A 56,147-nucleotide genomic window follows, 5' to 3' on the forward strand; every position below is an offset into this window, starting at 1 on the left:
TCGACGCCCTGTGGCAGGCCATTGGCGATATCTGCAATCTCTTCTCTCCAACAGAATGCAGAAATTACTTCGCAGCCGCAGGGTACGGACTCACATGAAAGTCCGCCGCTCTAGGTGGTGGCTGCGCCATCGGTGCGAAAACGCACGCCCTCGGCGCGGCCATGCACGCTGCCCCAGTCATAGAGTGCCTGGAGCGCAGCGGCGAGATCACCGCCGCGACCGGTCAAGGCGTAGCGCCCCTTGCCGTCGGGCGACGTCTCGAGCGTGACGAAGCCGATCTCGACAAGCTCGGCCAGGCGCTGCGTCAGCATCTTGTCCGAGAGCGAGGGGATCAGCCGGCGCAGGTCGGAATAGCGCATCGGCTGTTCCTTGATGCGCGCCAGGATCACCGTCTTCCATTTGCCGCCGAGCGCGTCGAGCGCGAACTCGACCGGACAGCCGTAGAGTCTTCCGCGTTGGGTCATGCGCCATGGTAGGCAAGGCACGGTGACGACGGAAGCAGAATTTGCCCGGTCATCTGGCCAGGGTCGCGGCTCACGGCCTGGCCGTCTACAAAATCCATGGAGGAGAACGAAGATGAGCGTCCGCGACACCGATCCGGTCAATGCGAGACAGCCGAAACGTGTGGCGTCATCGCCAACCCGGCTGTCTCGACCACCACGGGCTGGACGGTCGGCTTCTGGTGGAGCGAGCTCCCGCACCCTTGGTTCGCCTTCACCGAACGAGGCTATGTGGTCGAGATCTTTTCACCCGGCGGCAGGTGTCCTGCGTCCGGAACTGCGTCAAGACAGAGGCGGCCTCGTCCGAGTAAGCGCTTGCTTAGCCGCGCACACTGCAGGCGAATATCGGGAATGGCGTCGATTTCGAAGAAGGTGCCGCGCGTCAGTGGCCCGACGGCGAGGATCTTGGCCGACACCGTGCCGTCGCCGGCGATGACCTCGCAGTTCGCGGTCACGTCGAGGCCGAGGCGCAGCGGATCCGGCCGTGCCAGCCCACGCTCGACCAGCGACCGCACCACGCTGTTCGAGGTGGTCGAGATGTCCCTGGCGATGCCTGTGCAATCATAGATGCGAGCAAAGTCGAACCTTTCGAGGTGCTGCGTGTGGCGCGACTGGACCTGTACGCTGAAGCCGTCGCCGGCTGCGATCTCGACGACGCGCCCGGCGACAAGGCGGATGCGGTCCGCTTGCACCGCCTCGGCAACGCGGGCGTAGACTTCAGGCGCCATGCGGTGGCGGTGGATGTCCCACCAGGCCTTGGTGTGCTCGACGAAGCGGCGCTTGGCCGAGGACGGCCAGTTCTGCCAGATCTTCTGGTTGAAGGGTCTCAGACCGTCGACGACGTCGCGCCAGTCGATGCCGGCCTTCTGGTTTTCCCGGATCAGGTCGCGGAACCAGCCGACGAAATAGGAAAGCTGGGTGCCGAGCGGAATGTCGGCAACGTCGAGCTTGATCGGATTGCCCTTGCGATGCGGCGAAGGCAGCAGGCCGCGCCGCGACACCGCGACGATCGCGCCGCGGTGGCCGCGCTGCTCGAGCGACAGGAAGGCATCGACCATGCTCAAGCCGGTGCCCAGCACCAGGACTCGGGCTTCGGGGTCGAGCGCAGTGTCCGCCTCGGATCCCATCCTGATCGCATGCCCCTGCCCCGCCCCCGGCTCTTCGTCGTGGCCGGTGGCGAGCACGGCAAGATGCGCAACCACGCTGGTGCCGTTGGCCAGCGCCACTTCGACGCCTGACGCGGTCGGCGAGATCGACAGGCTCTCTTCGCGGATCAAGCGCAGCCGGCCCGTCTGCTGCTCACGCGCCTCGAGCTCGTCGAGCAACTCCTTGAGATAGCGGGCGTAGACGCTGCGCGGCGCATAGACCGGCGCCTGTTCCGGCGTTGCCAGGCCGCGTTCAAGCAGCCAGCGCGAGAAATTGCCGGGATCGTCGGCATAGGCGCTCATGCCCGACGCGCTGACATTCAGCACATGCGCCGACAGCAGCGTTGAATAGGCCATGCCTTGCCCAAAATGCGGGCGTTTTTCGATCAGGCTGACACGTAGATCGGGATTGGGCGACTTCAGCAGATGCGCGGCAAGCACGACGCCGCTGGCGCCGCCGCCGACAATGATGATCGAACTTGGCGTAGCGCGCCCGGTCATGCGCACACCAGCTGTCCTGGCGATCGTCGCCGGCTCAGGAGAGATTGGTTCAGGCCTGGATTTTCAACGCCGCCGAAAAATCCTCGTCGCCGGCGATGTCGCGCATTTCCGCGAGGCTGCGCTGATCCAGCACCTCGGCGATGGCCTGCCGGACCTCCAGCATCAGGTGTCGGACTTGGCATGTCGCCTCGTTGCAGTCTTCGCAGCGCTGATACTGGGTGCGGCTGGCGCAAGGAATGGGGGCAAGCGGCCCGTCGAGTACGCGCACGACGTGGCCGACCTTGATCTCGTCCGCTGGGCGTGCCAGCCGGTAGCCGCCTTCCTTGCCCTTGCGGCTCTGAACGAAACCGGCATTGCGCAATTCGCCAAGGATGGCATCGAGGAACTTCTTCGGAATATTGTTTCCTGTGGCGATGTCGTTGACGAAGGCGAGCTGTCCAACCGGCAGGCGCGCCAGATGGACGAGCGCCTTGAGGCCGTATTTACCTTTTTTCGTGAGCATAACCCGCACGTTTCTCTGTCATGCGATGGCGCAAGGCCACCGGTTGCGAAACGCCTGGCGTGCCTCCCCGCCGCGTCCAAGCTGTCACTACAGATAAATTCTAGTGACATGATATACAAGCCGAGAAACGTTGATTTTGCTTCGTTTTCACGCCGCAATGGCCATTTTGGCCGGGGCTTGTGCTCTTGCGAGCACAGGAGCCACCGCGAATGACACACCGGCAAACTGGCCGGCGGCAGGAATGTCCCGATCGGCGAGAATACCGACAGCAGCTTCTGCCCCTGAATTTGAAGGCCAAAGCATGCCGCGCGCGGCAACAAGGAGGGTGGCGTCGCTCATCGTCCTCTCCAATCCTTCAATGTCGATAAGGATACTAGACTTAACCGCGAACACAGGGAACTTGATTCCAATTTCTTGCCTATCCACAGTATGGATTTGCCGATGCAGGGGCGAAAACGGGAAAATCCTTGTTGCGCGCAAGGACGACGTGGAAGAGGTTCCCGGGGCAAGGACGATGGTTCTCACCCAAGCCGTCACCCAGAAGCGCGCGAACTGCAATAGCCAGATGACTTTTTCTAACAAGACCGCACCGATTGGAAGGATTTAACTCTACAAGAACGATAGAGTTAGATGACTATGAAACGCAATCCGGGTTTTTCTCGTTTCCAGGAGCCTTTCATGTCCACCATTTCGCGACGTATCGTTCTCTTGTCCTCGGCGGCTCTGGCGGGCGCCGCCTTCCTCGGCCCGGCCGATGCGCGGGACCTCAAGATCACTATCGGCTACCAGACGGTGGTCGAACCCTCGAAGGTGCCGCAGGCCGACGGCGCCTATGAGAGCGCGACCAAGGCGACAATCGACTGGCGGAAATTCGATTCCGGCGCCGACGTGATCGCGGCGATCGCTTCCGGTTCGGTCGACATCGGTTATGTCGGCTCGAGCCCGCTGGCGGCGGCGGCGAGCCGCGAGCTTCCAATCCAGACAATCTTCGTTGTCGGGCTGATCGGCGAATCCGAGGCCCTTGTCGCCCGCAACGGCGCCGGCATCGAGAAGGCCGCCGACCTTGCCGGCAAGAAGGTGGCGGTGCCCTTCGTTTCGACGACGCATTACAGCCTGCTTGCCGCGCTGAAGCATGAGGGTGTCGACCCGAAGTCGGTCGATATTCTCAATCTGCGGCCACCGGAGATCGCGGCGGCATGGGCGCGCGGCGACATCGACGCCGCCTATGTATGGGATCCGGCACTCGGCCAGATCAAGACGACGGGCAAGGTCGTGCTGGATTCCTCCCAGGTCGCCGCCTGGGGCGCGCCGACCTTCGACGCCTGGATCGTGCGCACCGACTTCGCCGAAAGGAACCCGGAAGCGGTGCGCGACTTCGTCAAAGTAACGGGCGCAGCCTATGCCGAGTTCCTGGCCAAGCCGGACGCCTGGTCGGTGACGTCGCCGCAAGCGGCGAAGATCGCCACGATCACCGGCGCCAAGCTGGAGGACGTGCCGCAACTATTGAGGGGCTATGTCTTCCCGACGCTCGAGGAGCAAGCCTCGGACAAGTTCCTCGGTGGCGGCACGGTCAAGGCGGTCGAGGCGACATCGGCCTTCCTCAAGGAGCAGGGCAAGATCGACGCCGTGCTGCCGGATTATTCGGAATACGTGTCGTCGAAATATGTCAGCGAAGCGCTTGCCTCGAACTGACGCCAACGCGCGCGGTTCTCCTTCCCTGACGCCGCGTGCTCCCTGCCCCGAACCGCTTGCGAGGAGCGGCTTCGGGGCAGACAGATTCGGAATATCGGCGAGGTTCCCATGACGCATCTCGTGCTCGACAAGGTCTCGGTCCACTATGACGGTCAGCCGGCGCCGGCGGTCGAAAATGTGTCGATTGAGATCGCCAAGGATGACTTCGTCGTCCTGGTCGGCCGCTCCGGCTGCGGCAAGACGTCGTTGCTCAATGTCGCTGCGGGCCTGGTCCAGCCTGTGCGCGGACGCGCCACGATTGGCGGCAGGCCGATCACGGCGCCAAGCTCTGAGCGCGCCGTCGTGTTCCAGAACGACGCGCTGTTTCCGTGGCTGACCGCGCGGGAAAATGTCGCCTTTGCGCTCAGGCTGCGCGGTGTCAGGGCGGCTGAACGGGCGCGGCGCGCCGACAAGCTTCTGGCGCTGGTGAAGCTCGACGGCGCCGGCGACAAGCGCATCTGGGAGCTTTCCGGCGGCATGCGCCAGCGGGTCGGCCTGGCCCGGGCGCTGGCGGCCGAGCCGCAATTCCTGCTGCTCGACGAGCCGCTGGGCGCGCTCGATGCGCTGACACGCGAACGCATGCAGACAACGCTGCTCGATCTGTGGACGGCAAGCCAGGTCGGCGTGCTGATGGTCACGCACGGCATCGAGGAAGCGCTGGTTCTCGCCACCCGTATCATTGTGCTCGCTCCCGGCCCTGGCCGGGTGGTGCAGAGCTTCGAGACCGGCTTCAGCCGGCGCTATGCAGCCGGCGAGGCCATTCGCAGCATCAAGGCCGATCCCGCCTTCGCCGCGGCGCGCGGCGAGCTGACCGACGCGATCTTCGAAGGGGAGGCAGCATGACCGTTACCTCCTATACCGAGCGGCCGCAGCGCTCCAAGGTCGACGACGGAGCCGACGGGTTGTCGGTGCCATGGTCGCGGCCGCGGCCGAGACGCAGCCGCGTTTCGGCCCGCGTGGTTAGCGCGATCACCATTCTGATGATGCTGGCGGCGTGGACGGCATCGGCCCGCCTGCAATTGGTGTCGCCGGTTTTCCTGCCGTCGCCTGTCGCAGTCTGGAACAAATTTGTCGTCGTCGCCCGTGACGGCTTTGTCGACGCGACGCTGCTCCAGCATATCGCCGCCAGCCTGTGGCGGGTGTTTGCAGCGCTGATCGCGGCCGTTTTCGTCGGCGTTCCCATCGGGCTGGCTATCGGCATCAGCACGATCGGGCGCGGCATCTTCGATCCGCTGCTCGAATTCCTGCGGCCGATCCCGCCGCTCGCCTATCTGCCGCTGATCATTATCTGGTTCGGCATTGGCGAGCCGTCCAAGATCCTGGTGATTGCCATTGCCATGCTGGCGCCAGTTGCGCTGTCGACGGCATCGGGTGTTCGCGGCGTATCGAAGGACCGCATCAATGCAGCGCGCTCACTTGGCGCCACGCGGCGCCAAGTGATCAGGCACGTCATCCTGCCCAGCGCGCTGCCCTCGATCCTGACCGGCCTGCGCATCGCGCTTGGCGCCGGCTGGTCGACGCTGGTTGCCGCCGAGCTGGTGGCCGCGACGCGCGGGCTCGGATTCATGATCCAGTCCGCTGCCCAGTTCCTCGTCACCGACGTGGTGGTGATGGGCATACTGGTGATCGCGGCCATTGCCTTCGTGCTCGAATTCATCATCCGCAGGATCGAGCGGGTGCTGGTCCCGTGGGCGGGGCGGGAGTAACCGGACCGGAGACGTGACGATGCCCCATTCCACCGCTGTATTGTTTGCGCATTTCGGCCATTGGCTCCGCCTGATCAAGGCCGGAGACAAACAGCCGCCTGACGACGAACGCAAAACGCCGACGCCGGTGCATCTGGACGCGGAGCGCAACCGCTTACCGCCGCGCGACGAAAGTTTCTACTGGGGCTGGCAGTACTGGTCGCGGTGACCGGGCTGCCACGGTCCGCTGTGTGCTGCTCCGGCCAATGCCTGAGGATCGACGCCTGCTCAACCACGCGAGCGGTTCGCCCAGGCCAGCCCGGCCAACCAGCGCGGTGACGATGCCGACATAGAGCCATTGCGACTGGCCGGTCATGAAGCTGCCACCGATAAGGCCGATGCCTTGCAATGACCACAGCACGCCGGTGGCGAGCACAATCAAGGCCAGCAGATTTTTGATCAATCTCATTGCTGAAACTCCTTTCCAAGTCGATCGTCAGCCGCGTTCCGGCCGGAATGGAACAGCTAAAAGAAGCGGTTCGGTCACGCCAACTTCTACTTGGATGCTAACCTCTGATCCTGCGCAAGACATGCGGAGATCGGTGCAACGATCATCAAAGAAGCTGTGTCGTGCTGCGGAAACTCTCTGACAAATTGTTTCGCACCGACTCCAAACGTGTAACATTGTCATGGAACCGACAGATCATTGCCGCATTTGCTGCCTCATTCGCCCCTAACCGCTGCGGGTCTGTCAACGGAGCCAGTCCCCAACACATGAACAAAAGCAACCGGACCGCGCTTGTCGCGGCCATGACCGCGGCTGGCCTGATGGTCGGCGCATCCAGTGCCAGCGCCGCCGCGCAGTGCGGCCGTGCCTCCTGGTACTCACTGCATTCCAGAACCGCTTCCGGCGAACGCATGAACCCGTCGGCGCTGACCGCAGCGCATCGCAGCCTGCCGTTCGGCACCAAGCTGAAGGTGACCAACCGCAACAATGGCCGCAGCGTCGTCGTGCGTATCAACGACCGCGGCCCGTTTATCAGGGGCCGGATGCTCGATCTGTCGAAGGGCGCCGCCAGCCAGCTTGGCTTCATCAGCTCGGGTCACACCGCTGTCTGCATGGCACGGGTCTAACGGCCGCCACGGCCGGACACCGCCTCCGACGCTCATCCCCAATAGCCGTGCTGCTTGCCAGGCCTTCGCAGGTGCACATTGAGCCGGCTGTTGCCGTTCCAGGCGGATTCTCAACGCCTTGGACGAAAGAACGAGCATAAATCACGCAAGTTGACGTATTGCATCGCAGCAGATTGTTGCTAACTTCCCCGCAAGGCATTCAAGGCTCGGCGCTGCTCGTCGGCCCTTCGATCGCAGTCGGCAGCGGGGTTCTCGATGTTCTACCAGCTCTACGAACTGAACCACGCCGCCTTGCAGCCGGCCCGCCTCTATGCCGATGCGATGCGCCTGTTCTACTCCAATCCGCTCAATCCGGTTTCACACACGTCCTGGGGCCGCTCGGTTGCGGCAACGGCCGAACTGTTCGAGCGCACGACGCGCCGCTACGGCAAGCCGCAATTCGGCCTGACCAAGACCGTGGTCGACTGGAAAAACGTCGAGGTCAGCGAACGCACCGTCTGGTCGCGGCCGTTCTGCAACCTGGTTCGTTTCGAGCGCGCGGTTCCGGCCGGGCGCCGGCCGGATCCGAAGCTGTTGATCGTCGCGCCGATGTCGGGCCACTACGCGACGCTGCTGCGCGGCACGGTGGAGGCGATGCTGCCCTATGCCGACGTGCATATCACCGACTGGGTCGACGCCCGCATGGTGCCGCTGGCCGACGGCAGCTTCGATCTTGACGACTATATCGACTACATCGTCGACATGCTGCATGCGCTGGGCCCCGACACCCATGTGATGGCGGTGTGCCAGCCTTCAGTGCCGGTGCTGGCGGCGGCGGCACTGATGGAAGCCAAGGGTGATCCGTTCGTGCCCTCGACGATGACGCTGATGGGCGGGCCGATCGACACGCGCCGCAATCCGACGGCGGTCAATCTGCTGGCGCAGGAAAAGGGCATCGACTGGTTCCGCGACAACGTCATCATGCGCGCGCCCTGGCCGGTGCCGGGCTTCGGCCGCGAGGTCTATCCTGGCTTCCTGCAGCTTTCGGGGTTCATGAGCATGAACCTCGACCGCCACATCATCGCCCACAAGGACTTCTTCATGCATCTGGTGAAGCATGACGGCGACAATGCCGAGAAGCACCGCGAGTTCTACGACGAATATCTGGCGGTGATGGATCTGACGGCGGAATTCTACCTGCAGACCGTCGACACCGTGTTTGTCCGCCAGGCCTTGCCCAAGGGCAAAATGACGCATCGCGGCGTGGCGGTCGACCCTTCGGCGATCCGCAATGTCGCCCTGTTCACGGTCGAGGGCGAGAACGACGACATCTCCGGCCTTGGCCAGACCAAGGCTGCGCACGACCTGTGCATCAACATCCCGGCTGACAGGCACGCCCATTACATGCAGCCGGCGGTCGGCCATTATGGTGTGTTCAACGGCTCGCGCTTCCGCTCCGAAATCGTGCCGCGCATCGTTGATTTCATTACCAGCTATGGCCGTCAGAACCGCGTTGCGGTGAAGCCGAAACTGGTCCGGACCGGCAAGAAATAGGCGACCAGCGATGATGCCGCGCCCGCGACCTCGCGTCAGGTCGGCCAACGCTAAAATTACCGGTTGGAATCGGTGTAGTCCATCCGAGCTGTTGCACAATAGTCGCGTTGGCGCCACGCGGGTAACCATGCCGCAAAATCAATCCATCCTCATAATTGACACGGACTGTAAATACCCCTTAACGTTTCGTTAACAACAAGGGACAAGCGGGGACAATGATTTCCTCACCAATGGCGAGAACGCTGCGCCTGTGCGCGCTGGCCGGACTTACTGTGGCGGCAGGTTGGGCCGGTTCGGCCTCGGCAGCCAGCCCGATGATAACAGGTGGCCCGACCTCGCAGCCGATCGGCCATTATGATTTCTGCAAGAGCTACGCGTCCGAATGCTCGATCCGCCCGAAGGATCTGTCGCCCGCCAGCCTGACAGGCTCGCTGTGGCGCAAGCTGCTCAGCGTCACGGCAAGGGTTAACGCCGCCGTCAAGCCGGAGAGCGACTTCGACATCTACGGCAAGGACGAGGTCTGGGCCTATCCCGACAAGGGCGTCGGCGATTGCGAGGACTATGTCCTGGAAAAGCGCCGTGAGCTGAACCGGCTGGGCGTCTCGTTTTCCGATCTGCTTATGACCGTCGTGCGCAAGCCGGATGGCGAAGGCCACGCCGTGCTGACGGTGCGCACCGACAAGGGCGACTACATCCTCGACAATCTGACCGACCAGGTCCGCTCCTGGGACCAGACCGGCTATCGTTTCCTCAAGCGGCAGGCGATTGACAATACCGGCCGCTGGGTCTCGATCCGCGGCGGCCAGCAGGTGCTGGTCGGCTCGGTCCAGTAACAAGGCAACTCATTTCGGCTGTGCCAGCGCGGCGCGGATCGACGCAATGATGCGGCGAAGCTCGGCTTCGTCGAGCTTTTCGATGTTGTCGGCCAGGAGATTGGCAAGCTCGGTCGCCGCCGGGCTAAGACCCGACGTGTCGAGCTTGACGCGCGGATGCGAGGTTTCGGCCAACCGCGCCAGTTCCTCGGCCTCGTCCCAGATGATGTTGAAATAGCCGATGATCTTCTGGATCAGCGTCCAGCTCGGCGCACCGCGGCGGCCGTGTTCGAGCGCCGAGAGATAGGCCGCGCTGACGCCGATCGCCTTGGCCATGTCCTTCTGGCTGACGCCGCGCTCGTTTCTCAGCACGCGAAGCTTTTCGCCGAATGGGGTCACAAGCGCACCTTCATGGGTGCATCCTCATAGATGCGTCCCTCATGGGCGTGTCCTCATGAGCGCGCCCGCCGCAAGCGGATATAGAGCGCACCCGAGCCGCCATGTTTGCGGGCGGCATGGTCGTGGCTGGAGACGAGGGGCCGGAAGGCGGGTGTCGACAGCCATGACGGCACGGCGCGCCGCAAGACGCCATCGCCGCCCGACGAGGAACCCTTGCCGGTGATCACAAGGACGTAGCGGATGCCGCCGGCATGCGCCCGGCACAGGAAGGAAAACAGCAGGGAATAGGCTTCAGCCTGGGTCAGGCCATGCAGGTCGACGCGGCCCTCGATCGGCAGCCGGCCCTTCGACAGCTTGTCCAGCGTCGGTTCGTCGAGTGCGTGGGAGACATGCTGCGCCTTCGGCTTTGCGGCCGTGGCAGCATTGCCCGCGACCTGTGCCGGCGGCGGCGCCTGCCTGGTCTCGTCGATCTCCGGCCCGACGTCTGGAATTTCGACGGCGGTTTTGCCCTTCAGCGGCTTTGCCGTGCGCGCCACCAGGTTCCACAGCACCCGGTCGTCCTCGCTCAGCCTGTCGATGCGCCGGGTCATCGGCCTGCTCCTGAAACAAGCGACCGGGGGATCAGCGCATAAAAATCGGCGGCGTTGCGGATAACGCCGGCGATCTCGCCGGCCGCATCGCCCGACCCGGCAAACAGATCGCCGCGGGCCGGCCCGGTGATCGCCGAGCCGGTGTCCTGCGCGATCATCAGCCGCCGGAACGGTTTTCCGTCGAAAGCGGTCAGCGACGGCGCATCGATATGGAAGGGCGTGCCGAACGTGTGCAGCAGCCGGTCGACGGCGATCGAGCGGCCGGGTGTCAGCGCCACCTTGGCGGCAGCGATCGGGCCGAGCTCTGGGTCGTCGACGCCCATCTCGCGGAAGAAGATGTAGGAGCGGTTGCGCCAAAGGATCTCGTCGACGCGTTCCGGATGCGCCTTGAACCAGGCACGGATCGACTGCATCGTCACTTTCTCCAGCGGGATCTCGCCTTCCTCGCTCAGGATCTGGCCCGGTCCGGTAAAGCGCTGGCCGGATTTGGCGGCATAGGTGATGCGGCGAAGCCTGCCGTCGGTCATCTTGAGCCGCGCCGCGCCCTGCACGTGAATGAAGAAGGCGTCGACCTTGTCGGCGAGCCAGGCAATTTCCAGCCTTTTTCCGGCAAGCACGCCGCACTCGATCTCGCCGCGGTCGAAATATTCGACCGGGCCGTTCGGCGCCGCACGTGCGAAGGCGAGATAAGGATCCATGCCGGAAGGACGATTGCCGTCGTCGACGTCGACAAGATCGGCCGGGCGCGACAGCAACGGCACCGAAAACCGTTGCGTGCGTACCGGCGAGGCTTCGACCTCCGGCTCGTAAAAGCCGGTGACCAGGCCGGGACCACCACCTTCGGCATCGATACGGGCCGGCACGAAGTGGCGCTCGAAAAAGCTTCGGGCCTGCAACCGATTCGCCGGCGAAACGGTGCGCGCTTCGGCATAGGCGTCGGCAAAGCCATTGTAATCGACGCCGAGCGCGCCGGAGCGGTAGGGTTTCGTCAGGATATGAAAGGCCGAGCGGCGAAAGGCGTCAAAGGCAGGGAGATGGTCGTCCTCGCCCCAGCCCGGCAATTCGCCAAAGGATTTTTCGCTGAAGGCTCGAGAAAGCGACACGACAGCCTCCGCCGCCGTCCAGTTCAGTCTTCTTCTTCGGTGGCGACGAGCTTCCAGTTCGGATCGCGCGAGCGCGCGTCACGAGCGAAGGTCCAGACATCCTTGACCTCGGCGACGGTTTCGGGATCGCCGTCGATGACGGCGCCGGCCTTGTCGCGGGTCGCCGAAATCAGCTCGCTGACAATGCGCAGCGTGATGTGCGCCTCGCTGCCCTTCATCTCGGCCGAAACGATGTCGGCCTTGTCGATGCCGACGAAGGAGGACTGGATCTTTTCGGCTTTCGCCTCACGGTCGCCGATGGCCGCGACGAAGCCGTCATAGACCTCGCGCGACAAAAGGTTCTTCAGCGTTTTGCGGTCGCCATCGGCGTAGGCCATGACGATCATCTCGTAGGCCATCTTGGCGCCGTCGACGAAGGTCTTCGGATCGAAGGTCGGATCATTGTCCTTGATCGCCCGCAGGCCCCGGTTGAGATCGGTGTCCGGCTTGGCAAAGGCATCGATCGCCACATAGGCATCGGCCGCCGGCTCTCCCGCCAGCCGCTTGCGCGGCAGCGAAACCACGTTCTCGGGTTTCTGGGCGGCATCCTTGTCGTTTTTGCGCGCTGCCGTATATGGATCGAAGGGTGGGCGCTCGTTGCCCGTGCGTCGGCCAAGCACGTTGCGCAGCTGGAAGAAGATCACCACCGCCGCAATCAGAAAGAAAATCGTGCCGAAGTCGAAGAAGCCCATATCTTGCGCCAATCAATCCCTGCTTTGGCCGGACCAGCGGCCAAGCAAGGGCCGCGATCACATAGCGTTCAGTATCCAAAGCATATAGAACGCATGGCGCAATCATTCAAATCAAAGGCAGCCATACCTATCTAACAGCTCTGGTGCCAGCGGCGATTGCTCGCCGGCCGGCAAAACATCGAAAACGATCGGTCAAGATTTGCGTATCTCGCTGCTTCCCCTGTTCATTCTCGCGCTTCCGCTGCTGGAGATAGCCGGTTTCGTTATTGTCGGCCGCCAGGTCGGCGCGCTGGCGACAGTCGGCTTGGTGCTGGCCTCGAGTGTCGCCGGCGCCCTGCTGCTGCGGCACCAGGGTTTTGGCGTGATGGCCAGGGTCCGTGCCGAAATGGATGCCGGGCGTGATCCGAGCGGCCAGCTTGCGCATGGCGCCATGATCGTGCTGGCAGCGATCCTTTTGATCATCCCCGGCTTCATCTCGGATATTTTCGGCCTTCTGCTGTTCCTGCCGCCGGTGCGCGATCTTGCCTGGCGGATGCTGAAAGGCCGCATCGTGCTGGCAACCGATTTCAGCAGTGGTTTGCGGGCAAGGCAACGCGGCAAGACCATCGATCTCGACGACGGCGACTATTCGCGGGCCGACGACCATACGCGCGGACCGGGTTCTCCCTGGCGCCGCCTCAAGGACGAGTAGCTGCAAGGCAACCGGCGTCTTTTGCAAACTTGTCTTGTCGGGCCGGCCATGATAGCGAACGCCCGAATTTCAATCCGGTCAGCAACGCTGCCCAGGCAAAAGGACCACAGCTTATGGCCAGCAACGACGACGCGCCGACCGGCGCAGCCAACGGTAATGGAAATGCGGCGCAGCCTTCGCTCAACGTGCTTGCACAATATGTGAAGGACCTGTCCTTCGAAAGCCCCGGCGCACCGAACTCGTTGCGCGGCCGCGACAAGGCTCCCGGCATCGCCATCAATGTCAACGTCAACGCCAATCCGCTTTCCGACAAGCAGTTCGACGTCAATTTGACGCTGAACGCCAAAGCGTCGTTCGACCAGGAAGTGCTGTTCAATGTCGAACTGGTCTATGGCGGCGTCTTCTCCATCAGCGGCTTCCCGCAGGAGCACATGCTGCCGATCCTGTTCATCGAATGCCCGCGGCTGCTGTTCCCGTTCGCCCGGCAGATCATCGCCGAGGCAACACGCAATGGCGGCTTCCCGCCGCTGATGCTAGACCCGATCGATTTCGCGCAGATGTTCCAGCAGAAGTTGGCCGAGGACCAGGCTGCCGCCAAGGTCAAGGTGAGCTAAAGGGGTTGTCTCGCTTGAGTGTGGAAAACCCGGCCTTGCGCCGGGTTTTTTGTTTGAGACGCCGGCGGGACAAGTACCCCCCTCTGGCCTGCCGGCCATCTCCCCCTCAAGTGGGGAGATCGGACTTCACGTCAGCCTTCGCCAATCCTTCATCGCCGCAGGAATGAGCGAGGCGCTGGGTCTGCCAATCTCCCCCCCTTGAGGGGGAGATGTCCGGCAGGACAGAGGGGGGCGCGAAGGATCACTCCGGTCAAAATCACTATGCCGCGGAACTCGCTTCCGGGACGACCCGCAGCCACAGCGCCTTTTCGCCCAATGTGCCAACCATGCCTGCGTGTGCTGTGCGCTCGGCGTCGGTCAGGCGCGCGGGCAAGGCGATCGGCCGCACGCCGATCGAAATATCGATGTCGTCGACATTCTGCCTGCCGCCCGCCGGAGTCAGGATGCTGTCGAGGATGAGGCTTGCCTGCTTGCCGCCGATGAGCTCGATATAGACCTCGGCCAGCAATTCCGAATCGAGCAGCGCGCCGTGCTTGGTGCGGCGGCCGTTGTCGATGCCGTAGCGGCGGCAGAGCGCGTCGAGCGAATTGGGGCCCATCGGATGCTTGCGGCGCGCCAGCGCCAGCGTGTCGACGATCCGTCCCGGATCGATGGCCGGATGACCAAGCCGGCCGAATTCGAGATTGAGGAAGCCGATGTCGAAGCCGGCATTGTGCGCGACCAGCTTGGCGCCGTCGATGAAGGCCAGAAACTCCTCGGCGATCTCCATGAAAGTCGGCTTGCCCTGAAGATCGGCGGCGCTGATGCCGTGCACGGCCTGCGCCTCGTGATGGATCTGGCGGCCTTGCGGGTTGATATATTTGTGGAAGGTTCGGCCGGTCGGGAAGCGGTTGACCAACTCGACGCCGCCAAGCTCGATGACGCGGTCCTCGCGCGCGTCGAGGCCGGTGGTTTCCGTATCGAAGATGATCTCACGCATCGAATCAGTCCACTGGTTCCGGCATCATTCTAGCCGAATCACACCAGGAACAAAATGGCAACAAGTAATGTGAGTCTGCAAGCCTCTTAACCAGGCCTGGCTGCCTTATCCACGACTAGTTCGGCGATGATGGCCTTGACGGCCGCGCGAGCGGCGTCAAAACCCTGACCGGTGTCGATGACGAAGTCGGCGCGCCGGCGCTTTTCGGCGTCGGGAACCTGCCTGGCCAGGATCGACGCCAGTTTCTCCTCATTCATGCCCGGCCGCGCCAGCACGCGGGCGCGCTGGACTTCAGGCGGCGCGGTGACGACCACGACCTTGTCGACGCGATCGCGGCCGCCGGTCTCGAACAGCAGCGGTATATCGAGCACGGCAAGCGGCGCGCCGGCGGCACGATGTTCAGCCAGGAACGCATCGGCATCGGCACGGACCAGCGGGTGGATGATCGCTTCCAGCCGTTTCAGCGCGGGGGCGTCGCCGAGCACCCGCTCCGCCAGTGCCGCGCGGTCGACCGCACCGGATCTGGTGGTGCCGGGAAAGGCCGCCTCGACCAAGGGCGCGGCCTTGCCGGCATAAAGGCGATGCACAGCCTCGTCGGAATCATGGACCGGCACGCCGGCTTCGGCAAACATCTTGGCCGTGGTCGATTTGCCCATGCCGATCGATCCGGTGAGGCCGAGCACGATCATTTTATCGCGCCGATATCGGCGATGATCATTTGCCGCAGTTCGGCGGTGACTTCTGGCCTGATGCCGAACCAGCGCTCGAAGCCGGGCACCGCCTGGTGCAGCAGCATGCCGAGCCCATCGACGGTTCTCAGGCCGCGCGCTTTGGCCGCGGCAAGCAGCGGCGTCTCCAGCGGCACGTAGACGATGTCGGTGACGATGGCGCCGTCCGGCAGTCTGCGGGGATCGGCGGACAGGCCTTCATTGCCATGCATGCCGAGCGCTGACGTGTTGACCAGCAGGCCGGCATCTTCGAGCAATTCGCCGGTCGCCGCCATGCCATGGGCGGAGACGCCGGCACCGAAGCGGTCGCGCAGCTCCTGCGCCCTCGCAAGCGTCCGATTGACGATGCGGATGTCGCTGATGCCGCGCTGCTTCAGCGCATGAATAACCGCGCGAGCGGCGCCACCGGCGCCGAGCACCACGGCGCGGCCGTTGGCCGCCCAGCCCGGTGCATATTCGTCCAGATTGGCGGCAAAGCCATGGGCGTCGGTGTTGCCGCCGCACAATTCGCCATCCTCGAACCACAGCGTGTTGACCGCACCGATCTGTTCGGCGTCGGCGTCACGCCGCTTGGCCAAAGCGAAGGCGGCTTCCTTGTGCGGGATGGTGACGTTGCCGCCGCGATAGCCTTGTGCCTGCAGCGTCTGCAGGAATTCGGCAAAAGCCTCTGGTGCAACGTCGATGGCCTCGTAGACGCCGCCGATGCCGTATTTCGCCAGCCAGTAGCCGTGGATCTTCGGAGACCTGGAATGCGCGATCGGGTGGCCCGTGACAAACGCCTTTTTCGTGGCCTCAGCCATCGATCGCCCCGAACTCACGCAGCTTGGCCAGCACCGGCAAAAGTGGCAGGCCGACAATAGTAAAATAGTCGCCTTCGATTTTTTCGAACAGCTGGATGCCTTCGCCTTCGATCTGGTAAGCGCCGACGCTGGACAACGCCTTGGCGCCGACGCGCGCAAGATGGCGGCCGATGAAGGCCGGATCGAGCTTGCGCATGGTCAGGCTGGCGATGCCGACATGCCGCCACAGAACCTGGCCGTCACGGCCGAGCACGACGGCGCTGTTGAGATGATGCGTCTTGCCCGACAGCGCCAGCAGATGACGGCGCGCTCCTTCCATGTCGGCCGGCTTATGGAACAGCTCGTCGCCGAGCGACAGCGTTTGGTCGCAGCCGAGCACTAGGGCGCCGGGCTTGCGCTCGCTGACGTCGGTGGCCTTGGCTTCGGCGAGCACCAGGGCGACGTCCTCCGGCGACACGCCACTATTCTGCAGCGGCGCCTCGAGCGCGCGCTCATCGACAGAAGCCGGAACCGCTTCGACAGTGACGCCGGCATTGACGAGCAGCGCCTTGCGGAACGGGCTGCCCGAGGCAAGGATGATTTTTTCAGCCATTTTTTTCGCCTGATCTTTCCTTCTCCCCTTGTGGGAGAAGGTGGATCGGCGCGCAGCGCCGAGCCGGATGAGGGGTGTTGGACGGAGTGCCGTCATAGCCAAGCTGGAACACCCCTCATCCGACCGAGCTTCGCTCGGCCACCTTCTCCCACAAGGGGAGAAGGTAAGGACCACCCACAGCACAAGCGCCCAAACCCTAGCGCGTCTTGCCGCGCAGGGCAACGATGGCCGCCGCCGTCTCCTCGATCGAACGGCGGCTGACGTCGATCATCGGCCAGCCATGCCGCGTGCATATCTGGCGGGCATAGGTGAGTTCTTCCGCGATCGCGGCACGGTCGACATAGTCGGTCGGCTCATAGGCGCTGGTGCCGAGAATGCGGTTCTGCCGGACTTGCGATATGCGTTCGGCGGTGGCGATCAGGCCGACGATCAGCGGCCTCCTGGCATTGACCAGGGTTTCGGGCACCGGCACGCCGAGCACAATCGGAATGTTGGCGGTCTTGATGCCGCGATTGGCGAGATAGATGCTGGTCGGCGTCTTCGAGGTGCGGGAAATGCCGACAAGCACGATGTCGGCATCGTCCATATTGGCTGGCAGCTGGCCGTCATCATGTTCCATGGTGAAATTGAGCGCGTCGATGCGGCGAAAATATTCAGCGTCCAGCACATGCTGGGCGCCGACGCGGCGGCCGGCCGGCGTGCCGAGATAGGACTGGAACACCGTCAGCACCGGCTCCAGCACCGAGACGCAAGGCAGGCCCATGGCCGCGCAGCGTTCGTCGATACCGCGGGCAAGCTTCTGGTCGACCACCGTGTAGAGGATGATGCCCGGCTCCTCCTCGATGTCCTCGAACACCTTCGTCACCTGCTTTTCGGTGCGGATGAGCGGGTAGATATGTTCGATGGCGCGCGCGTCCTTGTATTGCGCGGAAGCCGCGCGGCCGGCGGCCAGCAGCGTTTCGCCGGTGGCGTCGGAAATCAGATGAAGGTGAAAGAAGCTCTGCGGTTTGTTCACAGGATACATTCCAGGCTGTGGGCCGATGTGGATAAGCCGGGCGGAAAACTCGGCCACCGCAAAGCGACTGTATCAGATGCCGGTTTGTCCACAATTCGATGTGCTGTCGGCTTCTCCGGGCGGTTGGGGACAAGTCCGGGGACGGAGCTTTTTGCCTTCGCTTCATCCACAGGGGCAATTTCCCTGGCGTGGCGGCAACGCATTGACTCCAGTCGTAAATTCGCGGTTTTCCACAAAGTCCTGCAATCCCGCTGGAGAAGCGCGCGACAATATGCTGGCTGGTCTTTTCGAGGGCAAAGCGGGACAGGAGACAACCACCACAACCAACAGACTCTTAGAATCATAAGATTCCTAAAAATAGAATATTTAATTATAGGGAAGCCTGGAAAGGCGAGCGCTCAATGCCTCAAGACCGGATCGTGCTGGACGTGTTGAGAGGCAAAGCGGCGTTTCCGCCGCCGCTCTGGATGATGCGCCAGGCCGGCCGCTATCTGCCGGAATACCGGGAGACGAGGAGACGGGCCGGATCCTTCCTCGATCTTTGCTACGACCCGGATCTCGCCGTCGAAGTGACGCTGCAGCCGATCGAACGCTTCGGCTTCGATGCATCGATCCTGTTTTCCGATATTCTTGTCGTGCCGCATGCGCTCGGCCGCGACGTGCGCTTCGAGGAAGGACGCGGCCCGCTGCTGACGCCGATCACGGCTGCGGAAATTGCGGCTCTCGACGGCGAAACGTTTCACGTGAATCTCGAGCCGGTCTACGAGACGGTGCGGCGGTTGCGCGCCAGACTGCCTGATGAAACGACGCTGATCGGCTTCTGCGGTGCGCCCTGGACGGTGGCGACCTACATGATTGCCGGCTACGGTACGCCCGACCAGGCGCCGGCCAGGCTGTTCGCCTATCGCGAGCCGGCGGCCTTTCTTAGGCTGCTGAAGGTGCTGGCCGATCATTCGGGTGCTTATCTGATCCGCCAGATCGAGGCCGGCGCCGACGTGGTGCAGATCTTCGATTCGTGGTCAGGCGTACTCGACGAAGCGTCTTTCGAGTTGTTCTGCGTCGAGCCGGTGGCCTCGATCGTCCGGCAAGTGAAGGCTGCCCATCCCAATGTTCCGATCATCGGCTTTCCCAAGGGCGCGGGAGATCACTATCGAAGCTATCGCCAGAAGACCGGCGTGACCGGGCTGGGCCTCGACTGGACCGTGCCATTGTCGACGGCGAAGGAATTGCAGCGTGACGGCGCCGTGCAGGGCAATCTCGATCCGCTGCGGCTTGTAGCCGGCGGCAAGGCGCTTGACGACGGCGTGGGGGCGATCTTGAAGGCGCTGGGCGACGGGCCGCTGATCTTCAATCTCGGCCACGGCATCACGCCGGAGACGCCGCTCGCTCATGTCGAGCGGATGGTCAAGCTGGTGCGGAGCGCATCGTGACGATGATGGGCGCGGACAATGCGAACGGCACCAACACCGGTAAGGGCGCGATGCGCCGCGCGGCAATCGCGATCGCCATTTTCCTGGTGCTGGCCGGCCTGCTGTTGCTGTTCGGGCCCGATGATTTCTATCCCTGGGCGAAGGCGATCCATGTGATTGCCGTCATCTCCTGGATGGCTGGCATGCTCTATTTGCCGCGCTTGCTGGTCTATCATGCCGATGCCGAAAAAGGCTCCGTCCAGTCGGAGACTTTCAAGGTGATGGAGCGCCGCCTGCTGCGCGGCATCATCAATCCGGCAATGGTGATCACCTGGGCATTCGGCCTGTGGCTTGCCTGGAAAGGCTTTGGTTTTCAAGGCGGCTGGCTGCATGCCAAGATCGCCGCGGTGGTTGGCCTGTCGGCCGTGCATGGCTATCTCGCCGGCGCCGTCCGGAAATTTGCCGAAGACCGCAATGAAAAATCGGCAAGGCACTGGCGGATCGTCAATGAGATCCCTACATTGCTGATGATCGTCATCGTCGTCCTGGTTATCGTGAAACCGTTCTGACGTCTTCGGTTGCCCGCAAAAGGCGGCTTGCTCTTTCAACCGACCGACGATAAAAGACGGGTCTTCCTTCCCGTCATGCGCCGCCCATTTATCGCTTCGGCCGCGCCCGGCATTTGTCGCATCCCGCCGATATTTTTCCCAAAGCTTACTCAGAGTCCGTCTAATGATGCAAGAAATGAAACTCACAGAGTTCAAGAACAAGAAGCCGCCAGAGCTGATCGCTTATGCGGAATCGCTCGAAGTCGAGAATGCCAGCGTCATGCGCAAGCAGGAGCTGATGTTCGCGATCCTGAAGAGGCTGGCGACCCAGGATATCGAGATCATCGGCGACGGCGTCGTCGAAGTGCTGCAGGACGGCTTTGGCTTCCTGCGCTCCGCCAATGCCAACTATTTGCCAGGTCCCGACGACATCTATATTTCACCGTCGCAGATCCGGCGGTTCTCGCTGAAGACCGGCGATACGGTCGAAGGGCCGATCCGCAGCCCGAAAGAGGGCGAGCGCTATTTCGCGCTGCTCAAGGTCAACACGATCAATTTCGACGACCCGGAAAAAATCCGCCACAAGATCCATTTCGACAATCTGACGCCGCTTTATCCGACCTCGCGGCTGAAGATGGAGATGGAGGTTCCGACCTCCAAGGATATTTCGGCGCGCGTCATCGACCTGGTGGCGCCGCTCGGCAAGGGCCAGCGCGCGTTGATCGTGGCGCAGCCGCGCACCGGCAAGACGGTGCTGCTGCAGAACATCGCCCATTCGATCACCACCAACCATCCGGAATGCTATTTGATCGTGCTTCTGATCGACGAGCGGCCGGAGGAAGTCACCGACATGCAGCGCTCGGTGAAGGGCGAGGTGGTGTCCTCGACCTTCGACGAGCCGGCGGTGCGCCACGTCCAGGTCGCCGAAATGGTCATCGAAAAGGCCAAGCGCCTGGTCGAGCACGGCCGTGACGTGGTCATCCTGCTGGACTCGATCACCCGCCTCGGCCGCGCCTACAACACCGTCGTGCCGTCGTCCGGCAAGGTGCTGACCGGCGGTGTCGACGCCAATGCGCTGCAACGGCCGAAGCGCTTCTTCGGTGCTGCCCGCAATATCGAGGAAGGCGGCTCGCTGACCATCATCGCCACGGCGCTGATCGATACCGGCAGCCGCATGGACGAGGTCATCTTCGAAGAGTTCAAGGGCACCGGCAATTCGGAAATCGTGCTCGACCGCAAGGTGGCGGACAAGCGCATCTACCCGGCCATGGACATCCTCAAATCCGGCACCCGCAAGGAGGACCTGCTGGTCCCACGCCAGGACCTGCAGAAGATCTTCGTGCTGCGCCGCATCCTGGCGCCGATGGGAACGACCGACGCCATCGAGTTCCTTATCGACAAGCTCAAGCAGACCAAGACCAACGCGGATTTCTTCGATTCGATGAATACGTAAGGGGTTGGCCGGCGCCGTCCTTCCCTTCTCCCCTTGTGGGAGAAGGTGGATTGGCGCGCAGCGCCAAGCCGGTTGAGGGGTGCCGGACGGAACTCCGTCGGCGCCAAGCTGGAACACCCCTCATCCGACCGAGCTTCGCTCGGCCACCTTCTCCCACAAGGGGAGAAGGGGGAGCCGCGTTGGACTCATTGCCGGTGCAACAGCCGCTCAAGCTCCTCGGCACTAGTCACCACCGGCAGGCAGACCTGCCCCGTGCAGAGCCAGGCGCCGGGCTCGGCCGTTGGCGGCAGGACGCCGCCTGGCAAGGCCGGCAGATTTGTCGCCGAGCCAACAGGCACGACGATGTCCACCCGGCGCGGGTCTGGATTTCGATTCGCAACCGGAACAAGCCTTGGATTCTCCGGTCTATCCACGATCACCAGCTTCAGCGGTTCAAGCGCCAAGGCACAGGCATTGACTATACCCGCCTGGCCATAGCCCTGGTGCTCCGCCCGCCCGCCCGCGTGCTCTGCGACTGTCCAGGCTGTTTCCCAGAGATCGAGATCGCCCGAAAGCGACGACAATCGGACCAGGGCTTCGATGATCTGGCCGGTAGCGGAAGGATTGGCTTCGTCGACATCGCCGCGGATGCGGATCGGCACATCCGCGCTGTCGGACGCGGTCAGATAATAGCCGGTCTTGTCGCTGTCCCGGTGCCAAAGATCGAGTTGCTCAATGAAGTTCTCGGCGCGATCGATATAGTCGGGATTGCCGGTCGCCTCGAACAGTGAGATGGCGGCGTTGGCCATGGCGGCATAGTCGCTCGACAGAGCCGGAAACAGCTTCTTTGCGCCGAGCATCGAATGCGGCAGGCGGCCGTCACGTCCGGCAGCCGCAATTGCGGCAAAGGCCGCTGCCGGCGCTTCGATCCAGTCGGATCGGCCAAGCGACCGTCCGGCCTCGGCAAGGGCTGCGATCATGAAGCCGTTCCAGTCGGTCAGCGCCTTGCCGTCACGCCCGGGCCGCACGCGCTGTTCCCTCGCTGCCAGCAGCCTTTGCTTGAGCGGAACCAGAAGGTCACGATCGACGACGCTCTGCGCCAGTTGAGCATCAGTCTGGCAAATGATCGGCTTGCCTTCCCAACCATGCGGACCGGCAAGCGTGAAGTATTTGAAAAACAATGCTGAATCGTCGCCAAGGGCTGCTTCGAGCTCATCCCTGCTCCAGGTGTAGAACAACCCCTCCTCGCCCTCGCTATCGGCATCAAGGCTGGCGGCAAAGGCATCGCCCTCGACTCGCATTTCGCGCAACAGCCAGGCAATCGTCTCTTCGATTCGCAGCCGGAACAATTCCTTGCCGGTTGACGCATAGGCCCAATTGCACAAGCGGATGAGCTGGGCATTGTCGTAGAGCATTTTTTCGAAATGCGGGACCAGCCATTCGGCGTCGGTCGAGTAGCGGCTGAGTCCGCCGCCAATATGGTCATAGATGCCGCCGGCCAGCATCTTTTCGAGGCTGAGGAGAACAGCGTCGCGGTGGGATGCGGTGCCGTCGCGCAGCCAGGACAGCCAGAGGCTCTGCATGAACGGCGCGTTGGGGAATTTCGGCGCGCCGCGCAGGCCGCCCAAATCGCGGTCGATCATGCCGTCAATGCCATTGGCGAGGTTCGCCAGCATGCCGCGGTCGAGCACGGCCTTGCCATGGCTGCCCGCCAGCCGCGTCTCGACATGCGTGGTCAGGCCGTCGGCACTCTGGTTAACGCTTTCTTTCTTCTCCCGCCAAGCCTTGTCAACCGCCTCCAGCACCTGGACGAAACCCGGCCGGCCGTAGCGGGCTTCGCGCGGAAAGTAAGTGCCGCCCCAGAACGGCTTGCCCTCCGGCGTCAGGAACATGGTCAGCGGCCAGCCGCCCTGCTCGCCCATCGAGGACAGCGCCGCCATGTAGATCTGGTCGATGTCGGGGCGCTCCTCGCGGTCGACCTTGATATTGACGAAGAGACGGTTCATGACGGCGGCGACGTCGTCGTTCTCGAAGCTCTCATGCGCCATGACATGGCACCAATGGCATGCGGCGTAGCCGACAGAGAGCAGGATCGGACGCTGCAGCACCTTTGCTTCGGCCAGAGCGGCGGGCGACCATGGCCGCCAGTGCACGGGATTGCCGCTGTGCTGCTGCAGATAGGGGCTGGCCTCTTCGGCAAGCAGGTTTTGTGCAGGCAATGTCACGGCACTACTCGATGCGGATTGAACAGGCATAGCTAGGGCGCTTCGGCAGAGCGGGCAAATGATTTCAAAAGACTCCATCGTGGCGCTGTCGAGCGGGCGCCTGCCGGCCGGCATTGCGGTGATCCGGATTTCCGGGCCGCATAGTCGATTCGCTGTCGAAACGATTGCGGGATCGAAGGTGCCAAACCGCGTTGCCACCTATCGCAAGTTCCGGGCGCCCGACGGATCGGTGCTGGACAGCGGCCTTGCCGTCTTCTTTGCCGGTCCCGACAGTTTTACCGGCGAGGACGTTGCAGAGTTCCATGTGCATGGCGGGCGCGCCGTTGTGGCGAGGATGCTGGAAACGATCGCCTCCTTCGACGGTGTCAGGCATGCCGAGCCTGGCGAATTCACCCGCCGCGCCTTTCTCAACGGCAAGCTCGATCTGGTCGAAACCGAGGCGCTGGCCGATCTCATCAACGCCGAAACCGAGGCGCAGCGGCGCTTTGCCGTTCACAACGCCCAAGGTGTGCAGAGCGAGCTCTATCTAGACTGGCGCCGACGGCTGATCCACGCCCGCGCGATGATCGAGGCCGAGATCGACTTTGCCGACGAGGATGACGTGCCGGGCTCGGTCGCCGATACGGTCTGGTCCGATGTCCGGGCCATGATCGACGAAATCGAGCGCCATGTCGCCGGCTTTCGTGCCGCCGAAATCATCCGCGACGGGTTCGAAGTCGTCATCCTTGGCGCGCCGAATGCCGGCAAGTCCAGCCTGTTCAACGCGCTGACGCGGCGCGAAGCGGCCATCGTCACCGACGAGCCGGGCACGACCCGCGACCTGCTCGAGGTGGTACTGGACCTGCAAGGGGTGCGGGTCAGGGTAACCGACACCGCCGGTCTGCGCGAGGCGCCCGGCAAGATAGAGGCGATCGGCATCGAGAAGGCCAGGAGCAAGGCGCACAGTGCCGATCTGCTGTTGCTGCTGGAGGATCTGGCGGAGCCAATCGCGATCGGTGTGCCGGCGGGCGACATTCAGGCGCTGAGGGTTGGAACAAAAATTGACCTGCTGGGGGGCAAATCGCCCTCGCCTGCGGTGCACTATGATTTCGCTATCTCGACGCGGGACGGCACGGGTCTGGCCGAACTGCTGGACGAGATCGGGCGTCGTGCCGCAGTCCAGATCGGCAAGGCCGGCGATATCCTGCCGTCGCGGCTGCGGCACGTCGAGCTGCTCAACGAGACGAAACGCTTCCTGCTCGCAGCAGTGGCCAGTGGTGATCGCGGACAGGAGCTGCGGGCCGAGGAGCTGCGCCTGGCGGCGGACCGGCTCGGACGAATTGTCGGGTCGGTCGATGTAGAGGATATGCTCGACGTTATCTTTTCGCAGTTCTGTATCGGCAAATGACTCACGTGAAACATTGCCAAGTGCCGAGATGCGGGCGTGTCGCTAGCGTGCTCGCATAGTGGCGGGAAGCCGGTGATGATTCACGTGAAACACGTAGCGATGAACGCAGACGGAATTGTTTCACGTGAAACGACTAGTTGGTGTCCTTGACAGTGCAGGCTCACGGGCACATGTGTCGGCAGATTTGAATCGGAATATACAAATGACCAATCACTATGATGTGGTTGTGGTGGGTGGCGGTCATGCTGGTTGCGAGGCAGCCAGTGCCGCTGCGCGGGCTGGCGCCAGGACGGCGCTGGTGACGCTGCGCTTCGACACGATCGGCGTGATGTCCTGCAATCCGGCGATCGGCGGCCTCGGCAAGGGCCATCTGGTTCGCGAGATCGACGCCATGGACGGGCTGATGGGGCGCGTCGCCGATGATGCCGGCATCCAGTTCCGCCTGCTCAACCGCCGCAAGGGGCCAGCGGTGCGTGGTCCGCGAACGCAGGCCGACCGAAAACTCTATCGCCTCGCCATGCAGGCGGCAATCCGCCAGCAGGCTGGCCTCGATGTCATCGAAGGCGAGGTGCTGGATTTCGAAATCAACAACGGGGAAATCGACGACGGACGCATCGCGGCGGTGCTATTGGCGGATGGAAGCCGGCTCGCCTGCGGCGCCGTGGTGCTGACGACCGGCACTTTTCTGCGCGGGCTGATCCATATCGGCGAGAAGAAGATCGTCGCCGGCCGCATGAACGAGCAGGCGAGCGTCGGCCTGTCGGCGACGATGAGCCGCGCCGGCTTCAGGCTCGGGCGGCTGAAGACCGGCACGCCGCCGCGGCTGGACGGCAGGACGATCGATTGGGCGTCACTGGAGAGCCAGGCGGCGGACGAGGACCCCGTGCCGTTCTCGCTGCTGACCGATCGCATCGAAAATCCGCAGATCCATTGCGGCATCACCCGAACGACCAATGCGACGCACGAGCTGATTCGCACCAATCTCGGCCGCTCGGCCATGTATTCGGGGTCGATCGAAGGCGTCGGGCCGCGTTATTGCCCGTCGATCGAAGACAAGATCGTCAAGTTCGGTGACCGCGAAGGCCACCAGATCTTTCTGGAGCCGGAAGGGCTGGACGACGACACGGTGTACCCGAACGGCATTTCGACCTCGCTGCCCGAGGACGTGCAACTCGACATCCTGAAGACCATTCCGGGGCTGGAGCGGGCAACCATGCTGCAGCCGGGCTATGCCATCGAGTATGACCATGTCGATCCACGCGAGCTCAAGCCGACGCTGGAAACCAGGCGGATCGCCGGCCTTTTCCTCGCCGGCCAGATCAACGGTACCACCGGCTACGAGGAGGCCGGCGCGCAAGGGCTGCTTGCCGGCTTGAATGCAGCGCGCAAGGCGTCGGCGAGCGAGGAAATCGTGCTGAGCCGCACCGAAGCCTATATCGGCGTGATGGTCGACGATTTGACCAGCCGCGGCATCGCCGAGCCGTACCGCATGTTCACCTCAAGGGCCGAGTTCCGGCTATCGCTGCGAGCCGACAACGCCGATGAGCGGCTGACGCCACTGGCGATAAGGCTGGGGATTGCCTCGCCGGAGCGGATGCAGCGGTTCAACAATGGTATGCAAGACCTTGAGACGGCGCGACAGCTCGCCCTCGGCACCACCATGACCCCCAATGAGGCAGCGCGCCATGGGCTCGAAGTCAACCGGGACGGCGTCCGTCGCTCGGCCTATGAGTTGCTGGCCTATCCCGGCGTCGACATCGCCTGGTTGGTGCGCATCGAGCCGGCTTTCGCGGCGATCGACAGCAAAACGGCCGAACGTCTTGAAACGGAAGCCAAATATTCTGTCTATCTCGACCGCCAGCAGGCCGATGTGTCGCAGATCAGGCATGAGGAGAGCAGGCTTATTCCCGAGTCGCTCGACTTTGCTTCTGTTCCCGGCCTGTCGAACGAGTTGAAGCAGAAGATGCTGGCACGCCAGCCGCGCTCGATTGCCGATGCGCAACGCATGGAAGGCATGACGCCGGCGGCGCTGGCGATTATTGTCGCCCATGTCCGCAATGCCGAGGCGGCCGCGCGAAAGCAGGTCGCGTGAGCGCTGCGTCCTGGGCAAACCTGCAGGCGGCAGCGGGCCCGGTTTCACGTGAAACATTCGATCGCCTGGTCGAGTTCGAGGCCGTCTTCCAGAAATGGAACCGCCGGATCAATCTGGCCGCGCAATCGACGCAGGACGATGTCTGGCGCCGCCACATCCTCGACAGCGCGCAGCTGGCGCGAATCAAACCAGAGGCGAAGCGCTGGGTCGATCTCGGCTCCGGCGGTGGGTTTCCGGGCCTTGTGCTGGCCTTTTTGCTTGCCGAGCGGGACGGCGCCGGTATCGACCTGGTTGAAAGCAACCGGAAAAAAGCATCGTTCCTGCAAGCGGTCATCGGACAGTTCAGCCTGCCCGCCAAGGTTATCGCGCGCCGCATCGACGACAGCTATCCTCTTGTTCCTGCAGCGCAAATCGTCACAGCCAGGGCACTCGCCTCGCTGCCGGCTTTGCTCAACCTGGCGGCACCGTGGCTGACCAAGGGGTCGCGCGGCCTGTTTCACAAAGGCCGGGATTACCGCGCCGAATTGGCAGAAAGCGCTCAACGATGGTCTTTCGATCTGGTAGAACATGCCAGTGCAACCGACGCGCAGGGCGTCATTCTCGAAGTATCCGACTTGCGACAGCACCCTGGCTTGTGACCGGCGACCCAAATGAATTTCTGGCATAGACCCATGATGAAGAACGGCCCCCGAATCATCACCGTCGCCAACCAGAAGGGCGGCGTCGGCAAGACGACGACGGCCATCAATCTGGCCACCGCGCTGGCGGCCATAGGCGAACAGGTGCTGATCGTCGATCTCGACCCGCAGGGCAATGCCAGCACCGGGCTTGGCATCGACCGGCGCGACCGCAGCGTCTCGTCCTATGATGTGCTGACCGGCGAGCTGGATCTCGAAGCGGCGGCGATCCCGACGGCGGTGCCTGGCCTGTCGATCGTACCGTCGACGCTCGACCTGCTCGGCATCGAGATGGAAATCGCCTCGGCGCCGGATCGGGTGCTGCGGCTGCGCAACGCGCTGCGGGCTTCGGCCGAGCGCTCGGCCAACTTCGGCTATGTGCTGATCGACTGCCCGCCGTCGCTCAACCTGCTGACACTGAATTCGATGGCTGCGGCCGATTCGGTGCTGGTGCCGCTGCAGTGCGAGTTCTTCGCGCTGGAGGGCCTGAGCCAGCTTTTGGAGACGGTCGAGCAGGTGCGCCGCTCGATCAACCCCGACCTGACGATCCAGGGCATCGTGCTGACCATGTTCGACGGGCGCAACAATCTCGCCAACCAGGTGGTGCAGGATGTGCGGGCGCATATGGGCGACAAGGTCTATGAAACCGTCATCCCGCGCAATGTCCGCGTTTCCGAGGCGCCGTCCTACGGCAAACCGGCGATTCTCTACGACCTCAAATGTTCGGGCAGCCAGGCCTATCTGCAGCTTGCTTCGGAAGTCATCCGCCGCGAGCGCAAATTGCGTGCCGCTTAACCGTTGTAAACAATAAACCCGATTCGATACCGAAACGATCTGGACGGACGATGAACGAAGACCCTTCGAGAAAAAGACTGGGCCGGGGACTGGCGGCGCTGATCGGCGAAATCGATCGCCCGGCGGCACCGGAAAAGCCGGGCCTGGCGGCCGACGGCAAGGTGCCGATCGAGTTCCTCAGCCCTAACCCGAAAAACCCGCGCCGGCATTTTGGCGACGCCGACCTGACCGACCTCGCCCAGTCGATCCGCGAACATGGCGTGGTGCAGCCGGTGGTGGCGCGGCCGTCGAAAACCCAAACGGGCCGCTACGAGATCATCGCAGGCGAGCGTCGTTGGCGTGCGGCGCAACGCGCCGGGCTGACCGATATCCCGATCATCGTGCGCGACGTCAACGATCGCACGGCGCTCGAGCTGGCGATCATCGAAAACGTCCAGCGCACCGACCTCAACCCGGTTGAGGAGGCGCTGGGCTACCAGCAACTGATCGACGACCACGGCTATACCCAAGCCGATCTCGGCCAGGTGATCGGCAAGAGCCGCAGCCATGTCGCCAATACGCTGAGGCTGCTGAAGCTGCCCGACGTCATTCGCGACATGCTGGTCGACGGCGCGCTCTCGGCCGGCCACGCCCGTACCCTGGTGACGGCCGACGACCCGGCCGGACTTGCCAAGCGGATCATCGATGAGGGGCTTTCGGTGCGCCAGGCCGAGGCCTTGGCGCAGCTGCCGGTCGGCGCGCCGGCGGCAAAACGCCAGCCCGCCGCACCGCCGCAAAAGGATGCCGACACGCTGGCGCTGGAGCGGCTGATGACCAGCACGATCGGCATGATCGTCACGATCGAGCACAACCAGCGCGGCGGCGTGATCAGCGTCGCCTACCGGACACTGGAGCAGCTCGACGAGCTTTGCCGAAGGCTGAAGCGGGAGTAGGTAGGTTGCTAAAATTAGCCGGCAAATAACGTTTTGCTGCCGCGCGGTGATTGGCGAAATCGTCGAAGTAGTTAATCTCCCCCCTTGAGGGGGAGATGGCCGGCAGGCCAGAAGGGGTCGTCAAATTTCAAGCGCCCACGTCCTCTGTCTTCGCGGAAGGGGCTGGTGTTCTACGCGCTGTGACCCCCTCTGTCGCCTTTGGCGACATCTCCCCCTCAAGGGGGGAGATTAGGTGCGCTGCGCCAGCCTGGCACTCTCCACGGTAATGCCGAGCAGGGCCTGGCGTGCCAGCGCGACCGACAGATCCGGCCGCCGGCGTGTCTGCAGGATCGCCGTCTGCAGGCGGTTGAGGGCGCGGCCGAGCGCTTCGCTGCTCCACCGTTCGAGGGCTTTCTCGACCAGCTTGCGCCGCGAAAAAAAAACCGGCGGGCGCGCCGCGGCTACGACCGAAGCGGCATTGCGGCCGCCGGCGTCCATCTGGCCGCGCATCGCCTGGATCGCCTGCAACTGCCGCATCGCCGATGAAAGTACCAGAAAGGGCTGGCCGCCGGACTGGCAATGGCGGGTGAAGGCGGTATCGAAGTCGGCGATCCTGCCTTCGAGCAGGGCGTCGACCGCCGCATCGAAGGAGAGGCCCGAGACATCGCCAGACGTCGCCTTGACGTCGTCGAGGCCGATTTCGGCCTGGCCATGCGCGTAAAGCACCAGCTTTTCGATCTCGCCGCGCGAGGCCAGCCGGTCGCCGCCGAGATTGCGGCGCAGCGCCTGCCGCGCCTCCAGTGTCATCGACATGCCGGCCTTGCGCAGTTCGTCGTCGATGACCGTATCGATATCCCTGGCCTCATCGGCATAGCAAGGCAATGCCATGGCATTGTCCGCCGCCTCCACCACGGCGCGCAGGCCGACACCCTTCTTCAAGTCGCCGGCCTCGATGAGAATGATCGCGTCCCGCGCGGGCTCCGACGTCAGCGCCTTGACGTCATCGGCAAGCGCCTTCTGAGCGCCGGCATTGCGCACCCATAGCAGGCGCCGCTCCGAAAACATCGGCACGGTGCGGGCCTCGTCGAGCAGGCGGCCCTCGTCGCGATCGACTTCCGATCCGTCCAGCCTGACGACCGAGAACGGATCGTCAAGCGGCAGGCCGGTCTTGCCGGCAAAGGCCTTTGCCCGCTCGGCAACCAGCCCGCGATCGGGACCGTAAAGCAGCACGATCGAGACGCGCGGATCCGGCTTCGCGAGCCATGCATCGACCTCGTATGCTTTCTTTTGTGCCATAGGCGCTGATTAGCATGACGCGGGCGCGGGGTGAACGGCGCCGCCCTCCTTTCCTTCTCCCCCTTGTGGGAGAAGGTGAATTGGCGCGTAGCTCCAAGACGGTTGAGGGGTGCCGGCCGGAGTGCTGTCGATGCCAAGCTGGAACACCCCTCATCCGACCGAGCTTCGCTCGGCCACCTTCTCCCACAAGGGGAGAAGGAGGTGCTCGCGCCGACCAACCCGACGCATTGCCTTATCTGGCGGGAAACCCGGCGCAATCATCTCCCAAATTGCGCGCCGATCCGGAAGATCGACAAGAAATTTCGCCGACATATCTCCATCCTGTCTGCCGCGGGCAGCAGCCAGCGGCAGCGAAGCCTCGCCCGACGAATTGGCACTGGTCTGGCGGTGTGCAAATATCCTAGCCGGGCAACAGTGGAGGACCGAGATCATGGCCGATGCCGGAATGCTGCGCTTCCATGTTCCGGAACCGGAAGTGCGGCCGGGCGGGACGCCGGATTTCTCCAATGTGAGCATTCCAAAAGCTGGCTCGGTGCCGCGCCCGAAGATCGACGTCGACCCGCGCGACATCCGCGATCTGGCGTTCTCGATCATTCGCGTGCTCAACCGCGCCGGCGAGGCTGTCGGGCCGTGGGCCGGCCTGCTTTCCGACGAGGAACTGCTGGAGGGGCTGCGCCATATGATGACGCTGCGCAGCTTCGATGCGCGCATGCAGATGGCGCAGCGCCAGGGCAAGACCTCTTTCTACATGCAGCATCTCGGCGAAGAGGCGGTGAGCTGCGCCTTCCGCAAGGCGCTGTCGCGGGGCGACATGAATTTTCCGACCTATCGGCAGGCAGGCCTGCTCATCGCCGACGGCTACCCGATGGTCACGATGATGAACCAGATCTATTCGAACGAGGCCGATCCGCTGAAAGGGCGGCAATTGCCGATCATGTATTCGTCGAAGGAGCACGGCTTCTTCTCGATCTCCGGCAATCTGGCGACGCAGTACATCCAGGCGGTCGGCTGGGCGATGGCCTCGGCGATCAGCAATGACCAGAAGATCGCCGCCGCCTGGATCGGCGACGGCTCGACTGCCGAGTCCGACTTCCATTCGGCGCTGGTGTTCGCCTCGACCTACAAGGCGCCGGTCGTGCTCAACGTCGTCAACAACCAGTGGGCGATCTCGACCTTCCAGGGCATCGCCCGCGGCGGTTCCGGCACGTTTGCCGCCCGTGGGCTCGGCTTCGGTATTCCGTCGCTGCGCGTCGACGGCAACGACTATCTCGCCGTCCATGCGGTGGCCAAATGGGCGGCGGAACGGGCGCGCAGCAATCTCGGGCCGACGCTGGTCGAATACGTCACTTACCGCGTCGGCGCCCATTCGAGCTCCGACGACCCGTCGGCCTACCGGCCGAAGGCCGAGTCCGATGCCTGGCCGCTCGGCGACCCGATCGTCAGGCTGAAGAACCATCTCATCCAGCGCGGCGTCTGGTCGGACGAACGCCACGCCCAGGCCGAGGCCGAAATCCTCGACACGGTGATTTCGGCGCAGCGGGAGGCCGAGCGCCATGGCACGCTGCATGCCGGCGGCAAGCCCTCGGCGCGCGACATGTTCGAGGGCGTCTATGCCGAGATGCCGCCGCATCTCAGGCGCCAGCGCCAACACGCAGGGGTCTGACCATGCCGCGGCGGACCATGATCGAGGCGATCCGCGACGCCATGGACGTGTCGATGGCGCGCGACGAGCGCGTCATCGTGTTCGGCGAGGATGTCGGCTTCTTCGGCGGCGTCTTCCGCTGCACCCAGGGCCTGCAGGCGAAATACGGCAAGAGCCGCTGCTTCGATGCGCCGATCAGCGAATCCGGCATTGTCGGCGCGGCTATCGGCATGGCCGCCTACGGGCTGAAGCCTTGCGTCGAGGTGCAGTTTGCCGACTATGTTTATCCGGCCTACGATCAGATCGTCTCGGAAGCGGCGCGGCTGCGCTACCGGTCGAACGGTGATTTCACCTGCCCGATCGTGGTCAGGATGCCGACCGGCGGCGGCATTTTTGGTGGCCAGACCCACAGCCAGAGCCCGGAGGCGCTGTTCACCCACGTCTCCGGCCTGAAAGTCGTGGTGCCCTCGAACCCGCATGACGCCAAGGGCCTTTTGATCGCGTCGATAGAGGATCCGGACCCGGTGATCTTCCTGGAACCGAAGCGGCTTTATAATGGCCCTTTCGACGGTCATCACGAGCGGCCGGTAACGCCATGGTCGAAACATGAGCTCGGCGAAGTCGCCGACGGCCATTACACGGTGCCGCTCGGCAAGGCGGTGATCCGACGGCCGGGTGCGGCAGTCACCGTGCTTGCCTATGGCACGATGGTCTATGTCGCCCAGGCGGCAGCCGAGGAGACCGGCATCGATGCCGAGATCATAGATCTGAGGACACTGCTGCCGCTCGATCTCGAGACGATCGTCGCCTCGGTCAACAAGACGGGGCGCTGCGTCATCGTGCACGAGGCGACGCTGACATCGGGGTTCGGCGCCGAACTTTCGGCGCTGGTTCAGGAGAGCTGCTTCTACCATCTGGAAGCGCCGGTGGCGCGGGTCACCGGCTGGGACACGCCCTATCCGCATGCGCAGGAGTGGGACTATTTTCCTGGTCCTGCCCGGCTAGGCCGCGCGCTCGTCGAAACGGTGGAAGCCTGAAGGGGGAACGATGGGCGAATATGTCATCAAGCTGCCCGATGTCGGCGAAGGCGTAGCCGAGGCCGAGCTCGTCGAATGGCAGGTCAAGGTCGGCGATCTCGTGCGCGAGGATGCCGTGCTGGCCGCTGTCATGACCGACAAGGCGACGGTCGAAATTCCTTCGCCCGTCGATGGCGAAATCGTCTGGTTGGGCGCCGAGATCGGCGACACGGTGGCGATCGGCTCGCCGATTGTCAGGTTGAAGGTGGCGGGCGAGGGCAATGTCAGGGATGCTGCGTCGCAGGCCACTGAGGCGGGCGCCAAGAATACCCCCACCGAGCGCAGTACCCCCACCCCTAACCCCTCCCCACAAGGGGGAGGGGGACGTGCCGCAACCTCCAAGGCCGAACCCGAGACCGCTCCACGATCATCTGAAAAAACACCAACGCATAAGGGACTAAGTGCGGCGGGTGGCGAATCCCCCTCTCCCTTGTGGGGAGGGGTTAGGGGTGGGGGTACTGCCGCCGGTGGGGGTACTGCGCGGACCTCCGGCGCGCCGCGTCCGGAGGGCGAAAAGCCACTGGCCTCACCGGCCGTCCGCTTGAGGGCGAAAGAGGCCGGCATCGACCTTCGGCAGGTCCCGGGAACCGGCCCGGCCGGCCGCATCCAGCATGAGGACATCGAGGCTTTCCTGGCGCGCGGACCTCTGCTCGCCAAGGTTTCCGGCCTTGCCCGCAACGAGGCGGTCGAGGACATCAAGATAGTCGGGCTCAGGCGAAAGATCGCCGAGAAGATGACGCTGGCCAAGTCGCGCATCCCGCATATCACCTATGTCGAGGAGATCGACGTCACCGCGCTCGAGGATTTGCGCGCCGCGCTCAACAAGGAGAAGCGGCCGGGCGGGAACAGGCCGAAGCTGACGCTGCTGCCGTTCTTGATGCGGGCGATGGTCAAGGCAATCGCCGACCAGCCCAATGTCAACGCACTGTTCGACGACGAAGCCGGCATCGTCCACCAGCATGGCGGCGTCCATATCGGCATCGCCGCGCAGACGGCTTCCGGGCTGATGGTGCCCGTGGTCAAGCACGCCGAGGCGCGCGACATCTGGGACTGTGCAGCCGAGGTTGTCAGGCTGGCCGAGGCAGCAAAATCCGGCACGGCGACGCGCGACGAACTCTCGGGATCGACCATCACCATCACTTCGCTGGGCGCCATGGGCGGCGTGGCGACGACGCCGGTGATCAATCATCCGGAAGTGGCGATCGTCGGCGTCAACAAGATGATGGTGCGGCCGGTATGGGACGGTACCCAGTTCATCCCGCGCAAGATGATGAACCTGTCCTCCAGCTTCGACCACCGCGTCATCGACGGCTGGGACGCGGCGGTGTTCATCCAGCGGATAAAGACGCTGCTGGAAACGCCGGCGCTGATTTTTGTGGATTGATGAGATGAACAGAGGATCGCAGGGGCGCGAGATGAGAGCAGTAGCGATCCTTCGCGCCCCCCTCTGCCCTACCGGGCATCTCCCCCTCAAGGGGGGAGATCGGCCGTCATCCCGCCTTTCGCCAATCTCCAGCTTTGCAGGACTAAGCCGAACGCGAAAGCTGCCAATCTCCCCCCTTGAGGGGGAGATGTCCGGCAGGACAGAGGGGGGTGCTGCCCCGCCGGCTCGTCGAACTAAGGTGCAATGATGAAGGAAATCTCCTGCAAGCTGCTGGTCATCGGCGCCGGTCCGGGCGGCTATGTCTGTGCCATCCGCGCCGGGCAGCTTGGCATCGACACAGTGATCGTCGAGGCAGGCAAACCGGGCGGCACTTGCCTCAATGTCGGCTGCATCCCGTCAAAGGCGCTGATCCATGCAGCCGAAGAGTTCGAAAAGCTCTCGCACATGGCCGGCGGCAAAAGTCCACTCGGCATAACGGTCGCGGCACCGTCGCTTGATCTCGCGGCGACCATTGCCTGGAAAGACGGCATCGTTAGCCGGCTGAACAACGGCGTCGCCGGCCTGCTGAAGAAAGCTGGCGTGAAGACGGTGCATGGCTGGGCGACATTTCGCGACGGCAAGACCGTTGCCGTCGAGACCGAGATCGGCATGCAGGTGATCCGAGCCGAAACTGTGGTGATAGCGACCGGCTCGGCGCCGGTAGATCTGCCATCGCTGCCGTTCGGCGGGCCGGTCATTTCGTCGACCGAGGCGCTGGCGCTGAGCGAAGTTCCGGAGAGGCTGGCGGTGGTCGGCGGCGGCTATATCGGGCTGGAACTCGGCATCGCCTTTGCCAAGCTGGGCGCCAAGGTGACCGTAGTCGAGGCGTTGCCGCGCGTGCTGGCGCAATATGATGCGGAACTGACCCGGCCGGTGGTGAAGCGGCTGGCCGAACTCGGCATCGAGGTGCTCGTGAACGCCAAGGCCAAGGGGCTGTCCACTAAGCGCGACGCGCTGCTGGTCGAGACGAATGGCAAGAACGGCAAGATTGCCGGCGACATGGTGCTGGTCACGGTCGGTCGCAAGCCGGTGACCGAAGGCTGGGGGTTGGAGCAGATCGACCTCGACATGGCCGGATCCTTCATCCGCATCGACGACCAGTGCCGCAGCTCGATGCGTGGTATCTTTGCCATTGGCGACGTCACCGGCGAGCCGATGCTGGCGCACCGGGCCATGGCGCAAGGCGAAATGGTCGCCGAGATCGTCGCCGGCCACAAGCGCAGCTGGGACAGACGAGCGATCCCGGCTGTCTGTTTCACCGATCCGGAGCTGGTCACCGCAGGCCTGTCGCCGGAGGAGGCCAAGACCCGTGGCGAGATCAAGGTCGGACTGTTTCCCTTCATCGCCAATGGCCGGGCGATGACGAAGTTGGGCGAGGACGGATTCGTCCGGGTAGTGGCGCGGGCGGACAACCATCTGGTGCTTGGCATTCAAGCCGTCGGCCAGGGCGTGTCGGAGCTGTCCACTGCGTTTGGGCTGGCGCTGGAGATGGGTGCGACGCTGGAGGATATCGCCGGGACGATCCATGCCCATCCGACACAGGGCGAGGGTTTTCCGGAAGCGGCGCTGAAGGCGCTGGGGCGGGCGGTGCATGTCTGAGGGCTCGCGCTCTCCCCCCTTGAGGGGGAGATGGCCGGCAGGCCAGAGGGGGTCGGTTCGACTGGATGCGACCTCCCTTGCGACAGATGGAGGTTGGCGCTCTACGCGAGGCGACCCCCTCTGTCGCCTTCGGCGACATCTCCCCCTCGAGGGGGGAGATTACGCAGCTCACCCTGCAAGCCGGCTAACCATTTCGTGCTGCGCATAGGCGCGGCCGAAGCGGTTGGCTAGGAAGGCGTCGAGGGCGATGTCCTCCTGCTTGATGAAGCCCCTGGCCGGCAAGCTGCCGTCGGCCAGCATGTCGAGCACCGCGCAGATGGCGGAGGCGGTGGTGATCTGGATGGCGCTGCGCACCGTTTCGCCGACGCGCTTGGCGTAGATCTTGTTGGCGTAGGTCTCTTGCAGCAGGCGGCCGTTCTTGCGGCCGCTGACGGTGACGAAGACGATGACCACGTCCTGCAGCGTCGCCGGCAGGGCGCTTTCGAAAATGTCCTTCAGCACGTCGCGGCGGTGGCGCAGGCCGAGGTCGTTGAGCAGCGCCTTCATGATCGCGGCATGGCCGGGATAGCGGATGGTGCGGTAGTTCAGCGTCCGCACTCTGCCTTTCAGCGTTTCGGCCAGCGTGCCCAGCCCGCCCGAGGTGTTGAACGCCTCGTAGGTGACGCCGTCGAGCGAGAATTCTTCACGCTCCTCCAGCGGCGGCACTTCGACAAGCTCGCCTTCGACGATCGCCTCGCACGGCTCGCAATATTCGTTGATGACGCCGTCGGTGCTCCAGGTCAGATTGTAGTTCAGCGCATTCGACGGGTATTGCGGCAGCGCGCCGACCCGCATGCGCACGCTTTCCAGCGTGTCGAAGCGGCTGGCGAGATCGTTGGCAACGATCGAGATGAAGCCCGGCGCCAGCCCGCATTGCGGAATGAAGGCGCTGTTGCCGGAACGCGCCAGTTCCTTGACGCGCCTGGTGCTGACGACGTCCTCGGTCAGATCGAGATAATGCACGCCGGCACTGGCCGCCGCCTCGGCGATGCGCGTGGTCAGATGGAAGGGCGCGGCGCTGAGCACCGCGAACTTGCCGGCCAAGGCGGCTTCGAGCGTGCCGGCGGCTTCGATATCGAGTTCCAGCGTCTCGACCGTTTCAGACAGTTCGGCCGCGCCGAGCTGCGCCGCCGAGCGGTCGATGAGCGTGACATGGTAGTCGCCCGTGGAAGCCAGCATCTCGGCAATGGTCGAGCCGATCTTGCCGGCGCCGACGACGATGATTTCCTTCATGACCGGTCCCTCGCACCAATGCTAAATTCACGGTTAGAATCGCAGCTTGCCTGTCGAAAGGAAGCGTGAGATTGTACGAAACGCAGCCTCTCTTTGGGCAATGTGCCGGTAAGGTTCGTCGAAATGCTCAGCGATGCCGACCAGGCTCTGCTTTCCCTGCTGCGCACCAATGCGCGCGCCTCGACCGCCGAACTGGCGCGGCGGCTCGGCGTCTCACGAACAACGGTGCAAAGCCGGATCGAGCGGCTGGAACAGCGCGGCATCATCGCCGGCTACGGGGTCAGGCTGTTGCCGGATTACGAGCAGGGGCTGGTCAGGGCGCATGTCCTGCTCACCGTCACCCCCAAGCTTGCCGACAAGGTGGTGCGCAGCCTGCAGGCGCTGGCACCGGTTCGCACGCTGCACTCGGTCAGCGGCAATTTCGATATGATCGTCATCGTCGAGGCGCCGTCGATCAGGGATCTCGACACGCTTCTCGACCAGATCGGCGCCATGGACGGAGTCGAGCGCACGTCGTCGTCGATCATCCTGTCGACGCGGATCGACCGCTGAGCCGGCTGGTGTCGCGGGTCCAGACGCTGGCGCGAAGGATCACCGAGCGCAGTGATCGTTCTGGCGCTCTCGCGGCAAAGCGATATAGGCTTCGAAAATGTTGGATGAGACTCGCAGAGAGGCCGCGTCCTCTCGCGCCAAGCTGACAAGTCGCGCGGTCACGCAACGATTTCCAGAGGAGGCCTCCTTGCCCAAGCAGTGTTTTGGAAAATCCCATGTGCCGTTGTCGCCGGCGGTCAGGGCCGGCGATTTCGTCTATGTCTCAGGCCAGGTGCCGGTCGGCACAGACGGGCTGGTGGTCAAGGGCGGCATCGCCGAACAGACCGAGCAGGTGCTGTCGAACGTCAAGGCGGCACTGGCGCTGGCCGGCTGTACCCTGGACGACGTAGTCAAGACGACGGTCTGGCTCGAAGACGCCCGCGATTTCGGCATCTTCAACACCGTCTATGCCAGGCATTTCCCGAAAGACCCGCCGGCGCGCACGACAGTTGAGTCGCGGCTGATGATCGACATCAAGATCGAGGTCGAGGCCGTTGCCTACAGGCCGGCCTGACGGGAAAGTGGAGACAGGCGCGATGCAATTCGATCTCCTGATAAAAGGCGGCCGCCTCATCGATCCGGCCTCCGGCCTCGACGCGCAGCGCGATCTGGCGATTGCCGACGGCCGTATCGCCGCGATCGACACCGAAATCCCTTTCGAACGTGCCGCCCGCGTCATCGATGCCACGGGCTCGATCGTCGCGCCGGGCCTGATCGACCTGCACAGCCATGTCTATTGGGGCGGCACGTCGCTCGGCGTCGATGCCGACCGGCTCGCCGCAAAGAGCGGCACCACCACCTTCATCGATGCCGGAAGCGCCGGCGCCGGCAATTTCCTCGGCTTTCGCCGCCACGTCATCGAGCGCTCGAAAGTCCGCATCCTGGCCTATGTCAACATTTCCTTTGCCGGCATATTCGGCTTCTCGCAGACCGTGGCGGTCGGCGAGTGCAGCGACCTCCGGCTCTGCGAACCGCGCGAGACGGTAGCGGCGGCTCGCGAGCACGCGGACGTGGTTGTCGGCGTCAAGGTCCGCTCGGGTCGCCATGCCGGCGGCACCAGCGGCATCGCGCCGGTCGATCTCGCGCTCGAAGCCGCCGACAAAGCCGGCCTGCCGCTGATGGCGCACATAGACGAGCCGCCGCCGGGCCGCTCGGAAGTGCTGCCGCGGCTGCGCAAGGGCGACATCCTCACCCACTGCTTCCGGCCGTTTCCCAACGCGCCGGTCTTCGCCTCGGGGGCGGTGCGGCCAGATATGCGGCTGGCGCGCGAGCGCGGCGTCATCTTCGACATCGGCCACGGCATGGGCTCGTTCGATTTCGAAGTGGCGAAAGCGATGCTCAGCGAGGGGCTGGCGCCGGACGTGATCAGCAGCGACGTGCATCTCTACTGCGTCGACGGGCCGGCCTTCGACATCCTGGTCTGCATGTCGAAGCTGCTGGCGCTCGGCATGCCGCTGGTCGAGGTGCTGCGCGCCGCGACACAGCGGCCGGCGGAAGCGATCGCCAGGCCCGATCTCGGCAGGTTGGCGGTGGGTGCGGTCGGCGACATCGCGGTGCTGCGGCTGCGTCCGGGCCGCTTCACCTTTGTCGATTCGGTCGGCGCCTCGCTGGTCGCCGAGCAAAGGCTGGTCTCGGACGGAATCGTGGTCGGCGGCAGCTGGTGGCCGAACGAGGCGGTGGACGATCTCGGCGAGACCGAACGCTTCGAAGCGCATGCGCACGACACGCATGTCGACATGGTGAGCCGGCATTTCGGGCGTGGGTGATCTCCCCCCTTGAGGGGAGATGTCGCCGAAGGCGACAGAGGGGGTCGGTTCGACCGGGCTCGTCTTCCTGCAACGGATGGAGGTTGGCGCTCGACGTGCGGCGACCCCCTCTGGCCTGCCGGCCATCTCCCCCCTCAAGGGGGGAGATCACAGCTTCACCCCCGGCGCTCCATAGACCGGCGTCGCAATGCCTTCCATGCGCGCCTTGATCTGCAGCGCGACGTACTTCGAATAGAAGCGCGACAGCGCCAGATTGCCGCCGTGGAACCACAGCGCTTCCTGTGCCGTCGGCTTCCACATGTTGCGCAATTCGCCTTGCCACGGACCCGGGTCGCCTTTCACGCCCGAGCCAATCCCCCAGCACGGGCCGACCTTGTCGGCGACTTCGCGCGAGACGATCGCCGCCACGGTTTCGTTCATCGAGAGATAGCCGGTGCAGGCGATGATTGCGTCGGCCGCCAGTTCGGTGCCGTCGTCGAAGAGGATGCCTGTCTGCGTCAGCGACTTGATCCCGACGCCGCTGCGGATGCCGATCTCGCCGTCGATGATCAGGTCGCAGGCGCCGACATCGATGTAGAAGCCCGAGCCGGTGCGGTAGGCCTTCATCAGGAGCCCGGTCTCGTCGTCGCCGAAATCGATGGCGAAGCCGGCGCCGCGCAAGCGATCGTAGAAGGCCGCGTCGCGCGCCTTGATGATGTCGTAAAGCGCCCGCTGGCCTTGCGGCAGCAGCGCGAACGGCGTCGAGGCGACGATCATGTCGGCCTTCTCGGTGGTGATGCCGCGGGCCAGCGCCTTTTCCGAAAAGATCTCGAAACCGATCTCCATCAGCGTGTCCGACTTGACCACCGTCGTCGGCGAGCGCTGGACCATGGTCACCTCGGCGCCGCTCTCCCAGAGGTCGACGCTGACGTCATGGCCGGAACTTGCCGCGCCGATGACGGCGACCTTTTTGCCGCGGAATTTCTCGCCGCTGGAATACTGGCTGGAATGCAGGATCTCGCCGTTGAAGACATCGGCACCCGGCAGGTCGATGCGCCTGGGCGGGCCATAAGCACCGGTTGCAAAGACGATGTGCCTGGGCTTCAGCGTGATGTGCTCGCCGGCGCGGTCGAGCTCGACCGTCCAGATTTTTTCGGCGTCGTCGTAGGACGCGCTGACGCATGTCGTGGAGGTCCAGTAATTGAGCTCCATGACGCGCGTATACATTTCCAGCCAGTCGCCCATCTTGTCCTTGGGCGTGAACACCGGCCAGTTCTCGGGAAACGGGATGTAGGGCAGATGGTCGTACCAGACCGGGTCGTGCAGCACGAGCGAGCGGTAGCGATTGCGCCAGGAATCGCCGGCCTGAGTGTTCTTCTCGATGACGATGGCCGGCACGCCCAATTGCCTGAGCCGCGCCCCCAGCACGATGCCGCCCTGGCCGCCGCCGATGACCAGGCAGTAGGGCTGTTGGCTAACGCCGAGGTCACGCGCCTCGCGGCGCCTCGCCTCCAGCCAGGTCTCGCGTTCCGGGTCTGCCTTGTGGCGGACGCCCAGAGGCCGCGCCGGGCCCTTGCGCTCCTCCAACCCCTTGAGATCGCTCATCGCCGTAAACAGCGTCCGGCACTTGCCGTCCCTGAGGCGCATGACGCCTTGCCCCCACGCCGATGACGTCTCGAAAGAAAACCAGGCCTCGATCGCGCCCTCGTCCGAAGTCGCTTCGCCGCTGAGCTGCCACCGGGCAGGCTTTGTCGTTGCCAGCGTCGCCGCCAGCATGTCGCAGATCGCGGCGCGGCCCTCCATCGTCTTGATGTTCCAGGTGAAGGTCAAGAGATCGCGCCAGTAGCAGTCCTCGACGAACAAATTGGTTGCCGCCTCGACGTCGCCGGCCTCGAGCGCCCGGGCAAAGGAATCGAGCCAGGTGGCTGCCTGTTTCGTCGGTGCGATGTCGAGCATCTGTCTTCCCTAACTTCCAGTGACCTTTGCGCTGCCCTTATTCTTACCCTTTCCCGGTTCTTTGCGGGAGAGGGTAAGGGCAGCGCAAACAGTCCGGAAGCTAAGGGCGCAGCGTAGGCCGAAGCGACTGCCCCTGCTGTCAGGCGCGCGCGCGGGCCTGATCCGAACCGCTATCCAGCCATGCAAGATCGTCCGGCGAAAGTGAAATGTCGAGCGCCTGGAGGCTGTCTTCCAATTCGTCGAGCGTGCGCGGCCCGATCAGCGGGACGGACGGAAAGGGCTGCGCCAGGACATAGGCGAGCGCGACGTGGATCGGGCTCTTGCCCAGCCGTCTGGCGAGCTCGATGGCACGGTCACGACGGCCGAAATTCTTCTCCGAGTACCAGACCCGGACCAGCTCCTCATTATCGCGCCGCTCGCGGCCGGCGCGGTCGGTGAAGAAGCCGCGGCCCTGGCTCGACCAGGCGAAGTTCGGCATCTGCCGGGCGGTGAGCCAGGCCTTCCATTCATCGCTGGAGGAGGTGACGCAGCCTGCCCAGATCGGCTCCAGCATCTCGGCCAATGAGAAATTGTTGGAAAGCGCGCCGGGCTTCTGCTTCCCGGTGCGCTCGGCATAGGCAATCGCCTTGTCCATGCGTTCCATCGTCCAGTTCGAGCCGCCGAACGGACCGCGAATGCGGCCGGCCTTGACCTCGCGGTCCATCGCATCGACGAATTCGTCGACCGGCACATCCGGATTGTCGCGGTGCATGAAATAGACGTCGATATGGTCGGTCTGCAGCCGTTCGAGCGACTGGGTGAGCTGCTTGCCGATGACGTCGGGATAGCAGAGCGGCGAGTGCGCGCCCTTGCCGATGACCACCGACTGCTCGCGCACGCCGCGGTTCTTCAGCCACTGGCCGAGCAGCGTCTCGGTATAGCCGGAACCGTAGACGAAGGCGGTGTCGAACAGATTGCCGCCGGCCTCGAAATAGGCATCGAGCAGGATGGCGCCCGACGAAAAGGTGCGGAAATCCTCGAAGCCGAGCGCCAGGCACGAGGCCGGCCGCGGCAGGCCCGGAATGCTGCGCTTGGGGATGGCGGTTCCGCCGGAGCGCAGCTTCCGTCCGGAGATCGTGTTGACGCGCTTTGCCGGTTTCTCGATGTCGTATTCGAGCCCGATTGCGGCCCGCCATTTGTCGAGCACGCGCAGATTGCCGAGACTGTCGGCCCAGCCCATGCCGGGCCAGGCGAACTCCTGCTTTCCGCCGAGAATGGCCTCGCCGGCGGCGTCGACCTCAAATGCGTACAGCCAGCCGTCCTCCGTGACCTCGACCACCTCGGTGTCACCCGGACGGATGATGCGGATTTCGCCGGTGCCGCCTTGCTGGCCGCCGGCATACCAGAAATCCGCCACCTCGATGCGGCCTTTGCTGCCGACAATACGCAAGACATTGTCCTGAGCGAGCGAGATGCTGCAGGACACTTCCGCGACGATGCCGCCCGGAAAATGCAACAGCGCCGACGCCCATTCGTCGACGCCGGATTGGCCGAGATGCGCAGCGCCGACGACTTTGTCCGGCTCGGCGAAGGGCTTTCCCGCCGCGGCGCCGGCAATCAGCCGCGCCATCGAGACGGGATAACCGCCGACATCGAGAATGCCGCCGCCGGCGAGATCCTTGGCGTAGAGACGGTGCTCCGGCATGAAGCCCGGCATGGCGAAGCCGAAGCTGGATTTGATCATCTTGATGTCGCCGATCGCGCCGGCCCTGATCAGCTCGACCAGCTTGGCCGTCTGCGGATGCAGCCGGTACATGAAGGCTTCGCCGAGAAAGGTGCCGGCCTTGCGCGCGGCATGGATCATGGCGTCGGCTTCGAATGCGGTCAGGCCAAGCGGCTTTTCGCAAAGCACGTGCTTTCCGGCCTCGGCCGCCTTGATCGCCCATTCGGCATGGCTCGGATGCGGCGTCGAAATATAGATCGCGTCGACATCCGGATCGCCAACCAAAGCCTCGTAGCCGTCCAGGATGCGAGCGCCGGGGAAAGCCTCGGTGAGCCCCGCCTTGCCCGGATTGCGCGCCCCTAGGGCGACCAATGTGCCGGTGCGCGAATGGGCGACGCCCCCGGCAAAAGCCTTGGCGATGTTGCCGGGCCCGAGAATGCCCCAGCGAACTTTTTCTGGTTTGGACGTCATGTCAATCTCCGTGGGGTGGCCGCGAGCAATCGCGATCGGACAAAAGAAAGATGGGTTAGCGAATGCGTGCGCCGGTGGCGTCGAAGAGAAGCGAGCGGTCGGCTTTGATCGACACCACCAGGTCGTCGCCGTTCGCGCGATGCCGCGAGGCCTCGCGCTCGATGATCAGTTCCTCGCGTCCGCCCCCGGTACCGGAATTGGCATAGACATAGCTCACCGATCCCAAGTGCTCGGCGACGTCGGCCTTGAGGGTAAGGTCGCAATCGCCCTGGCCGGCGTCGAAGAAATGCTCCGGCCGCACGCCAAGCACGACATCGCCGCCTGTTGCAGGCAAGGCATCCGAAAGCGGCTTGCGCAGTCGCGCGCCGCGATGATTGACCAGTTCGACGACCGCCGCACCGTTGTCGGCCCCGACCATTTTTGCCGCCAGGAAGTTCATTTTCGGCGAGCCGACGAAGCCGGCAACGAAGCGGTTGGCGGGGTCGTCGTAGAGATCGAGCGGCGCGCCGATCTGCTCGATATTGCCGGCGTTGAGCACGACGATCCTGTCGGCCAGCGTCATCGCCTCGGTCTGGTCGTGCGTCACATAGACCATGGTAACGCCGAGTTCCTTATGAAGGCGCGATATCTCGACGCGCATCTGCACCCGGAGCTCGGCATCGAGATTGCTGAGCGGTTCGTCGAACAGGAACACTTGCGGCTCACGCACGATGGCGCGGCCGATGGCGACGCGCTGGCGCTGGCCGCCCGACAATTGCCGCGGCCGCCGCTTCATCAGCTCGGCGATGCGCAGGATTTCGGAAGCCCGCTTCACCCGCCGCTCGGTATCTGCCTTGGGGTTGCCGGTCATTCTCAGGCCGAAGCTCAGATTCTGCTCGACCGTCATGTGCGGATAGAGCGCGTAGGACTGGAACACCATGGCGATGCCGCGATCGGCCGCCTCGACGTCGTTCACCACCTTGCCGCCAATGGCGATCTCGCCGTCGCTGATGTCCTCGAGCCCGGCGATCATCCGGAGCAGCGTGGACTTGCCGCAGCCGGAAGGGCCGACGAAGACGACGAATTCGCCGTCATCGATGTCGATATTGGCGCCGTGGACGATCTCGAAGACGCCGAAGCGCTTGATGACGTTTTTGAGTGTGACTGCCGCCATGCTGATCCTTACTTGATGGCGCCGGCGGCGATGCCGGCAACGAAATGGCGCTGCAGAAGCACGAACACGACGAGCATTGGCGCCGTCAGCATCACCGCGCCCGCCATGATGCCGCCCCAGGACACCTTGGTGAGACCGATCAGCGTGCCGAGCGCCACGGGCGCGGTCATTGCGCCCGGCTTGGAATTGATCAGCAGCGGCCAGAGATAGTTGTTCCAGGAGGCAAGGAAGAGGATGATGGCGAGCGCCGCCAGCATCGGCCGCGCCAGAGGCAGTGCGACGAACAGGAATATCCGCCATTCCTTGACGCCCTCGACCTTGGCGGCGTCGAACAGCTCGTGCGGCATCATCGAAAAACTCTGCCGCATGAAGAGCACGCCCAGCGAATTGAACAGCGGCGGCACGATCAGCGCCACCCAAGTGTTGGCGAGCTTGAAGTCGCGCGCCACCATGATGAATTGCGGGATCAGCACGACCGCATAGGGCAGCGTGATGGTGCCGAAGATGATGGCGACGACCATGCCCTTGCCGAAGAAGTTGTAACGCGCCAGCGCCCAGCCGGCCATCGAGGTCAGCATCACCGACAGGAAGGTATAGGTCACCGCCACCGAGACGGAGATGCCGATGGCGCCGATGAAATTGGTGCCGCGCTGCAGATTGCTGACATTGTCGAGGAAATTGCCATGCGGCAAAAGCTCGATGTCGGGGCTGAAGATGCCGTTGTCGGGCATCGTCGAAAAAACCACCATCATCCACAGCGGAAACAGCCAGACCAGCGCCAGCGGCGTCAGGAACAGATGCAGCGCGATGCTGCGTCCCAATCTGGCCTGGGAACGGCTGACTCTTGAGTGCGAGGTCATTTCGGTTCCCTCGTCAGCCATATCTGCACCAGCGAAATGGCAATCGCCAGCCCGGCCATGGTGTAGGCGACGGCCGAAGCGTAGCCGAAATTGAGCGACCGGAAGCCCTGGCGGTAAAGCAGCAGCCCGAGCGTTTCGGTGCCGCCGCCCGGCCCGCCGCGCTCGGTGATCAGGAAGGGCTCGGTGAACAGCTGCATGGTGCCGATGATCGACAGCACGGCGCAGAACACAATGATCGGCTTGAGCAGCGGCAGCGTGATGTAGAAGAACTGTTTGACCTTGCTGACCCGGTCCAGGGTCGCCGCCTCGTAGACATCCTCGGGAATCGACTGCAGGCCGGCGAGCAGGATGATGGCGTTGTAGCCGGCCCAGCGCCACGTCACCGCCATCATGATCACCGCCATCGCCGGGGTGACGTTGGTAAACCAGTCGACACTGGGCAGGCCGATGCTGTTCAGCAACTTGTTGATGATGCCGTAGTCGAGATTGAACATCAGCCGGAAAACCGCCGAATAGGCGACCTCGCCGACCACGACCGGCGCGAAGAAGGCAAAGCGGAACAGGCCACGGGCCTTGAGCAGTGGCGAATTCAAAAGCACCGCCATCACAATCGCCAGCGAAATCATCACCGGCACCTGGATGACAAGGATCAGCAATGTGTTCTTCAAGGCATTGAAGAAGGCCGGATCGCCGATCAGCCGGCCCCAGTTGAAGGTCGGCGCGAAGCGCCACGGCACGGTGCGCGTCGCCTGGAACGAGATCAGGAAGGAATCGATGATCGGCCACAGCCAGAAGATCGAAAAAATCAGCAGATACGGCGCGAGGAAGCGATACGCCGTGGCGTTCTGGTAGCGCATCGTTTTCCTCCTTTCTGGTTTCAAGTTCTTGCCTTCTCCCCTTGTGGGAGAAGGTGGATCGGCGCGTAGCGCCGAGACGGTTGAGGGGTGATGGCCGGAGTGCCGCCGGCGCCAAGCTGGAGCACCCCTCATCCGTCGCCTTCGGCGATACCTTCTCCCACAAGGGGAGAAGGGGAGCCGCGCGCTCGGAGCCGCCTCGTCTAGATCACGACTTGACCGGCAGGCCGGTCGCCGCGGCGATCTGGCTTGCGGCATCGTCGAGCGCTGCCTTGGCGTCGGGATAGCCGCCGGCCAGATATTTGGTCTGCACCGCGCGGATGATGATTTCGGCGTCGCTCTGGAACGGCGTGCCGCGGCTGGGGACGACCTTGGGCAAGGTGCCGAGGATGTCCTTCCACACGGCTTGGCCACCCCAATAGGGCAGGCCTTCGGAGACATAAGGGTCGTTGAGCGCCGAGATCAGCGACGGCACCAGGCCGAAGCCTTTCAGCATGGTGATCTGGCCCTCATTCGTCGCAAGCGTGTATTTCAGATAGGCGTAGGCGGCTTCCTTGTTCTTCGACACCGAGGTGATGGCGAGCGAGGAGCCGCCGAGATTGGCGGCGCGCGGACCGTCGGCGGTCAGGCTCGGCATCAGATAGACGCCCCATTTGCCTGCCCCATCGGGCGATTCGGTGCGCACGGTGCCTTCATACCAGCCGCCATACATCTGCGTGGCGACCTTGCCGGCGGTGTTGTTGGTGATCTTGGTGCTCCAGTCGGCAGAGGAAATGATGCCGGCGTCCTTCATCTCCTTGATCTTGGTCATGGCATCGACGCATTTGGGCTGGTTGACCGTGATCGATTGCCCGTCGGCGGAGAAGTAGGCGCAACCCTGCTCGTTGGAGATCATGCGGAAGAATTCGGAATCGCCGTTGAAATCGGCGTTGGTCATCGTGACGCCGGGATTGGCGGCCTGGATTTTCTTGGCGGCGGCGATGAAATCGTCCCAGGTCTTGATCGAGGACGGATCGACGCCAGCCTTCTCGTAGAAGTCGCGGCGGTAGAACATCGCCACTGGACCGGAATCCCAGGGCATCGCATAGGCCTTGTCGTCAACCTCGAGCTCGGTACGCTTGAAGTCGGGGAATTTTGCCTGGTCTTCCGCGGTGTAGCCGAGCGTATGCAGGTCAACGAAGCAATCCGGGAACTGGCTCCAGTAGTTTTCGGCTTCGCCGTTCTCGATCGTAACGATGTCAGGCAGCCCCTCGCCGCCGGCGGCACAGCCGGCGATCGATTTGTCGTAGGTCGGCTGGTTGCCAAGGTCCTCGACCGTCACCTTGATGTCGGGATACTGCTTGTTGAAGCCCGCTATGGTGGCCTTCAGCGACGAAGCGGCGATATTCCAGCTCCAGATCGTGATTTCACCGGACTGCGCAAAGGCCGGGCTGGAGCCCAAGGCAAGCGCGAGCGCGGCGCAGGTCAATTTTATGCGCATTGAAATCCTCCCATTTCAGTTGCTCTCTGTTTGTGAGCGTGGCTAGACTAGGCCTCGGGAAAGCCTTGTCCGCGACAAAGGGAATAAGAAATGAGCGGAAAGTAAGATGCCGGAAAGGCCGTTTTACCAGCCTGGCGCCAGCAGCGTGGAGGGCCTGCCGCTGCTGCTGCAGATGTTCCACACCCAGCCCCTCGTGATGCTCAAGCCGCATTGGCACGCCCAGGTCGAGGTGAATTTCATCGTGCGCGGCGCCGTGCATTACCGCATGGACGGGCACGGGATTTCGCTTTCTGCTGGCGACATGTGCCTGTTCTGGGGCGGCCTGCCGCACCAGATGGACGAAGCCTCCGACGATGCCATCTACGCCGGCGCGCATCTGCCGCTGGTGCATTTCTTCCGGCTGCATTTGCCCGTCGATGTCCGCAACAGGCTGATGACCGGCGCGACGCTGGTGACCGACGCCACCGACCCGTCCGACGACCACAATTTCGAGCGCTGGAACCGCTATGCCCGCTCCGGCGACCCGGTCAAGGCCGAGCATGCCGTCAACGAGCTTTTGCTGCGGCTGGAGCGGGTGCGCTTCGAGCCTTACCGGCTGGTGCCCGAAACCCCGGTCGAACAGGAGATAGGCAGTCCCTTCGATCAGCAATCGCTGCGCAATGTCGGGCGCATGTGCGACTTCATCGCCGAGAATTTCCTCTACGAGATCGATTGCGTCGACATCGCCGCGGCGGCCGATATCCATCCCAAATACGCCATGAGCATCTTCAAGAAATCGACCGGCATGACGCTCAATGAATATGTGAATTTGCTGCGCCTCAGCTACGCGCAGGCGCTGCTGATGCATCAGGATGCCAATGTGCTGCGCGTCGCCATGGAATCGGGCTTCGGCTCGCTCAGTGCCTTCAACAAGTCGTTCCGCAAGCTTTCCGGCATGTCGCCGTCGGATTTCCGCAGGGGCGTGGCCGGCGCCAGATAACGGCTGGATTCAGCCGATAATATCCAGGCGCCTCGGCAGGCGGTTCATCGGCGACGGCCCGTTGGCGGTGATCAGGAACTGGTCCTCGAGATTGAAGCTGGCGAGACCGTCGATGTAGAGCGGGATCTCGAATGCCAGCATCATGCCGGCCTCGATCACGACATTGCTGTCGGCCGAGATGAACGGCCATTGCTCGGAAAACACGGAATGGCCGACGCCGTGGCCGAAATGGCCGCGGCGATAGGAACGCAGGCCCTGGCGCGCCAGGCTTTCGCTGGCGGCGCGATGCACGGCGGCTAACGGCTTTCCGGGCATAAGCGCGACAAGCCCGTCGGCGAAGGCGCGTTCGGCTATCGCATGCAATTCGGCCTGTTCGGGCGACGGCGGCCCGAAGGTGAAATTCCGCGACATATCCGAGGCATAGCCGTTCACGCTGCACACCATGTCGGCCTTCAGCGGATCGCCGGCGGCGGCGACGGCGTCGGCGCCTTTTGGGCGAGCGCCCAGCGTGACGTATTCCGCCGTCGAGATTTGCTGCGACGACCCGGCGGCTGCATCCGCGACGCCTTGCCGGTAAAGCGCGACCAGCTCAGACTGACGCATGCCGGTCGTCGCATGCTGCTGCAGCCGCGACAGGCCGGCTTCCGACAGGGCGATGCCCTGCTGCAGAAGGTCGATCTCGCTCTGCGATTTGATTGCCCGCAGCCTGTCGAGAACCGGTGAGCCGTTGACCAGGGCAGTGCCCGGCAACATCGCCTGCAGCGCGGAAAAATCGCTGGCCGAGACGAAATCCAGCTCGATGCCGAGCGTCGCACGCTCCAGCCCGAATTCTGTAAAGATCGTTTTCAGCTCGCGGACGGAGCGGGCAAGCTCAAAGGTCGCCGGACGTGAAAAACCGGGAGCGCGGCCAACCAGGCCGGCCTCGATGCGCTGCGCAACAGGCCGGTCAGCCGTCGCCGGCTCGAGCGACGCCGATTCGATCCAGATCGCATGCGTGCGCAGCACGGCGCCGGCCATCGCCGCCCGGAGCCGGGCAGCCTGGAAATCCGCCACCACGACGCCGATCGGCAGGTCGCCTCGCTTGGGAATAACGACGAAACCGGCGCCGGCCCGCCGGAACAGGCCGGCCGGGCCGATCCAGGCACCGGTGGAATATTGGAACGCCTCGGGCTCGCAAAGCACCAGCGCCTCGATGCCGGCGCGCTGCATCAGGTCAGTTGCGCGCTCGCGGTCGACAAAGCCGGTCATGGGATCTCCTCGAATGCACTCGAATCCGACGCCGATGCGGCGGCGTTTGGCCTTAGCGTAGCTTCAGTGCCGCCGTGGAGCAGCTTTTTTCTGGAAGCGCTGTTCACCTTGAGAGTTCGTCGTCGGGAAACGAAAAAAGCCGCGGCGAACCACGGCTTTCAACGCGACGAGTGGTCTGTTTCGAATGCTTACTCGGTTTCGTCGGAAGTGTCGTCGGCAGTGTCTGCCGCGTCTTTCGCGGCCTTCCTATCCAGCGCTGCCTGCAAGGCCAGCGTAGCCTGCGGTGAGGCCGGTGTCGTGGCAACGACCGCCATTGCATGAGCAACGCCGGTCGTCGACTTGTCCTTGGCCGCGGCGGAAGTGGCGGCTCCGTGTCCCTGCGAGCCGGCCCCAGCCGAGTTTCCGCCGTTACCGTTGCTGCCGCCATTGCCGTTGCCATTGCCATTGCCCCCGGGAGCAGCGAGTACCGGAGATGCGACAAGGGTGAGAGCGGCTACAGTCGCGAATAGACAGGTGCGCGTTTTCATAGTTCCTCCTTCGAGTCGCCCTCCCGCCAGGATGGGTTTCAGATGAAAAACGTCAGGACTTTCGAATCCGAAAGTCGGCTGTTACCTAGCTTTGTTCAAATACAGTATTCTACAAGACGGACCTTGGTCCGAAATCGATACGCAAAAGTCCTGAATTTTATCGACAGCGTACTTCGGACGACCGCAGCGGCGGGATTTTTGCTGCCGGCAGATCCGGCGCCGCTACAGCGCAGTGTGCGTCGGCTGACATCAGGCTAGGGTCGAGGAAACCTAGCTGCTCGGCCATCGGTGAGATCATTCAAGGTGATTGAGGAACATTCCACATTTCGTGAAGTTGGGAGCGCAGGCGCGCTTTTGAGGTGCCAAAATGTTTGATGCCGGCGGGCTTTTGGGAGGAAGCCATGATCCGCGTCACGCCTGCATTTCGTGTTTCGCGCCGCCGCGCGTTGCAGTTTGGCCTGGGAGCAACGCTCGCTTCGGCCACCGGCCTTGCCCCGGTTTCCCGGGCCTATGCGCAGGATGAGGTCAAAGACGAAGACATTTTTTTCCGGTTCGCCCTCAATCTCGAATATATATGGAAGCCGAATATTACCTGCGCGGTACAACCGGAAAAGGGATCGAAGACTCGGATGCTGGCCCGAAGGCCGGCGCTGTCGTCGGCGGCAAACAGGTCAGCTTTGACACGCCTGCAATCGGCGAGTTCATGCGCCCATGGCGTCCAAAAAGCTAGTGAGTTCAATTGGCTCGCCCGAAAAGGGTCGAACTCCTGACCCCTAGATTCTGGTCTGAGAAGTCAAGATATAGGCGGTTCGAACGTGTCCCCTACTCCGTCAACGCTCCGGCTTCCCACCGCCAAGGCACATCATGGTTTAGGGGCTTGGCTTAGACGCTCGAAGTGAAGTACCCAGCCCATACCTATTCTATTCTGGAGTCTCCACGTTGATCGTAGCGGTCAAGGCCGCCGAGAATCCGAGATGGTCAATACCAGTGAAATGATGCAGGTTCTTCTGGACCACGTGGCAAGCAGGCCGCTGAGCAGACGTAGCTTCCTGGTTTCAGCATATGGACCCTCTTTGTAATACGAATTGAAAATTGCGCCCTCATGTTTCAGAACAGGTCGGTAGACCCGCGAGGATGATTTCGAATCCTGCGGGTCGCTCACGGTCCTCAAGGCGAGAATTCTAAGAGACGTTCAACAATGACCCAGCACGCAGAAAACGCTCGAATTCTCATGTACAGCCACGACACGTTCGGGCTCGGCCATTTGCAGCGCTGCCGGACTATCGCGCATTCGCTGGTCGAGGATTTCCGCGGACTTCAGGTGCTCATCATTTCGGGTGCGACTATCGCTGGCGCCTTCGATTACCGCGCCCGTGTCGACTTCGTGAAGATCCCCAGCGTCATCAAGCTGCGCAACGGCGAATACACCTCGCTGGAAAAGGACATCGATCTGCATGAGACGCTAAGGATGCGCCAGTCGATCATCCGCCATACAGCTGAGACCTTCCGGCCGGATATCTTCATCGTCGACAAGGAACCGCTCGGCCTGCGCGGTGAGATTGAGGACACGCTGTCCTACCTCAAGACGCGAGGCACCACGCTGGTGCTTGGCCTGCGCGAGGTGATGGATGCGCCGCATCTGCTCGAAGCAGAGTGGGCACGCAGAGACGTGATGCGCAAGATAGGCGTCTTCTACGACAAGGTCTGGGCCTATGGTCCGCCGGATTTCTACGATCCGTTGACGGGCTTGGATGTGCCCCCGGCTGTCAGGGCAAAGATGAGGTTCGTCGGTTTCCTGCAACGGAGCCTGCAGCGGAACGAGTTGCCCGGCCACCGACCCGAGGGCGACTATATCCTCGTTACTACCGGTGGCGGCGGTGACGGCGCCGATCTGATCCACGACGTCATCGATGCCTATCAACAGGATCCGCAATTGCAGCATAGAGCCCTGATCGTGCTTGGGCCTTACATGCCGGCGCGCAAGCGCAACAAGCTGCTCAAGAAGGGGTCCAAGATCCCCTACATCAAGATCATCGAGTTCGACAACCGGATGGAAGACCTGATTGCCGGCGCCAAGGCGGTAGTGGCGATGGGCGGCTACAACACCTATTGCGAGATACTGTCTTTCGACAAGCCGGCGCTGATCGTGCCGCGCGTCGAGCCCCGCCAGGAACAACTGATCCGCGCACGGCGCGCAGCCGAACTCGGCCTCATCGAGATGCTTTTGCCGGAAGAAGCCGAGGATTCCGGGCGGTTTGCTGATGCACTGAAGGTGCTGCCGGACCGGCCCCGCCCATCGCAGAGCAATCCGCATCTGACGCTGGAAGGGCTGCCTCATATTTCCGAAATCGTCGCGGAACTGCTCGACCGGCGGGCCGGCCATCACCTTTCGGTCATTGAAGGAATGACCTGAGTTGCAACATCGCAAGATCGTCGTGGTTCTGAAGGGTTATCCGCGGCTGTCCGAAACCTTCATCGCGCAGGAACTGCTCGGTCTTGAGCGTGCGGGGTTCGACCTGATACTCGTCGCGCTCAGGCGGCCGACCGACGAAAAACGCCACCCCGTGCATGACGAGATCAAAGCGCCCGTCCATTATCTGCCGGAATATCTGCATGAAGAGCCGCTGCGCGTGCTTCGCTCGCTGTTTGCCTGTCTGCTGCGTCCGGGCTTCTGGCGCGCGCTCGGATCGCTGGCTGCCGATATGCCCCGCGACTTTACGCGCAATCGCGCGCGCCGCTTCGGGCAAGCGCTCGTGCTGGCGGCCGAATGGCCGGAAAACGCGGGCTGGCTGCATGCACATTTCGCGCACACGCCTGCATCGGTGACGCGCTATGCCAGCCAGCTTCGTGGCCTGCCCTGGACCTGCTCGGCCCATGCCAAGGACATCTGGACTTCGGCGGACTGGGATCTGGCCGGCAAGCTTTCCTCGGCGCGCTGGACGGTCACTTGCACGAAAACCGGCTTCGACCGTCTGAAAAAACTCGCTAACGGCAACTCGTCTGTGCATCTGAGCTATCATGGGCTCGACCTTGATCGCTTCGGCAGTTACGGCGAGGCGCGAAAGCAGCATGACGGCTCGGCTCTGGACGAACCGGTTGTCGTTCTGAGTGTCGGGCGCGCCGTTGAAAAGAAAGGTTACGATACGTTGCTGGAGGCCCTTGCCCTGTTGCCCGGCGATTTGGCGTGGCGTTTCGAGCATATCGGCGGCGGCGAAGAACTGGAACGGTTCAAGGCGCTGGCGCAAAAGCTCGGCCTGGATGGTCGCGTCTCTTGGAAAGGCGCGCTAGCGCAGGAGGAGGTGCTTGAGCACTACCGCCGCGCCGACATCTTCGCCCTGGCCTGCAGGATCACCGCAAATGGCGACCGCGACGGTCTGCCGAACGTTCTGGTGGAGGCGGCTAGCCAGCGGCTTGCCTGCGTGTCGACCGATATTTCCGGCGTGCCGGAGTTTTTATCGCCGGATGAAACCGGGTTGCTGGTTCCGACGGAAAACCCGATTGCCCTGGCACAGGCGCTGGAGCGCCTGATCCGTGATCCCGTGCTCCGCGACCGCCTCGGCGACGCCGCAGAGCGGCGCGTGCGCGGCAATTTCGATCATATGGCAAGCATTGGACAGCTCAAGGAACTGTTCGAGCGGGAGTGGCGGGCCGCCGAATGAAGCGGCTGCGCGCTTTCTTCTATGTCCAGCACCTGCTCGGCATCGGCCATCTCGCGCGCGCCAGCCGCATTGCGGCGGCTCTGGTCGATGACGGGTTTGACGTTACCGTCGTGACCGGCGGAGCGCCGATCGCCGGGTTTCCGGGATTGGGTGTACAATCTGTAACCCTGCCACCTGTCACCTCCGGTGATGAAGGATTTTCGGGACTTGTCGACCTGCAAGGCAACCCGATCGACGATGATTTCAAGAAATGGCGTTCAGAGATGCTGCTGCAGGCATTCCGGGATTGCAGGCCTGATATCGTCATTGTCGAGGCGTTTCCATTTGGACGCCGGCAGATGCGTTTCGAACTCTTGCCGCTGATCGAGGCCATCGACGCGACGTCGCCCAGACCACTGCTGGCGACGTCCGTCCGTGATATCCTCCAGGAGCGCGTCAAGCTGGGCCGAAACGAGGAAACGGTCGATCTCATCAACAGGCATTTCGATCTTGTTATGGTCCACGGCGATCCGGCTTTCGCAACCATCGACAAGACATTTCCACTGGCTGGGGCGATCAGGGCCGAGGTCACCTACACGGGGCTCGTTGCCGCGCCGCCATCGCCCGCGGCCTCCGAGCGCTTCGACGTTCTGGTGTCGGTTGGCGGCGGGGCTGCCGGAAAGAGCCTTGTCAGATCCACCATCGCAGCGGCGCGGAATGCCAACAACGCTTGGAAATGGTGTTTGATCACCGGCCCAAACCTGCCGAAAGACGAGTTTGACGCGATCGCACGCGATGCCACGCCGGGCCTGTCCATCTTCCGGTTCCGCGAGGATTTCGCCAGCCTGCTGACCGGCGCCCGCCTGTCAGTCTCGCAGGCGGGTTACAACACGGTCTGCGATGTCCTGCGCGCGGGTTGTCGCTCCCTGCTCGTCCCATTTGCAGCGGGCGGGGAAACCGAACAGACGGTTCGCGCCCTGATGCTCGAAGAACTCGGTCTTGCAACGGTGCTGATGGAAAAGGACCTGACGCCTGAAGGTTTGGCGCAAGCGATCGAACAAGCGCTTGTGGAACCGACGCCATCCGCACATCGTCTCGATCTGGAAGGCGCGCATCGCTCCGCGCAAATCCTGCGCGAGCGGCATCGAACATGGTCCCTAAATGTGGGGCCCGGTTTCGGAAAAGTTCATGATTAAGCAGACGATAGATCCTAGAGCGGTTCATCGTTTCACGCAGAACCGCTCTGTCTCTTTGTTTTGACGCAATTCCGGACGGAAAGCCGTTTCCACACTTTCCTGCAAATGCTCTAACGCGTCGCGTCTGGTGAGATTCGTGCGACGCGCTTCAAGTCCTGTTTTTATGCGTGTCGTTGTC

At 63.4% G+C, this 56,147-nt stretch carries 52 protein-coding genes and 1 pseudogene; 28 read left to right on the forward strand and 25 right to left on the reverse strand.

Annotated features, from left to right (window positions below; translation table 11 throughout):
• Positions 1-110: 110 nt before the first annotated feature.
• The 4 genes from NKJ32_RS19380 to NKJ32_RS19395 all read right to left on the reverse strand — a co-directional run bounded on the left by NKJ32_RS19380 (position 111) and on the right by NKJ32_RS19395 (position 3,230).
• Positions 111-464 carry a winged helix-turn-helix transcriptional regulator gene (locus tag NKJ32_RS19380; protein WP_352453658.1) on the reverse strand — a complete coding sequence of 118 codons (354 nt, stop codon included), beginning with the start codon at positions 462-464 and terminating at the stop codon, positions 111-113.
• A gap of 263 nt (positions 465-727) precedes the next feature.
• Entirely contained in the window at positions 728-2,146 is a 1,419-nt protein-coding gene (locus tag NKJ32_RS19385) for an FAD/NAD(P)-binding protein (RefSeq protein ID WP_352828532.1), read from the reverse strand.
• Between the two features lie 49 nt (positions 2,147-2,195).
• Entirely contained in the window at positions 2,196-2,648 is a 453-nt protein-coding gene (locus NKJ32_RS19390) for an RrF2 family transcriptional regulator (RefSeq protein WP_023675902.1), read from the reverse strand.
• A gap of 147 nt (positions 2,649-2,795) precedes the next feature.
• Positions 2,796-3,230 (reverse strand): hypothetical protein, encoded by a 435-nt coding sequence (locus tag NKJ32_RS19395; protein ID WP_352828535.1) that lies wholly within the window; start codon positions 3,228-3,230, stop codon positions 2,796-2,798.
• A 96-nt stretch (positions 3,231-3,326) separates the two neighbouring features.
• Between NKJ32_RS19395 and tauA the strand changes: the two genes are divergently transcribed.
• The 3 genes from tauA (at position 3,327) to NKJ32_RS19410 (ending at position 6,085) form a co-directional block, all read left to right on the forward strand.
• Positions 3,327-4,340 carry a taurine ABC transporter substrate-binding protein gene (gene tauA, locus NKJ32_RS19400; protein WP_352747305.1) on the forward strand — a complete coding sequence of 338 codons (1,014 nt, stop codon included), beginning with the start codon at positions 3,327-3,329 and terminating at the stop codon, positions 4,338-4,340.
• 108 nt (positions 4,341-4,448) lie between these two features.
• Positions 4,449-5,222: a taurine ABC transporter ATP-binding protein gene (locus NKJ32_RS19405; protein ID WP_352828538.1), complete on the forward strand. Its 774-nt coding sequence runs from the start codon at positions 4,449-4,451 to the stop codon at positions 5,220-5,222.
• On the forward strand, positions 5,219-6,085 hold the full coding sequence (locus NKJ32_RS19410) for an ABC transporter permease subunit (protein WP_352697403.1): 867 nt from the start codon (positions 5,219-5,221) through the stop codon (positions 6,083-6,085). Before NKJ32_RS19405 ends, NKJ32_RS19410 begins: the two co-directional genes overlap by 4 nt.
• Positions 6,086-6,239: 154 nt before the next feature.
• Here the strand turns inward: NKJ32_RS19410 and NKJ32_RS19415 are convergent, their stop codons facing one another.
• Positions 6,240-6,533, reverse strand: a complete 294-nt coding sequence (locus NKJ32_RS19415; protein WP_352697404.1) for a hypothetical protein — start codon at positions 6,531-6,533, stop codon at positions 6,240-6,242.
• A 305-nt stretch (positions 6,534-6,838) separates the two neighbouring features.
• On the opposite strand from NKJ32_RS19415, the gene NKJ32_RS19420 reads away from it, so the two are divergent.
• From NKJ32_RS19420 to NKJ32_RS19430, 3 genes are all read left to right on the forward strand, one after another.
• Positions 6,839-7,198 carry a septal ring lytic transglycosylase RlpA family protein gene (locus NKJ32_RS19420; RefSeq protein ID WP_352570118.1) on the forward strand — a complete coding sequence of 120 codons (360 nt, stop codon included), beginning with the start codon at positions 6,839-6,841 and terminating at the stop codon, positions 7,196-7,198.
• A 255-nt stretch (positions 7,199-7,453) separates the two neighbouring features.
• Complete coding sequence (locus NKJ32_RS19425; RefSeq protein WP_352570116.1) at positions 7,454-8,731, forward strand: polyhydroxyalkanoate depolymerase; 1,278 nt, start codon at positions 7,454-7,456, stop codon at positions 8,729-8,731.
• A gap of 215 nt (positions 8,732-8,946) precedes the next feature.
• Positions 8,947-9,564 carry a transglutaminase-like cysteine peptidase gene (locus NKJ32_RS19430; RefSeq protein WP_352570114.1) on the forward strand — a complete coding sequence of 206 codons (618 nt, stop codon included), beginning with the start codon at positions 8,947-8,949 and terminating at the stop codon, positions 9,562-9,564.
• Between the two features lie 9 nt (positions 9,565-9,573).
• Here the strand turns inward: NKJ32_RS19430 and NKJ32_RS19435 are convergent, their stop codons facing one another.
• The 4 genes from NKJ32_RS19435 to NKJ32_RS19450 are packed head-to-tail and all read right to left on the reverse strand — an operon-like array spanning position 9,574 to position 12,366.
• A complete protein-coding gene (locus tag NKJ32_RS19435) occupies positions 9,574-9,942 on the reverse strand; it encodes a helix-turn-helix domain-containing protein (RefSeq protein WP_352570112.1) in 369 nt (122 codons plus the stop codon).
• Between the two features lie 53 nt (positions 9,943-9,995).
• Complete coding sequence (locus NKJ32_RS19440) at positions 9,996-10,532, reverse strand: Smr/MutS family protein (RefSeq protein WP_352570111.1); 537 nt, start codon at positions 10,530-10,532, stop codon at positions 9,996-9,998.
• The gene (gene mltA / locus NKJ32_RS19445) at positions 10,529-11,635 is read right to left on the reverse strand and encodes a murein transglycosylase A (RefSeq protein ID WP_352570110.1); all 1,107 of its coding nucleotides are present in this window, start codon (positions 11,633-11,635) and stop codon (positions 10,529-10,531) included. Before mltA ends, NKJ32_RS19440 begins: the two co-directional genes overlap by 4 nt.
• Before the next feature lie 23 nt (positions 11,636-11,658).
• Positions 11,659-12,366, reverse strand: coding sequence for a Tim44/TimA family putative adaptor protein (locus NKJ32_RS19450; RefSeq protein WP_352453662.1), 708 nt, complete (start codon positions 12,364-12,366; stop codon positions 11,659-11,661).
• A 199-nt stretch (positions 12,367-12,565) separates the two neighbouring features.
• On the opposite strand from NKJ32_RS19450, the gene NKJ32_RS19455 reads away from it, so the two are divergent.
• Positions 12,566-13,057, forward strand: a complete 492-nt coding sequence (locus tag NKJ32_RS19455) for an FxsA family protein (RefSeq protein ID WP_023675916.1) — start codon at positions 12,566-12,568, stop codon at positions 13,055-13,057.
• Positions 13,058-13,170: 113 nt separating this feature from the next.
• Positions 13,171-13,671, forward strand: a complete 501-nt coding sequence (gene secB / locus NKJ32_RS19460) for a protein-export chaperone SecB (RefSeq protein ID WP_023675917.1) — start codon at positions 13,171-13,173, stop codon at positions 13,669-13,671.
• Positions 13,672-13,930: 259 nt separating this feature from the next.
• Here secB and dnaQ read toward each other — a convergent pair whose 3' ends face one another.
• The 5 genes from dnaQ to NKJ32_RS19485 form a co-directional block, all read right to left on the reverse strand.
• Positions 13,931-14,650 (reverse strand): DNA polymerase III subunit epsilon, encoded by a 720-nt coding sequence (gene dnaQ / locus NKJ32_RS19465; RefSeq protein ID WP_023675918.1) that lies wholly within the window; start codon positions 14,648-14,650, stop codon positions 13,931-13,933.
• An 86-nt stretch (positions 14,651-14,736) separates the two neighbouring features.
• The gene (gene coaE / locus NKJ32_RS19470) at positions 14,737-15,339 is read right to left on the reverse strand and encodes a dephospho-CoA kinase (RefSeq protein WP_023675919.1); all 603 of its coding nucleotides are present in this window, start codon (positions 15,337-15,339) and stop codon (positions 14,737-14,739) included.
• A complete protein-coding gene (locus tag NKJ32_RS19475) occupies positions 15,336-16,178 on the reverse strand; it encodes a shikimate dehydrogenase (protein ID WP_023675920.1) in 843 nt (280 codons plus the stop codon). Before NKJ32_RS19475 ends, coaE begins: the two co-directional genes overlap by 4 nt.
• Positions 16,171-16,770 (reverse strand): Maf-like protein, encoded by a 600-nt coding sequence (locus NKJ32_RS19480; protein ID WP_352458815.1) that lies wholly within the window; start codon positions 16,768-16,770, stop codon positions 16,171-16,173. The genes NKJ32_RS19475 and NKJ32_RS19480 overlap by 8 nt, the downstream gene beginning before the upstream one ends.
• A gap of 196 nt (positions 16,771-16,966) precedes the next feature.
• Positions 16,967-17,785 carry a pyruvate, water dikinase regulatory protein gene (locus NKJ32_RS19485; RefSeq protein WP_352724853.1) on the reverse strand — a complete coding sequence of 273 codons (819 nt, stop codon included), beginning with the start codon at positions 17,783-17,785 and terminating at the stop codon, positions 16,967-16,969.
• Positions 17,786-18,186: 401 nt separating this feature from the next.
• On the opposite strand from NKJ32_RS19485, the gene hemE reads away from it, so the two are divergent.
• From hemE to rho, 3 genes are all read left to right on the forward strand, one after another.
• Positions 18,187-19,215, forward strand: a complete 1,029-nt coding sequence (gene hemE, locus NKJ32_RS19490; RefSeq protein ID WP_352828545.1) for a uroporphyrinogen decarboxylase — start codon at positions 18,187-18,189, stop codon at positions 19,213-19,215.
• Positions 19,216-19,217: 2 nt separating this feature from the next.
• Positions 19,218-19,763 (forward strand): protoporphyrinogen oxidase HemJ, encoded by a 546-nt coding sequence (gene hemJ, locus NKJ32_RS19495; protein ID WP_031211566.1) that lies wholly within the window; start codon positions 19,218-19,220, stop codon positions 19,761-19,763.
• Positions 19,764-19,929: 166 nt separating this feature from the next.
• Complete coding sequence (rho, locus tag NKJ32_RS19500) at positions 19,930-21,195, forward strand: transcription termination factor Rho (RefSeq protein WP_023675925.1); 1,266 nt, start codon at positions 19,930-19,932, stop codon at positions 21,193-21,195.
• A gap of 185 nt (positions 21,196-21,380) precedes the next feature.
• Here the strand turns inward: rho and NKJ32_RS19505 are convergent, their stop codons facing one another.
• Positions 21,381-23,399: a thioredoxin domain-containing protein gene (locus NKJ32_RS19505; RefSeq protein ID WP_352828548.1), complete on the reverse strand. Its 2,019-nt coding sequence runs from the start codon at positions 23,397-23,399 to the stop codon at positions 21,381-21,383.
• 58 nt (positions 23,400-23,457) lie between these two features.
• Here NKJ32_RS19505 and mnmE point away from each other — a divergent pair, with 58 nt between their 5' ends.
• From mnmE to NKJ32_RS19530, 5 genes are all read left to right on the forward strand, one after another.
• Positions 23,458-24,786 (forward strand): tRNA uridine-5-carboxymethylaminomethyl(34) synthesis GTPase MnmE, encoded by a 1,329-nt coding sequence (gene mnmE, locus NKJ32_RS19510; RefSeq protein ID WP_352755882.1) that lies wholly within the window; start codon positions 23,458-23,460, stop codon positions 24,784-24,786.
• Positions 24,787-24,988: 202 nt separating this feature from the next.
• Positions 24,989-26,878, forward strand: coding sequence for a tRNA uridine-5-carboxymethylaminomethyl(34) synthesis enzyme MnmG (gene mnmG / locus NKJ32_RS19515; protein ID WP_352755880.1), 1,890 nt, complete (start codon positions 24,989-24,991; stop codon positions 26,876-26,878).
• On the forward strand, positions 26,875-27,516 hold the full coding sequence (gene rsmG, locus NKJ32_RS19520; RefSeq protein ID WP_352755878.1) for a 16S rRNA (guanine(527)-N(7))-methyltransferase RsmG: 642 nt from the start codon (positions 26,875-26,877) through the stop codon (positions 27,514-27,516). The genes mnmG and rsmG overlap by 4 nt, the downstream gene beginning before the upstream one ends.
• A gap of 33 nt (positions 27,517-27,549) precedes the next feature.
• On the forward strand, positions 27,550-28,350 hold the full coding sequence (locus NKJ32_RS19525; protein ID WP_352636492.1) for a ParA family protein: 801 nt from the start codon (positions 27,550-27,552) through the stop codon (positions 28,348-28,350).
• Positions 28,351-28,400: 50 nt separating this feature from the next.
• Positions 28,401-29,282 carry a ParB/RepB/Spo0J family partition protein gene (locus tag NKJ32_RS19530; protein ID WP_352570097.1) on the forward strand — a complete coding sequence of 294 codons (882 nt, stop codon included), beginning with the start codon at positions 28,401-28,403 and terminating at the stop codon, positions 29,280-29,282.
• Between the two features lie 228 nt (positions 29,283-29,510).
• Here NKJ32_RS19530 and holA read toward each other — a convergent pair whose 3' ends face one another.
• Entirely contained in the window at positions 29,511-30,557 is a 1,047-nt protein-coding gene (holA, locus tag NKJ32_RS19535; RefSeq protein ID WP_023675932.1) for a DNA polymerase III subunit delta, read from the reverse strand.
• 430 nt (positions 30,558-30,987) lie between these two features.
• Between holA and NKJ32_RS19540 the strand changes: the two genes are divergently transcribed.
• The 4 genes from NKJ32_RS19540 (at position 30,988) to lpdA (ending at position 36,297) form a co-directional block, all read left to right on the forward strand.
• Entirely contained in the window at positions 30,988-32,220 is a 1,233-nt protein-coding gene (locus tag NKJ32_RS19540) for a 3-methyl-2-oxobutanoate dehydrogenase (2-methylpropanoyl-transferring) subunit alpha (RefSeq protein WP_023675934.1), read from the forward strand.
• Positions 32,221-32,222: 2 nt separating this feature from the next.
• Complete coding sequence (locus NKJ32_RS19545) at positions 32,223-33,236, forward strand: alpha-ketoacid dehydrogenase subunit beta (RefSeq protein ID WP_023675935.1); 1,014 nt, start codon at positions 32,223-32,225, stop codon at positions 33,234-33,236.
• Between the two features lie 10 nt (positions 33,237-33,246).
• Positions 33,247-34,659, forward strand: coding sequence for a dihydrolipoamide acetyltransferase family protein (locus tag NKJ32_RS19550; RefSeq protein WP_023675936.1), 1,413 nt, complete (start codon positions 33,247-33,249; stop codon positions 34,657-34,659).
• Positions 34,660-34,905: 246 nt separating this feature from the next.
• On the forward strand, positions 34,906-36,297 hold the full coding sequence (gene lpdA, locus NKJ32_RS19555; RefSeq protein ID WP_352828579.1) for a dihydrolipoyl dehydrogenase: 1,392 nt from the start codon (positions 34,906-34,908) through the stop codon (positions 36,295-36,297).
• A 168-nt stretch (positions 36,298-36,465) separates the two neighbouring features.
• Here lpdA and NKJ32_RS19560 read toward each other — a convergent pair whose 3' ends face one another.
• Positions 36,466-37,569, reverse strand: coding sequence for a saccharopine dehydrogenase family protein (locus NKJ32_RS19560; RefSeq protein WP_023675938.1), 1,104 nt, complete (start codon positions 37,567-37,569; stop codon positions 36,466-36,468).
• 123 nt (positions 37,570-37,692) lie between these two features.
• Here NKJ32_RS19560 and NKJ32_RS19565 point away from each other — a divergent pair, with 123 nt between their 5' ends.
• The 3 genes from NKJ32_RS19565 to NKJ32_RS19575 all read left to right on the forward strand — a co-directional run bounded on the left by NKJ32_RS19565 (position 37,693) and on the right by NKJ32_RS19575 (position 39,926).
• Positions 37,693-38,121: an Lrp/AsnC family transcriptional regulator gene (locus tag NKJ32_RS19565; RefSeq protein ID WP_023675939.1), complete on the forward strand. Its 429-nt coding sequence runs from the start codon at positions 37,693-37,695 to the stop codon at positions 38,119-38,121.
• Between the two features lie 187 nt (positions 38,122-38,308).
• The gene (locus NKJ32_RS19570) at positions 38,309-38,674 is read left to right on the forward strand and encodes a RidA family protein (RefSeq protein WP_023675940.1); all 366 of its coding nucleotides are present in this window, start codon (positions 38,309-38,311) and stop codon (positions 38,672-38,674) included.
• 22 nt (positions 38,675-38,696) lie between these two features.
• Positions 38,697-39,926 (forward strand): amidohydrolase/deacetylase family metallohydrolase, encoded by a 1,230-nt coding sequence (locus NKJ32_RS19575; RefSeq protein WP_352755876.1) that lies wholly within the window; start codon positions 38,697-38,699, stop codon positions 39,924-39,926.
• A gap of 147 nt (positions 39,927-40,073) precedes the next feature.
• Here the strand turns inward: NKJ32_RS19575 and NKJ32_RS19580 are convergent, their stop codons facing one another.
• From NKJ32_RS19580 to NKJ32_RS19605, 6 genes are all read right to left on the reverse strand, one after another.
• Positions 40,074-41,861, reverse strand: a complete 1,788-nt coding sequence (locus NKJ32_RS19580; RefSeq protein ID WP_352692096.1) for an NAD(P)-binding domain-containing protein — start codon at positions 41,859-41,861, stop codon at positions 40,074-40,076.
• 139 nt (positions 41,862-42,000) lie between these two features.
• Positions 42,001-44,034: an aldo/keto reductase gene (locus NKJ32_RS19585; protein WP_352828556.1), complete on the reverse strand. Its 2,034-nt coding sequence runs from the start codon at positions 44,032-44,034 to the stop codon at positions 42,001-42,003.
• Positions 44,035-44,089: 55 nt separating this feature from the next.
• Positions 44,090-45,187: an ABC transporter ATP-binding protein gene (locus NKJ32_RS19590; RefSeq protein ID WP_023675944.1), complete on the reverse strand. Its 1,098-nt coding sequence runs from the start codon at positions 45,185-45,187 to the stop codon at positions 44,090-44,092.
• Positions 45,188-45,195: 8 nt separating this feature from the next.
• Positions 45,196-46,047: a carbohydrate ABC transporter permease gene (locus tag NKJ32_RS19595; RefSeq protein WP_023675945.1), complete on the reverse strand. Its 852-nt coding sequence runs from the start codon at positions 46,045-46,047 to the stop codon at positions 45,196-45,198.
• On the reverse strand, positions 46,044-46,904 hold the full coding sequence (locus NKJ32_RS19600; protein WP_254817930.1) for a carbohydrate ABC transporter permease: 861 nt from the start codon (positions 46,902-46,904) through the stop codon (positions 46,044-46,046). Before NKJ32_RS19600 ends, NKJ32_RS19595 begins: the two co-directional genes overlap by 4 nt.
• 205 nt (positions 46,905-47,109) lie before the next feature.
• The gene (locus tag NKJ32_RS19605) at positions 47,110-48,381 is read right to left on the reverse strand and encodes an extracellular solute-binding protein (RefSeq protein WP_023675947.1); all 1,272 of its coding nucleotides are present in this window, start codon (positions 48,379-48,381) and stop codon (positions 47,110-47,112) included.
• A gap of 106 nt (positions 48,382-48,487) precedes the next feature.
• Between NKJ32_RS19605 and NKJ32_RS19610 the strand changes: the two genes are divergently transcribed.
• On the forward strand, positions 48,488-49,360 hold the full coding sequence (locus NKJ32_RS19610; RefSeq protein WP_352724401.1) for a helix-turn-helix domain-containing protein: 873 nt from the start codon (positions 48,488-48,490) through the stop codon (positions 49,358-49,360).
• Between the two features lie 9 nt (positions 49,361-49,369).
• Here NKJ32_RS19610 and NKJ32_RS19615 read toward each other — a convergent pair whose 3' ends face one another.
• Both NKJ32_RS19615 and NKJ32_RS19620 read right to left on the reverse strand, forming a co-directional pair.
• A complete protein-coding gene (locus tag NKJ32_RS19615) occupies positions 49,370-50,608 on the reverse strand; it encodes a M24 family metallopeptidase (protein WP_352828558.1) in 1,239 nt (412 codons plus the stop codon).
• 188 nt (positions 50,609-50,796) lie between these two features.
• Positions 50,797-51,135, reverse strand: a complete 339-nt coding sequence (locus NKJ32_RS19620; protein WP_023675950.1) for a hypothetical protein — start codon at positions 51,133-51,135, stop codon at positions 50,797-50,799.
• 401 nt (positions 51,136-51,536) lie between these two features.
• Between NKJ32_RS19620 and NKJ32_RS19625 the strand changes: the two are divergent.
• The 4 genes and pseudogenes from NKJ32_RS19625 to NKJ32_RS19640 all read left to right on the forward strand — a co-directional run.
• Positions 51,537-51,844, forward strand: a pseudogene (locus NKJ32_RS19625) (ferritin-like domain-containing protein); the annotation flags it as partial.
• Between the two features lie 489 nt (positions 51,845-52,333).
• Positions 52,334-53,548 (forward strand): glycosyltransferase family protein, encoded by a 1,215-nt coding sequence (locus NKJ32_RS19630; RefSeq protein WP_352828561.1) that lies wholly within the window; start codon positions 52,334-52,336, stop codon positions 53,546-53,548.
• Between the two features lies 1 nt (position 53,549).
• The gene (locus NKJ32_RS19635) at positions 53,550-54,794 is read left to right on the forward strand and encodes a glycosyltransferase (protein ID WP_352782296.1); all 1,245 of its coding nucleotides are present in this window, start codon (positions 53,550-53,552) and stop codon (positions 54,792-54,794) included.
• Positions 54,791-55,969, forward strand: coding sequence for a glycosyltransferase family protein (locus tag NKJ32_RS19640; protein ID WP_352828563.1), 1,179 nt, complete (start codon positions 54,791-54,793; stop codon positions 55,967-55,969). The genes NKJ32_RS19635 and NKJ32_RS19640 overlap by 4 nt, the downstream gene beginning before the upstream one ends.
• The last annotated feature ends 178 nt before the right edge of the window (positions 55,970-56,147 follow it).

Origin of the sequence: Mesorhizobium sp. M0159, assembly GCF_040322295.1 — a bacterium.
Lineage (GTDB): Bacteria > Pseudomonadota > Alphaproteobacteria > Rhizobiales > Rhizobiaceae > Mesorhizobium.

What these genes read in the sequence shown, in the direction of transcription:
- NKJ32_RS19380 (WP_352453658.1), bottom strand. Translation starts at nt 464, where the DNA reads ATGACCCAACGCGGAAGACTCTACGGCTGTCCGGTCGAGTTCGCGCTC.
- NKJ32_RS19385 (WP_352828532.1), bottom strand. Translation starts at nt 2,146, where the DNA reads ATGACCGGGCGCGCTACGCCAAGTTCGATCATCATTGTCGGCGGCGGC.
- NKJ32_RS19390 (WP_023675902.1), bottom strand. Translation starts at nt 2,648, where the DNA reads ATGCTCACGAAAAAAGGTAAATACGGCCTCAAGGCGCTCGTCCATCTG.
- tauA (WP_352747305.1), top strand. Translation starts at nt 3,327, where the DNA reads ATGTCCACCATTTCGCGACGTATCGTTCTCTTGTCCTCGGCGGCTCTG.
- NKJ32_RS19405 (WP_352828538.1), top strand. Translation starts at nt 4,449, where the DNA reads ATGACGCATCTCGTGCTCGACAAGGTCTCGGTCCACTATGACGGTCAG.
- NKJ32_RS19410 (WP_352697403.1), top strand. Translation starts at nt 5,219, where the DNA reads ATGACCGTTACCTCCTATACCGAGCGGCCGCAGCGCTCCAAGGTCGAC.
- NKJ32_RS19415 (WP_352697404.1), bottom strand. Translation starts at nt 6,533, where the DNA reads ATGAGATTGATCAAAAATCTGCTGGCCTTGATTGTGCTCGCCACCGGC.
- NKJ32_RS19420 (WP_352570118.1), top strand. Translation starts at nt 6,839, where the DNA reads ATGAACAAAAGCAACCGGACCGCGCTTGTCGCGGCCATGACCGCGGCT.
- NKJ32_RS19425 (WP_352570116.1), top strand. Translation starts at nt 7,454, where the DNA reads ATGTTCTACCAGCTCTACGAACTGAACCACGCCGCCTTGCAGCCGGCC.
- NKJ32_RS19430 (WP_352570114.1), top strand. Translation starts at nt 8,947, where the DNA reads ATGATTTCCTCACCAATGGCGAGAACGCTGCGCCTGTGCGCGCTGGCC.
- NKJ32_RS19440 (WP_352570111.1), bottom strand. Translation starts at nt 10,532, where the DNA reads ATGACCCGGCGCATCGACAGGCTGAGCGAGGACGACCGGGTGCTGTGG.
- NKJ32_RS19450 (WP_352453662.1), bottom strand. Translation starts at nt 12,366, where the DNA reads ATGGGCTTCTTCGACTTCGGCACGATTTTCTTTCTGATTGCGGCGGTG.
- secB (WP_023675917.1), top strand. Translation starts at nt 13,171, where the DNA reads ATGGCCAGCAACGACGACGCGCCGACCGGCGCAGCCAACGGTAATGGA.
- dnaQ (WP_023675918.1), bottom strand. Translation starts at nt 14,650, where the DNA reads ATGCGTGAGATCATCTTCGATACGGAAACCACCGGCCTCGACGCGCGC.
- coaE (WP_023675919.1), bottom strand. Translation starts at nt 15,339, where the DNA reads ATGATCGTGCTCGGCCTCACCGGATCGATCGGCATGGGCAAATCGACC.
- NKJ32_RS19475 (WP_023675920.1), bottom strand. Translation starts at nt 16,178, where the DNA reads ATGGCTGAGGCCACGAAAAAGGCGTTTGTCACGGGCCACCCGATCGCG.
- NKJ32_RS19480 (WP_352458815.1), bottom strand. Translation starts at nt 16,770, where the DNA reads ATGGCTGAAAAAATCATCCTTGCCTCGGGCAGCCCGTTCCGCAAGGCG.
- hemE (WP_352828545.1), top strand. Translation starts at nt 18,187, where the DNA reads ATGCCTCAAGACCGGATCGTGCTGGACGTGTTGAGAGGCAAAGCGGCG.
- hemJ (WP_031211566.1), top strand. Translation starts at nt 19,218, where the DNA reads ATGATGGGCGCGGACAATGCGAACGGCACCAACACCGGTAAGGGCGCG.
- rho (WP_023675925.1), top strand. Translation starts at nt 19,930, where the DNA reads ATGCAAGAAATGAAACTCACAGAGTTCAAGAACAAGAAGCCGCCAGAG.
- mnmE (WP_352755882.1), top strand. Translation starts at nt 23,458, where the DNA reads ATGATTTCAAAAGACTCCATCGTGGCGCTGTCGAGCGGGCGCCTGCCG.
- mnmG (WP_352755880.1), top strand. Translation starts at nt 24,989, where the DNA reads ATGACCAATCACTATGATGTGGTTGTGGTGGGTGGCGGTCATGCTGGT.
- NKJ32_RS19525 (WP_352636492.1), top strand. Translation starts at nt 27,550, where the DNA reads ATGATGAAGAACGGCCCCCGAATCATCACCGTCGCCAACCAGAAGGGC.
- NKJ32_RS19530 (WP_352570097.1), top strand. Translation starts at nt 28,401, where the DNA reads ATGAACGAAGACCCTTCGAGAAAAAGACTGGGCCGGGGACTGGCGGCG.
- holA (WP_023675932.1), bottom strand. Translation starts at nt 30,557, where the DNA reads ATGGCACAAAAGAAAGCATACGAGGTCGATGCATGGCTCGCGAAGCCG.
- NKJ32_RS19540 (WP_023675934.1), top strand. Translation starts at nt 30,988, where the DNA reads ATGGCCGATGCCGGAATGCTGCGCTTCCATGTTCCGGAACCGGAAGTG.
- NKJ32_RS19545 (WP_023675935.1), top strand. Translation starts at nt 32,223, where the DNA reads ATGCCGCGGCGGACCATGATCGAGGCGATCCGCGACGCCATGGACGTG.
- NKJ32_RS19550 (WP_023675936.1), top strand. Translation starts at nt 33,247, where the DNA reads ATGGGCGAATATGTCATCAAGCTGCCCGATGTCGGCGAAGGCGTAGCC.
- lpdA (WP_352828579.1), top strand. Translation starts at nt 34,906, where the DNA reads ATGAAGGAAATCTCCTGCAAGCTGCTGGTCATCGGCGCCGGTCCGGGC.
- NKJ32_RS19560 (WP_023675938.1), bottom strand. Translation starts at nt 37,569, where the DNA reads ATGAAGGAAATCATCGTCGTCGGCGCCGGCAAGATCGGCTCGACCATT.
- NKJ32_RS19565 (WP_023675939.1), top strand. Translation starts at nt 37,693, where the DNA reads ATGCTCAGCGATGCCGACCAGGCTCTGCTTTCCCTGCTGCGCACCAAT.
- NKJ32_RS19575 (WP_352755876.1), top strand. Translation starts at nt 38,697, where the DNA reads ATGCAATTCGATCTCCTGATAAAAGGCGGCCGCCTCATCGATCCGGCC.
- NKJ32_RS19580 (WP_352692096.1), bottom strand. Translation starts at nt 41,861, where the DNA reads ATGCTCGACATCGCACCGACGAAACAGGCAGCCACCTGGCTCGATTCC.
- NKJ32_RS19585 (WP_352828556.1), bottom strand. Translation starts at nt 44,034, where the DNA reads ATGACGTCCAAACCAGAAAAAGTTCGCTGGGGCATTCTCGGGCCCGGC.
- NKJ32_RS19590 (WP_023675944.1), bottom strand. Translation starts at nt 45,187, where the DNA reads ATGGCGGCAGTCACACTCAAAAACGTCATCAAGCGCTTCGGCGTCTTC.
- NKJ32_RS19595 (WP_023675945.1), bottom strand. Translation starts at nt 46,047, where the DNA reads ATGACCTCGCACTCAAGAGTCAGCCGTTCCCAGGCCAGATTGGGACGC.
- NKJ32_RS19600 (WP_254817930.1), bottom strand. Translation starts at nt 46,904, where the DNA reads ATGCGCTACCAGAACGCCACGGCGTATCGCTTCCTCGCGCCGTATCTG.
- NKJ32_RS19605 (WP_023675947.1), bottom strand. Translation starts at nt 48,381, where the DNA reads ATGCGCATAAAATTGACCTGCGCCGCGCTCGCGCTTGCCTTGGGCTCC.
- NKJ32_RS19610 (WP_352724401.1), top strand. Translation starts at nt 48,488, where the DNA reads ATGCCGGAAAGGCCGTTTTACCAGCCTGGCGCCAGCAGCGTGGAGGGC.
- NKJ32_RS19615 (WP_352828558.1), bottom strand. Translation starts at nt 50,608, where the DNA reads ATGACCGGCTTTGTCGACCGCGAGCGCGCAACTGACCTGATGCAGCGC.
- NKJ32_RS19620 (WP_023675950.1), bottom strand. Translation starts at nt 51,135, where the DNA reads ATGAAAACGCGCACCTGTCTATTCGCGACTGTAGCCGCTCTCACCCTT.
- NKJ32_RS19630 (WP_352828561.1), top strand. Translation starts at nt 52,334, where the DNA reads ATGACCCAGCACGCAGAAAACGCTCGAATTCTCATGTACAGCCACGAC.
- NKJ32_RS19640 (WP_352828563.1), top strand. Translation starts at nt 54,791, where the DNA reads ATGAAGCGGCTGCGCGCTTTCTTCTATGTCCAGCACCTGCTCGGCATC.